This is a genomic window from Microbacterium sp. BH-3-3-3 (assembly GCF_001792815.1).
GTDB lineage: Bacteria > Actinomycetota > Actinomycetes > Actinomycetales > Microbacteriaceae > Microbacterium.
The window spans coordinates 3,018,311-3,074,088 of record NZ_CP017674.1 but is presented as its reverse complement, the minus strand read 5'-3'; the positions used below and the strand labels follow the sequence as shown (position 1 = coordinate 3,074,088).

Annotated in this window: 57 protein-coding genes and 1 tRNA gene (1 of these 58 cut by a window edge); 21 read left to right on the top strand and 37 right to left on the bottom strand. The window is 69.9% G+C overall.

Features of this window, described 5'->3' with window-relative positions:
* Positions 1 to 318: 318 nt before the first annotated feature.
* The 8 genes from BJP65_RS16900 to BJP65_RS14155 form a co-directional block, all read right to left on the bottom strand.
* Entirely contained in the window at positions 319 to 1,458 is a 1,140-nt protein-coding gene (locus BJP65_RS16900) for a DUF2510 domain-containing protein (protein WP_070409559.1), read from the bottom strand.
* Positions 1,459 to 1,524: 66 nt separating this feature from the next.
* Positions 1,525 to 4,938 carry an error-prone DNA polymerase gene (locus BJP65_RS14185; RefSeq protein WP_070409558.1) on the bottom strand — a complete coding sequence of 1,138 codons (3,414 nt, stop codon included), beginning with the start codon at positions 4,936 to 4,938 and terminating at the stop codon, positions 1,525 to 1,527.
* Positions 4,939 to 5,076: 138 nt separating this feature from the next.
* On the bottom strand, positions 5,077 to 6,621 hold the full coding sequence (locus BJP65_RS14180) for a DNA polymerase Y family protein (protein ID WP_070409557.1): 1,545 nt from the start codon (positions 6,619 to 6,621) through the stop codon (positions 5,077 to 5,079).
* Positions 6,621 to 7,337, bottom strand: coding sequence for a hypothetical protein (locus BJP65_RS14175; protein ID WP_055839451.1), 717 nt, complete (start codon positions 7,335 to 7,337; stop codon positions 6,621 to 6,623). Before BJP65_RS14175 ends, BJP65_RS14180 begins: the two co-directional genes overlap by 1 nt.
* 199 nt (positions 7,338 to 7,536) lie before the next feature.
* Positions 7,537 to 8,094, bottom strand: a complete 558-nt coding sequence (locus BJP65_RS14170; RefSeq protein ID WP_070409556.1) for a cysteine hydrolase family protein — start codon at positions 8,092 to 8,094, stop codon at positions 7,537 to 7,539.
* A 59-nt stretch (positions 8,095 to 8,153) separates the two neighbouring features.
* The gene (locus BJP65_RS14165; protein WP_055838194.1) at positions 8,154 to 8,651 is read right to left on the bottom strand and encodes an HNH endonuclease; all 498 of its coding nucleotides are present in this window, start codon (positions 8,649 to 8,651) and stop codon (positions 8,154 to 8,156) included.
* Between the two features lie 342 nt (positions 8,652 to 8,993).
* Positions 8,994 to 9,713, bottom strand: coding sequence for a M23 family metallopeptidase (locus tag BJP65_RS14160; RefSeq protein WP_235560563.1), 720 nt, complete (start codon positions 9,711 to 9,713; stop codon positions 8,994 to 8,996).
* A 426-nt stretch (positions 9,714 to 10,139) separates the two neighbouring features.
* Entirely contained in the window at positions 10,140 to 10,838 is a 699-nt protein-coding gene (locus BJP65_RS14155; RefSeq protein WP_055838197.1) for a metal-dependent transcriptional regulator, read from the bottom strand.
* A 98-nt stretch (positions 10,839 to 10,936) separates the two neighbouring features.
* Here BJP65_RS14155 and serC point away from each other — a divergent pair, with 98 nt between their 5' ends.
* Complete coding sequence (gene serC, locus BJP65_RS14150) at positions 10,937 to 12,058, top strand: phosphoserine transaminase (RefSeq protein WP_070409554.1); 1,122 nt, start codon at positions 10,937 to 10,939, stop codon at positions 12,056 to 12,058.
* Positions 12,059 to 12,135: 77 nt separating this feature from the next.
* On the opposite strand, the gene BJP65_RS14145 is transcribed toward serC, so the two are convergent.
* Entirely contained in the window at positions 12,136 to 12,807 is a 672-nt protein-coding gene (locus BJP65_RS14145; RefSeq protein WP_070409553.1) for a DUF3027 domain-containing protein, read from the bottom strand.
* Positions 12,791 to 13,174 carry a cold-shock protein gene (locus tag BJP65_RS14140; protein WP_055838206.1) on the bottom strand — a complete coding sequence of 128 codons (384 nt, stop codon included), beginning with the start codon at positions 13,172 to 13,174 and terminating at the stop codon, positions 12,791 to 12,793. The genes BJP65_RS14145 and BJP65_RS14140 overlap by 17 nt, the downstream gene beginning before the upstream one ends.
* Positions 13,175 to 13,281: 107 nt before the next feature.
* Between BJP65_RS14140 and BJP65_RS14135 the strand changes: the two genes are divergently transcribed.
* From BJP65_RS14135 to BJP65_RS14115, 5 genes are all read left to right on the top strand, one after another.
* On the top strand, positions 13,282 to 13,563 hold the full coding sequence (locus tag BJP65_RS14135) for a multidrug ABC transporter ATPase (protein WP_070409552.1): 282 nt from the start codon (positions 13,282 to 13,284) through the stop codon (positions 13,561 to 13,563).
* 1 nt (position 13,564) lies between these two features.
* Positions 13,565 to 15,295 carry a helicase-associated domain-containing protein gene (locus BJP65_RS14130; protein ID WP_070409551.1) on the top strand — a complete coding sequence of 577 codons (1,731 nt, stop codon included), beginning with the start codon at positions 13,565 to 13,567 and terminating at the stop codon, positions 15,293 to 15,295.
* Positions 15,296 to 15,370: 75 nt separating this feature from the next.
* A complete protein-coding gene (locus BJP65_RS14125) occupies positions 15,371 to 17,020 on the top strand; it encodes a DNA repair helicase XPB (RefSeq protein WP_055838215.1) in 1,650 nt (549 codons plus the stop codon).
* 69 nt (positions 17,021 to 17,089) lie between these two features.
* The gene (locus BJP65_RS14120) at positions 17,090 to 17,782 is read left to right on the top strand and encodes a response regulator transcription factor (protein ID WP_055838218.1); all 693 of its coding nucleotides are present in this window, start codon (positions 17,090 to 17,092) and stop codon (positions 17,780 to 17,782) included.
* 133 nt (positions 17,783 to 17,915) lie between these two features.
* Positions 17,916 to 19,583, top strand: coding sequence for a cell wall metabolism sensor histidine kinase WalK (locus BJP65_RS14115; RefSeq protein ID WP_070410033.1), 1,668 nt, complete (start codon positions 17,916 to 17,918; stop codon positions 19,581 to 19,583).
* 308 nt (positions 19,584 to 19,891) lie between these two features.
* Here the strand turns inward: BJP65_RS14115 and groL are convergent, their stop codons facing one another.
* The 5 genes from groL to BJP65_RS14090 form a co-directional block, all read right to left on the bottom strand.
* Positions 19,892 to 21,511: a chaperonin GroEL gene (gene groL / locus BJP65_RS14110; protein WP_055838221.1), complete on the bottom strand. Its 1,620-nt coding sequence runs from the start codon at positions 21,509 to 21,511 to the stop codon at positions 19,892 to 19,894.
* A 168-nt stretch (positions 21,512 to 21,679) separates the two neighbouring features.
* Complete coding sequence (locus BJP65_RS14105) at positions 21,680 to 21,880, bottom strand: cold-shock protein (protein ID WP_055838224.1); 201 nt, start codon at positions 21,878 to 21,880, stop codon at positions 21,680 to 21,682.
* Between the two features lie 131 nt (positions 21,881 to 22,011).
* A complete protein-coding gene (locus tag BJP65_RS14100; protein WP_070409550.1) occupies positions 22,012 to 22,614 on the bottom strand; it encodes a LytR C-terminal domain-containing protein in 603 nt (200 codons plus the stop codon).
* Between the two features lie 35 nt (positions 22,615 to 22,649).
* Positions 22,650 to 22,904, bottom strand: a complete 255-nt coding sequence (locus BJP65_RS14095; RefSeq protein ID WP_070409549.1) for a DUF3263 domain-containing protein — start codon at positions 22,902 to 22,904, stop codon at positions 22,650 to 22,652.
* A gap of 9 nt (positions 22,905 to 22,913) precedes the next feature.
* Positions 22,914 to 23,903: a DUF2332 domain-containing protein gene (locus BJP65_RS14090; RefSeq protein WP_070409548.1), complete on the bottom strand. Its 990-nt coding sequence runs from the start codon at positions 23,901 to 23,903 to the stop codon at positions 22,914 to 22,916.
* 73 nt (positions 23,904 to 23,976) lie between these two features.
* Between BJP65_RS14090 and msrB the strand changes: the two genes are divergently transcribed.
* Complete coding sequence (gene msrB, locus BJP65_RS14085; RefSeq protein WP_055838235.1) at positions 23,977 to 24,384, top strand: peptide-methionine (R)-S-oxide reductase MsrB; 408 nt, start codon at positions 23,977 to 23,979, stop codon at positions 24,382 to 24,384.
* A 14-nt stretch (positions 24,385 to 24,398) separates the two neighbouring features.
* The gene (locus tag BJP65_RS14080) at positions 24,399 to 24,950 is read left to right on the top strand and encodes a nitroreductase family protein (protein WP_070410032.1); all 552 of its coding nucleotides are present in this window, start codon (positions 24,399 to 24,401) and stop codon (positions 24,948 to 24,950) included.
* Positions 24,951 to 25,051: 101 nt separating this feature from the next.
* On the opposite strand, the gene BJP65_RS14075 is transcribed toward BJP65_RS14080, so the two are convergent.
* Positions 25,052 to 25,993, bottom strand: coding sequence for a DMT family transporter (locus BJP65_RS14075; protein WP_070409547.1), 942 nt, complete (start codon positions 25,991 to 25,993; stop codon positions 25,052 to 25,054).
* A 138-nt stretch (positions 25,994 to 26,131) separates the two neighbouring features.
* Between BJP65_RS14075 and BJP65_RS14070 the strand changes: the two genes are divergently transcribed.
* Both BJP65_RS14070 and BJP65_RS14065 read left to right on the top strand, forming a co-directional pair.
* Positions 26,132 to 28,039: an amylosucrase gene (locus BJP65_RS14070; RefSeq protein WP_070409546.1), complete on the top strand. Its 1,908-nt coding sequence runs from the start codon at positions 26,132 to 26,134 to the stop codon at positions 28,037 to 28,039.
* Between the two features lie 16 nt (positions 28,040 to 28,055).
* On the top strand, positions 28,056 to 28,328 hold the full coding sequence (locus BJP65_RS14065) for a hypothetical protein (RefSeq protein ID WP_070409545.1): 273 nt from the start codon (positions 28,056 to 28,058) through the stop codon (positions 28,326 to 28,328).
* A gap of 39 nt (positions 28,329 to 28,367) precedes the next feature.
* Here BJP65_RS14065 and BJP65_RS16355 read toward each other — a convergent pair whose 3' ends face one another.
* Positions 28,368 to 28,535 carry an alternative tryptophan synthase beta-subunit gene (locus BJP65_RS16355; protein WP_249405447.1) on the bottom strand — a complete coding sequence of 56 codons (168 nt, stop codon included), beginning with the start codon at positions 28,533 to 28,535 and terminating at the stop codon, positions 28,368 to 28,370.
* Between the two features lie 252 nt (positions 28,536 to 28,787).
* Between BJP65_RS16355 and BJP65_RS14060 the strand changes: the two genes are divergently transcribed.
* The gene (locus tag BJP65_RS14060) at positions 28,788 to 29,108 is read left to right on the top strand and encodes a hypothetical protein (protein ID WP_070409544.1); all 321 of its coding nucleotides are present in this window, start codon (positions 28,788 to 28,790) and stop codon (positions 29,106 to 29,108) included.
* Positions 29,109 to 29,871: 763 nt separating this feature from the next.
* Here the strand turns inward: BJP65_RS14060 and BJP65_RS14055 are convergent.
* The 5 genes from BJP65_RS14055 to BJP65_RS14035 all read right to left on the bottom strand — a co-directional run bounded on the left by BJP65_RS14055 (position 29,872) and on the right by BJP65_RS14035 (position 32,943).
* Positions 29,872 to 30,339: a Panacea domain-containing protein gene (locus BJP65_RS14055; protein ID WP_070409543.1), complete on the bottom strand. Its 468-nt coding sequence runs from the start codon at positions 30,337 to 30,339 to the stop codon at positions 29,872 to 29,874.
* Positions 30,340 to 30,341: 2 nt separating this feature from the next.
* Entirely contained in the window at positions 30,342 to 31,283 is a 942-nt protein-coding gene (locus BJP65_RS14050; RefSeq protein WP_156784907.1) for a GAF domain-containing protein, read from the bottom strand.
* A 156-nt stretch (positions 31,284 to 31,439) separates the two neighbouring features.
* A tRNA-Thr gene (locus BJP65_RS14045) sits at positions 31,440 to 31,512 on the bottom strand.
* A 60-nt stretch (positions 31,513 to 31,572) separates the two neighbouring features.
* A complete protein-coding gene (locus tag BJP65_RS14040) occupies positions 31,573 to 31,944 on the bottom strand; it encodes a hypothetical protein (RefSeq protein ID WP_070409541.1) in 372 nt (123 codons plus the stop codon).
* 45 nt (positions 31,945 to 31,989) lie between these two features.
* The gene (locus BJP65_RS14035) at positions 31,990 to 32,943 is read right to left on the bottom strand and encodes a thioredoxin domain-containing protein (RefSeq protein WP_070409540.1); all 954 of its coding nucleotides are present in this window, start codon (positions 32,941 to 32,943) and stop codon (positions 31,990 to 31,992) included.
* A gap of 210 nt (positions 32,944 to 33,153) precedes the next feature.
* On the opposite strand from BJP65_RS14035, the gene BJP65_RS14030 reads away from it, so the two are divergent.
* Entirely contained in the window at positions 33,154 to 34,257 is a 1,104-nt protein-coding gene (locus BJP65_RS14030) for an ABC transporter ATP-binding protein (protein ID WP_055838259.1), read from the top strand.
* 81 nt (positions 34,258 to 34,338) lie between these two features.
* The gene (locus tag BJP65_RS14025) at positions 34,339 to 35,661 is read left to right on the top strand and encodes a DUF4032 domain-containing protein (protein WP_055838263.1); all 1,323 of its coding nucleotides are present in this window, start codon (positions 34,339 to 34,341) and stop codon (positions 35,659 to 35,661) included.
* Positions 35,662 to 35,724: 63 nt separating this feature from the next.
* On the opposite strand, the gene BJP65_RS14020 is transcribed toward BJP65_RS14025, so the two are convergent.
* The 3 genes from BJP65_RS14020 to cysS are packed head-to-tail and all read right to left on the bottom strand — an operon-like array spanning position 35,725 to position 38,772.
* Complete coding sequence (locus BJP65_RS14020) at positions 35,725 to 36,366, bottom strand: NAD(P)-dependent oxidoreductase (protein ID WP_070409539.1); 642 nt, start codon at positions 36,364 to 36,366, stop codon at positions 35,725 to 35,727.
* A gap of 17 nt (positions 36,367 to 36,383) precedes the next feature.
* The gene (rlmB, locus tag BJP65_RS14015; protein WP_055838266.1) at positions 36,384 to 37,385 is read right to left on the bottom strand and encodes a 23S rRNA (guanosine(2251)-2'-O)-methyltransferase RlmB; all 1,002 of its coding nucleotides are present in this window, start codon (positions 37,383 to 37,385) and stop codon (positions 36,384 to 36,386) included.
* The gene (gene cysS / locus BJP65_RS14010) at positions 37,378 to 38,772 is read right to left on the bottom strand and encodes a cysteine--tRNA ligase (protein ID WP_070409538.1); all 1,395 of its coding nucleotides are present in this window, start codon (positions 38,770 to 38,772) and stop codon (positions 37,378 to 37,380) included. The genes rlmB and cysS overlap by 8 nt, the downstream gene beginning before the upstream one ends.
* 68 nt (positions 38,773 to 38,840) lie before the next feature.
* Here cysS and BJP65_RS14005 point away from each other — a divergent pair, with 68 nt between their 5' ends.
* Positions 38,841 to 39,302 (top strand): GNAT family N-acetyltransferase, encoded by a 462-nt coding sequence (locus BJP65_RS14005; RefSeq protein ID WP_055938212.1) that lies wholly within the window; start codon positions 38,841 to 38,843, stop codon positions 39,300 to 39,302.
* Here BJP65_RS14005 and ispD read toward each other — a convergent pair.
* Positions 39,299 to 40,486, bottom strand: coding sequence for a 2-C-methyl-D-erythritol 4-phosphate cytidylyltransferase (ispD, locus tag BJP65_RS14000; RefSeq protein WP_070409537.1), 1,188 nt, complete (start codon positions 40,484 to 40,486; stop codon positions 39,299 to 39,301). The genes BJP65_RS14005 and ispD overlap by 4 nt on opposite strands.
* A gap of 43 nt (positions 40,487 to 40,529) precedes the next feature.
* Positions 40,530 to 41,012, bottom strand: coding sequence for a CarD family transcriptional regulator (locus tag BJP65_RS13995; protein ID WP_055838280.1), 483 nt, complete (start codon positions 41,010 to 41,012; stop codon positions 40,530 to 40,532).
* Between the two features lie 161 nt (positions 41,013 to 41,173).
* On the opposite strand from BJP65_RS13995, the gene BJP65_RS13990 reads away from it, so the two are divergent.
* Entirely contained in the window at positions 41,174 to 41,737 is a 564-nt protein-coding gene (locus tag BJP65_RS13990; protein WP_055838283.1) for a hypothetical protein, read from the top strand.
* Between the two features lie 57 nt (positions 41,738 to 41,794).
* Here BJP65_RS13990 and BJP65_RS13985 read toward each other — a convergent pair whose 3' ends face one another.
* On the bottom strand, positions 41,795 to 42,478 hold the full coding sequence (locus BJP65_RS13985; protein WP_055838286.1) for a response regulator transcription factor: 684 nt from the start codon (positions 42,476 to 42,478) through the stop codon (positions 41,795 to 41,797).
* Positions 42,475 to 43,689, bottom strand: a complete 1,215-nt coding sequence (locus BJP65_RS13980; RefSeq protein WP_070409536.1) for a cell wall metabolism sensor histidine kinase WalK — start codon at positions 43,687 to 43,689, stop codon at positions 42,475 to 42,477. Before BJP65_RS13980 ends, BJP65_RS13985 begins: the two co-directional genes overlap by 4 nt.
* Before the next feature lie 169 nt (positions 43,690 to 43,858).
* On the opposite strand from BJP65_RS13980, the gene phoU reads away from it, so the two are divergent.
* Complete coding sequence (phoU, locus tag BJP65_RS13975; protein ID WP_055838293.1) at positions 43,859 to 44,536, top strand: phosphate signaling complex protein PhoU; 678 nt, start codon at positions 43,859 to 43,861, stop codon at positions 44,534 to 44,536.
* Positions 44,537 to 44,590: 54 nt separating this feature from the next.
* Here phoU and BJP65_RS13970 read toward each other — a convergent pair whose 3' ends face one another.
* A complete protein-coding gene (locus tag BJP65_RS13970) occupies positions 44,591 to 45,343 on the bottom strand; it encodes a phosphoglyceromutase (protein WP_070409535.1) in 753 nt (250 codons plus the stop codon).
* A gap of 41 nt (positions 45,344 to 45,384) precedes the next feature.
* On the opposite strand from BJP65_RS13970, the gene BJP65_RS13965 reads away from it, so the two are divergent.
* Positions 45,385 to 46,173, top strand: coding sequence for a class I SAM-dependent methyltransferase (locus BJP65_RS13965; RefSeq protein ID WP_070409534.1), 789 nt, complete (start codon positions 45,385 to 45,387; stop codon positions 46,171 to 46,173).
* Positions 46,174 to 46,193: 20 nt separating this feature from the next.
* On the opposite strand, the gene BJP65_RS13960 is transcribed toward BJP65_RS13965, so the two are convergent.
* The 5 genes from BJP65_RS13960 to BJP65_RS17045 form a co-directional block, all read right to left on the bottom strand.
* Positions 46,194 to 47,303, bottom strand: coding sequence for an aromatic acid exporter family protein (locus BJP65_RS13960; RefSeq protein WP_181015943.1), 1,110 nt, complete (start codon positions 47,301 to 47,303; stop codon positions 46,194 to 46,196).
* Positions 47,300 to 48,388 (bottom strand): folate-binding protein YgfZ, encoded by a 1,089-nt coding sequence (locus BJP65_RS13955; RefSeq protein WP_070409533.1) that lies wholly within the window; start codon positions 48,386 to 48,388, stop codon positions 47,300 to 47,302. The genes BJP65_RS13960 and BJP65_RS13955 overlap by 4 nt, the downstream gene beginning before the upstream one ends.
* Positions 48,389 to 48,390: 2 nt before the next feature.
* The gene (locus BJP65_RS13950) at positions 48,391 to 48,990 is read right to left on the bottom strand and encodes an FABP family protein (protein WP_070409532.1); all 600 of its coding nucleotides are present in this window, start codon (positions 48,988 to 48,990) and stop codon (positions 48,391 to 48,393) included.
* Positions 48,991 to 49,158: 168 nt separating this feature from the next.
* Complete coding sequence (locus tag BJP65_RS17050; RefSeq protein WP_258027483.1) at positions 49,159 to 49,326, bottom strand: hypothetical protein; 168 nt, start codon at positions 49,324 to 49,326, stop codon at positions 49,159 to 49,161.
* Complete coding sequence (locus BJP65_RS17045) at positions 49,323 to 49,448, bottom strand: hypothetical protein (protein WP_258027482.1); 126 nt, start codon at positions 49,446 to 49,448, stop codon at positions 49,323 to 49,325. Before BJP65_RS17045 ends, BJP65_RS17050 begins: the two co-directional genes overlap by 4 nt.
* Positions 49,449 to 49,562: 114 nt before the next feature.
* Here BJP65_RS17045 and BJP65_RS13940 point away from each other — a divergent pair, with 114 nt between their 5' ends.
* The 4 genes from BJP65_RS13940 to BJP65_RS13925 are packed head-to-tail and all read left to right on the top strand — an operon-like array spanning position 49,563 to position 53,921.
* Complete coding sequence (locus BJP65_RS13940; protein WP_055838310.1) at positions 49,563 to 50,255, top strand: winged helix-turn-helix domain-containing protein; 693 nt, start codon at positions 49,563 to 49,565, stop codon at positions 50,253 to 50,255.
* Positions 50,256 to 50,311: 56 nt separating this feature from the next.
* Entirely contained in the window at positions 50,312 to 52,477 is a 2,166-nt protein-coding gene (locus BJP65_RS13935) for an RNA degradosome polyphosphate kinase (protein WP_055838313.1), read from the top strand.
* Entirely contained in the window at positions 52,474 to 53,412 is a 939-nt protein-coding gene (locus BJP65_RS13930) for an NUDIX domain-containing protein (protein ID WP_055938227.1), read from the top strand. Before BJP65_RS13935 ends, BJP65_RS13930 begins: the two co-directional genes overlap by 4 nt.
* Positions 53,409 to 53,921 (top strand): hypothetical protein, encoded by a 513-nt coding sequence (locus tag BJP65_RS13925; RefSeq protein WP_070409531.1) that lies wholly within the window; start codon positions 53,409 to 53,411, stop codon positions 53,919 to 53,921. Before BJP65_RS13930 ends, BJP65_RS13925 begins: the two co-directional genes overlap by 4 nt.
* Before the next feature lie 165 nt (positions 53,922 to 54,086).
* Here BJP65_RS13925 and BJP65_RS13920 read toward each other — a convergent pair whose 3' ends face one another.
* Both BJP65_RS13920 and BJP65_RS13915 read right to left on the bottom strand, forming a co-directional pair.
* Positions 54,087 to 55,385, bottom strand: a complete 1,299-nt coding sequence (locus BJP65_RS13920; protein WP_070409530.1) for a M1 family metallopeptidase — start codon at positions 55,383 to 55,385, stop codon at positions 54,087 to 54,089.
* A protein-coding gene (locus BJP65_RS13915; protein ID WP_070409529.1) for a Pls/PosA family non-ribosomal peptide synthetase crosses the window boundary here: on the bottom strand, positions 55,382 to 55,778 show its 3' end. 3,548 nt of this gene lie beyond the right edge of the window; the window shows 397 of its 3,945 coding nt (coding positions 3,549-3,945); the start codon falls outside the window, past its right edge; its stop codon occupies positions 55,382 to 55,384. Before BJP65_RS13915 ends, BJP65_RS13920 begins: the two co-directional genes overlap by 4 nt.

Sequence of the window (55,778 nt, the reverse complement as noted above, 5' to 3'; positions counted from 1 at the left end):
GGCGTCACGCGCCGGCTCCAGAAACCTAGGTCCGCCCGCAGGGGTCGGGGCTGTTCCCGTCATCCACCGAGACGTGACGTCACGAGACGTCACGAAGGGTGCGCCTCATCCCCGCGGCCCCCTCTCAGGCACGGGACTTCTCGAACACGGGCCTTCTCCGACGGCCCCGCTCCGACGTGGCTTCCCAGACAGGGGCCTCTCAGACACGGGGCCTCCCAGACAGGGGGCCCTCCAGAAACGGAGCCTCCCAGACGAGGGCTCTCCAGGGCACGAGGCGGGTCTCAGGTGGGGGCCCGCTCGGGGCCCCCACCTCGTCACTCAATAACCGAGGTTGTATTGGGCCTCTTCGATGAGGGTGAAGACCTGCGTCAGGATGATCACGAACCAGATCGCGGCGATGACGATCGAGACGACCGTCACGACGATCGACGCCCAGACGGGGGCGAGCCCGCTGCCCGTGCGTCGCCGCAGCACCACGCCACGACCGATGACGTAGACCAAGCCGCTGCCGATGACGAGCACCAGGAAGCTCCACGCCCAGTGGAACGGCTTCTCGACGCCACGGGCTCGGAGTTGGCGCCAGTCGAGGAACGAGAACAAGACGACGAGGGCGCCCAGGACGACGCTCGCCAGAGTGGCAACCGTCGAGACGATGGCGTCGGTGCCCATCGCACCGGGTTCGCCGTACAGGCCGGCGTAGAAGGACTCCCGGATGTACGACGACCAGTCGAAGAGGAACAGCGACAGCACGCCCGCCAGCGGCAGGAAGACGACCAACCACACCCAGACGGTGTTCGTGGGGATGTCGCGACGCAGCACGGGCTGGGCGCCGACCGACGGCGCGGCGGGATAACCGCCGTACCCGGCGGGGGCGGGCGTTCCGGGGTACGCCGGCGCCGACGAGTACGCGGGAGCGGCCGAGGGCGGAGTGACGGGGTACGCGGCGGGCGGTGCGGACGCGAACGGCGCGCTGGGTGCCGGAGGCGCCGGGATCGCACTGGGTGCCGGAGGCGCGGGGCTCGCGCTGGGTGCCGGAGGCGCGGGGCTCGCGCTGGGTGCCGGAGGAGCGGGAACCTCGCTGTGCGCTGCCGGTGCGGAGGCTCCGGCCGGGGACGCCGACGGGGCGTCGGTCTGCGCGGCCGTGGTGGCATGGTCGCTCGTCGATGCAGGCGCGGCGGGGTCGTTCGACGCCTCACCGGAGAGGGCAGGCTCCTCCGCGGCTCCGGCGGACGTCGGGGTCGACTCGGGGGCGAACCCGTGGGCGGCGGTGTCGGCGTCGTCGGACACCGGAGCCGACTCGGACGCGGAACCCGAGTCCTGCGCGGCCACCTGCGGAACCCCGTCGCCGTGCACGGGGCGCACCTCATCGGTCCAGGCGGTGCCGTCCCACCGGCGCAGGCCGTCGCCGCCTGCGGGGTCGGGATACCAGCCTTCGGGCGGAGTGGGTGTGTCGGTCATGTCGTTTCCCCTGTCGTGGTGCGGAACCGGGCGAGATTGCCCCGAGTCTAGTGACGGCGCCCGACATCACCGGAAGTCCCGGGACGCGTGCGCGACGCCGACCTGCAGATCGGTGAAGCCGTCGGCGACCACATTGGTCACTCCCTCGACGGATCGTTCGAGCATGCCCCGCACGATGAGGGCGGGTGATTCCCGCGCGACCCGCCGGTATCTGTTCCACACCCCCACCGAGCAGATGATGTTCATCAGCCCGTGCTCGTCTTCGAGGTTGAGGAAGGTGATGCCGGATGCCGTGGCCGGGCGCTGCCGATGGGTGACGAGCCCCGCCACCTCGATGCGACGATCGGCCTCGAAGGTGCGGAGCTCCCGCGAGGTGAGCACCCCGCGCGCGTCGAGCGCCGAGCGGAAGTGGGTGAGCGGGTGGTCGTCGGCCGAGAGCCCGGTCGCCCAGAGATCGGCCGCGAGCACCTCGTAACTCGACGGGTCGGTGAACAGCGGCGGCTGCACGGCCACGAGCGAGTCGGGAAGGAACTCGGCGCGATCGAGCGCCGCCGACCCGGCCAGCCAGATCGCCTCGCGTCGGGTATGCCCCAGGCTCTCGAAGGCCCCCGCTGTGGCGAGCGCCTCGAGTTGCGCCGTGACAAGTCCCGTGCGCCGCACGAGGTCGCGTTGATCTCGATAGGGGCCGCCCCGCTCACGTTCGGCGACGATGCGCTCGGCGACCTTCTTGCCGATCCCGGTCACTCCGGCGAGCCCCAGGCGCACGACGAACCCGCCGTCTCGGCGATGGGCGAGGGTCTCGTCGGGCTCCGACGCATCGAAGTCCCCCGTCGGGGACTGCTCCGCGTGCGCGCAGGCGTCGAGACCCGTCGGGGCGCGGGCGCCCGTCTCGTCGACCGGCTCGAGACCCGCTTCGACGCTCGAGCGCAGCAGGTCGGGCCGCCGTACGGTCACCCCGTGCCGGCGGGCATCGGCGGTGAGGGTGGCGGGTGAGTAGAACCCCATGGGCTGGGCGCGCAGCAGGCCGGCGAGGAACGCCGCCGGGTAATGCAGCTTGATCCACGAGCTCGCGTACACCAGCAGCGCGAACGACAGCGAATGCGATTCGGCGAAACCGAAGTTCGCGAACGCCTGGATCTTCGCGTACAGATCGTCGGCGACCTGACCGACCAGACCGTTCTGCGCCATGCCCTCGTACAGCTTCTCGCGCAGGGAGTCGATACGCTCGAGCCCCCGCTTGGACCCCATGGCCCGGCGCAGCAGGTCGGCGTCTTCGGCAGAGCAGTTGCCGATGGCGACGGCCATCTGCATGAGCTGCTCCTGGAACACCGGCACTCCCATCGTCCGCTCCAGCACCGGCTCGAGCTTGGGATGCACGTAGGTGACGGGCTCCTGTCCGAGCTTGCGTCGAACGAACGGATGCACGGCACCGCCCTGGATGGGTCCCGGGCGGATGAGAGCGATCTGCACGACCAGGTCGTAGAACTTCCGCGGCTGCAGACGCGGCAGCAATCCCATCTGCGCGCGGGATTCCACCTGGAACACCCCGATCGAGTCGGCGCGGCACAGCATGTCGTAGACGGCCTTCTCTTCTTTCGGCAGCGTGGACAGCTCCCACGCCTCGCCCGTGGCATCGCGGATCAGGTCGAAGCAGTACTGCAGCGCCGCGAGCATGCCGAGCCCCAGCAGGTCGAACTTCACCAGCCCCATCCACGCGGCGTCGTCTTTGTCCCACTGGATGACCGTGCGGTTCTCCATGCGCGCATGCTCGATCGGCACGACCTCACCCACCGGGCGATCGGTGAGCACCATGCCTCCGGAGTGGATGCCGAGGTGGCGAGGCGCTTTCAGCAGCTCCGACGCGAACTCGATGACCTGATCGGGGATGTCGTGATCCGCACCGGTTTCGAGCGTCGCTCCCCACCGTTCGACCTGCTTCGACCAGGCGTCTTGCTGGCCCGGCGAGTGCCCGAGCGCCCGAGCCATGTCACGGACGGCGTTCTTGGGACGGTACTGGATGACATTCGCCACCTGCGCCGCACGCTCGCGCCCGTACTCCTTGTAGACCCACTGGATGATCTCTTCGCGGCGATCGGAGTCGAAGTCGACGTCGATGTCGGGCTCTTCGTCGCGCAGGCTCGACAGGAAACGCTCGAAGGGCAGCTTGTAGAAGATCGAGTCGACCGCGGTGATGTCGAGCAGGAAGCACACCGCGCTGTTCGCCGCCGACCCGCGCCCCTGGCACAGGATGCCGCGCCGCCGGGCCTCGGCGACGATGCCGTAGACGATGAGGAAGTACCCCGGGAAGTCCTTCATCTCGATCACACCGAGTTCGCGTTCGATGCGGTTGCGATCCTCGTCGGAGAGCCGGGGGTACTTGCGCGGTACGGCCTCCCACACCAGATGCCGCAGCCAGGACATGGGGGTATGCCCCTCGGGGACGTCTTGGCGCGGAAGCGCGGGCTTGGCGCGGCGCAACGGGAAGGCGACCTCGTCGGCGAGCGTCACGGTGCGCGCCACCGCTCCGGGATACCGGGCGAACCGCGCCGCCATCTCGACCCCCGAGCGCAGGTGCGCGCCGGCGTGCGCGGGAAGCCACCCGTCGAGTTCGTCGAGACCACGATTGGCGCGCACGGCGGCCACGGCGGCGGCGAGGAGCTCTTTCTGCGGAGCGGCGTAGTGCACGTTGTTCGTCGCGAGGATCGGCAGCCCCCGCTCGGCGGCGAGCGCCGCGAGCACGTCGTTGCGTCTGGAGTCGAGAGGACTGCCGTGATCCATCAGCTCGACGTACACGGCCTCGGGGCCGAACAGGTCGACGAGGGTGTCGAGTTCGCGCGCGGCCCCCGTGGGCCCTTCGAACGCCAGAGCTCGGCGCACCGTGCCCTTGCGGCATCCGGTGAGCACCGCCCAGTGCGGATCGCTGGCACCGCCCGCGCGTTCGGCCAGGTCGGCGAGGTCGTAGACGGGACGCCCCTTCTCGGCACCGCTGAGCTGCGCGTGGGTGATCGCGGCGGCGAGGCGGTGATAGCCCTCTTCGCGGCGTGCGAGCACGAGCAGATGCGATCCGCCCGGGTCGGCCTCGCCGTTCTGCGGCCCCGTGAGACCCAGCGACAGTTCTGCACCGAAGACGGTGTTCACCGTGCGCGCCTCGGCGGCCTCGGCGAAGCGCACGATGCCGTAGAACCCGTCGTGGTCGGTGAGGGCGAGGGCGTGCAGGCCCAGTCGTTCGGCTTCTTCGACGAGTTCTTCGGGCGACGAGGCTCCGTCGAGGAACGAGTACGACGAGTGCGCGTGCAACTCGGCGTACGGCACGGTGTCGGCCGGGCGCGCGATCGTCGGCGGCACGTAGGCGCCGCGCTTGTGCGACCAGGCGGGGCTGTCGCCCCCGTCACCGTTCGGCGGGGCACCGGTCGGGCGTCGGGCGTCGCTGAGCACGCGCTCGAGTTCCGACCATTTCACCGGCGGATTGTTCCAGCCCATCGGCGCACCTCCGCCCGGGTTCTGTTCATCGATGGGGAGCCGACGGCGGGCGCGAGGCCCGCACCGCCCGAGGGGGCATCGCCGGTGCTGCTGCCGCCGCGGCCCGATGTTCGTCGAGAGGAGTGGTGGAGCCGAACCTCAGTCATAGCGTCCCTCCGCCCGCCACTCCCCTTCTTCGACCACCAGCAACCAGGCGCCCCCCTCGGCGTCGATCACTTGGAACCGATGCGCCCTGCGCCGTCGCAGGGGATCCCATCCGCGTTCGCTGATCGGCCAGGGCCCCGCCCATTCGCTGATGCGTCGCCGCTGTCCCGCCGTCTCGAGCACCGCCGGTGGAGCGCTGAGCGCGTCGCGCTCCCCCACCGTCACCGGGGCTCCCGCGATGTCGGTGACCCCGACCGGTCGTGGTTCGGGGTAGACGGTGGCCGGCAGCGGATCGGGCAGACTGCCGGGCCAGGGGCGCGCGCGTTCCTTCGCCGTCACGGCTCGGTCTCCCCAGGGCACGAGCACCTGCCGTTCGGCCAGCCAGCGTCCCCCGCCGATCACGGGAGTGACTACTTCGCGGTGGCCGAGCATGGCCTGCACGCGCGAGAGGGCATGGTGGACGCGTTCGTCGGGCCCCGCCCCGAACAGCCCCTTGGCGTGGTGGGCGGCGGCGTCGACGGCCTCGGGCTCGATGTGCACGCCCGCCACGCCGCTGCCGAAGATGCCCTGGGCGTCTTCGGCGAGCTGCCAGCGCACCCGGTCGACCACCGCGGCGGCGTCGAACGATCCGGGATGCAGCCACACGCGTTCGCTGCGCTCGGCCCGCTCACCCGTCAGCACGACACGCAGCTCGGTGCACACCAGGTCGTGGGCCCCCAATCGGGCGATGAACTCCTCGGCCGCCACGCGCATGCCGAAGGCGATCTGGTCGGCGAGTTCGAGGGGAGGCTCGAAGGCGACGTCGCGGTGCAGCTCGGGTGGAGGGGTGCGCGGCTGCACGGGTTGCGAGTCGAGTCCTCCCGCCAGCGCATGCAGGCGCACTCCCCGCTCTCCGAAGCGTTCCCGCACCCGTTCGGCCGCGAGAGCGGCCAGATCGCCGAGGGTGTGCACGCCCAACCGAGAGAGCAGACTGCCGAACTCCTCGTCGTCGAGGGTGGCGATCGACAGCGGTGAGAGGAACGCCGCAGCGTCACCGGGCGCCACGATGCGCACGGGCTCTTCGACGGAGGCCGAGCGGGCGGCATGCTCGGCGGTGAAGACACCGTCGGCGACGCTCGCCCGCACCTCGCCGAAGCCGTCGTCGTGGAGGAGGCGGATCAGTAGGCGCGCCGCCTCGGCTTCGCCACCGTAGTAGCGCGCCGGACCCCGCGCCCGCAGTGCGCACAATCCCGGCCGCATGATCTGCACCCCGGGGGCGCGTTCCTCGATGCGGGCCACGACGGGCGCGAACACACGCGCATCGCGCACCGGGTCGGCGGGGACCACCTGGAGGGTCGAACACAGGGCCTGAGCGTCACGGCGTTTCTGACCTCGTCGCACCCCCTGCGCGCGGGCGGCCCACGAGCTGGCGACGACGAGGTTGTGGGAGAACACCGCCACCGGGGCCTCGGGGCGAGGAGGCGTGACGGCCTCGGCGACGAACGCCGTGATCGGCCAATCGGGAAACCAGAGCACGAGGCTGCGCGTGGGAGCCTGCATCAGCCGACCGCTCTCGGACGATACTCGTCGCGCTCGCGCGGCACGAGGCGTTCGGTGGGCGTACCCAGCAGCTCGACTGACCCGTCGGCCGCGGGCAGCAGCATGCGCGCCCGACGGGCGTGGGGCGAGCGTCGACTGCTCACCGAGACGGTGAGTTCACGCCCTGCCAGGTACCCGTGCCCCTGACCGAGGCCCGTCCATCGCGGGTCGGCGACGTCGATCACCGCTTCGGCCTGTGGCCAGGCGCCCTGCACCAGCAGTACGGCTCCGCGGTCGCGCAGCCGGGCGGCCAGGCGTGTGGTCTCGGCACCCCCACGGGCCGCCGTGGAACCCGACGGCGGGCGGACGGCCACGACCGGCAGCACCTCGGCGATCGTCGCCGTCACCGCCAGCCATCTCGGCCCCGGGTCGGGGATGAAGACCAGACGATCGAGGTCGAGGCCGTACTTCTCGGCGGCCTCGGCTCCCAGCTCGGGCATACCGATCACGCCGCACCACGAACCGTCTTGCGAGGGCCGGGCCAGCAGGGCGAGCAGCAGCGATGCGGATCGGGCGAGGGCATAGGCCGACCCCGCCCGCAGACCGCCCCCGGGAAGCAGGGACGAGAAAGCCGGATGCGTGGGCAGCACCGGGGCGTCCATGCGCCGGCCCTGCATGCGCTCCAAACGATCGCGCAGCGCGTGGATGTCGGGTACGGCCTGTACCTGGTCTCTCACGATCGCCCTCACTCCCACAGGCTAGAACATTTGTTCTAGTGCCTCAATCCCTGTGGGTCGAAGATACGATCGACCTCCGACATTGTCGTCGTCCCCTCGCGCGACGGCACGACGCCGCGGGCCCGACGCCGCGCGCACCGACCGGCAGCAGCCCCGACGCGAGGTGCCGACGCCCCCGCGACGCGAGGGGCGACGCGTCTCAGACCAGGTCGACGGTCGCCGCGATCCGCGCGAATCCGCCCTGCTGCAGCACGACGGCCGTGTTCGCCATCAGCTCGGCAGCCGTCCGGGTCACCGTTCCGAGCCCCGCGACCTCACCGCTCAGATCGAAGGTGCGCGTGGCATCCAGAACGACCGTCACCTCGTAACCGAGGTTGCCGGCCATGCGCGCCGTGGTCTCGACGCACATGTTGGTCTGGATGCCGCAGATCACCAGTTCGCGGATGCCGTTCTCGCCCAACCAGGCGTGCAGGTCGGGGTCGCCGTAGAAGGCCGAATTGACGTTCTTCGTCACCCGCAGGTCGGCTGAGACCTTCGCGACCGCATCGACCAGCGCGTTACCGCCTTCGTCCGGGTGCAGGGGCGATCCGGGCGACGCCGAATCGTGCCGCACGACGACGATCGGCTCGCCCTCACGCTGCCACGCCTCGATCAGGGCGGTGACGTTGCGCTCGCAATCGGGGTTGGCGGTCGGCCCCCAGAAGTCGAGGTCGTCGAATCCGCGCTGCATGTCGATGACGATCAGGGCACGAGGCATGCCCCCATCCCATCACCCGGATGCCGGGGACGCCAGCGCCGCAAAGACGGCGACGACGCTCACGCCGCCAGGGCCAGGTACGGCTCCCACCGCGGATCGCTCTTGTCGACGCCGCGCACGGTCCAGGACGATCCGCGCGGGGGCGCCGGCACCAGACGGAGATCCCAGTGCATCTCCTGGGGGGTGCGATCGCCCTTGACGTTGTTGCAGTGCAGGCAGCAGGCCACGAGGTTCTCCCAGGTGTCCTTGCCCCCGCGCGAACGCGGCAGCACGTGGTCGATCGTCGACGCCGCCTTGCCGCAGTACCCGCAGCGGTGCGCGTCGCGACGCAGCACCCCGCGCCGCGTGACCGGCACCTGCCGCGCCCCCGGCACCCGCACGTAGCGGGTCAGGATGATGACCGCCGGGCGATCGTAGGTCCCCGCCGCGGCCCAGACCGGATCCTCGTCGATGCGTTCCACGACCGTGGCCTTGTCGTTCATCACGAGCACGAGGGCCCGTTTGAACGACACGACCGCCAGGGGCTCGTATCCCGCGTTCAATACCAGTGTGCGCATTCACGTCTCCTCTCGAATGGCCGAGACGGCTTCTCGGATGTTCGACTTGCGACGACGGCCCGCGCGCAGGGCATGAAAAAAGGCGCTGTCTAGACAGACAGCGCCTCGGAAGTCGCGGCGACACCGCGGCATCCGAACACACGATGCCGAAGAACGAGCAGGCCGAGCGCATCCATGGTGCGGATGCGAGGCCTGATGCTCATCGGGCTTTCCCTTCGGTTGTTCCGACGTCGGAGACAGGCTAACCCACCCCGACACGCCCGGGGGCGGCGGGATCGGGAAACGAGAAACGGCGTGTCGGAGAACATCGTTCTCCGGCACGCCGTCTCTCGTTCGGTCTGATCAGCCGGCGTTCTGCTGCAGCCAGGCGTAGGGATCGACGACCGATCCGTTGATGTGCACCTCGAAGTGCAGGTGGTTCGCGGTCGAGCTTCCGGTCGAGCCGACGAGGCCGATGAGCTGGCCCGCGGCGACCGTCTGACCGGCCTGCACCTGGCGGCTGCCGTACGTCATGTGGCCGTAGGTGGTCGACACCTTCTGGCCGTTGATGACGTGCTCGATCACGATGCCCACGCCGTAGCCGCCGAAGCTCTCGGAGGAGGTGCTCACGACGCCGGCGGCGGCGGCGAAGATGGGCTGCCCACCCGGGGCGAGCAGGTCGACGCCCTGATGGTAGCCGGAGTCCCACAGGCCACGGCCGAGCACGTAGCTCGACAGGGGCCAGCGCACCTCGCCCGAGCCGGGGGCCGTCATGTTCAAGTCGATCGACGAGACCGAGGCGCCGGCATTGGATGCCAGCTGGCGGGCACGCTCCGCAGCTGCGGCGGCAGCGGCTTCGCGGTCCTTCTTCTGCTGGATCTCGTCGGCGGTGGTCGCCGAGTAGCTGCTGCGGTCGAGCGTCTCGGCGGCGGCGTCGGAGGCCACGACCAGCGACTGGTTGTCGGGGGCCGACACCTGCTGCAGGGTCATCGTCTCGGCCGCGGGCATGGTCGCCGCGTAGGCCGGGATGGCGACGGTGGCGACGAGACCGGCGACCATCGTCAGGATCACGGCACTGCGCACGGGCTTGCCGTGGCGACGCGGTCCCGAGGGACGTCGTGCGGGGGCGGTGCGAGAGGGCGGCGGAGTCGCCGACGTCGAGACCGCCACGGGTCGCTGCGGGGGTCGAGCGACGGCTGCGCGCGCGCTCTTACGGGTGAGACCCGTCGTCGGAACCTCGGGTAGGTCCCCGACGGGATCGGTGGTTTCAGCCAAAAGTCCTCCGGCGCCTCTGCGTCCAGGACGCTAGCTCGTCAGCACTCGATGGGGCACGATGTGCGGGCTTCACCCTCTGCAGACGACGAGCCGATGAGGCAAACCGCGAGGGGTCCGACGGCGGGCTTCTCGCCTGTGGACTCTCGAAGGCTACCCGAAGATAACGAACAAGTCACGCTCCGATCACCGTGTTCAGGCAATGCTCGGTCGCGGAACGCGGGGGTGTCGGCAGGCTCAGTCCTCGGCGACGAGGAAGATGTGCGACGCCACCTCGACCGGCAACTCGAGACCGTCCTCGATGCCCTCCATCTGCACCAGCACGTATCCCTCGTTGAAGCGATAGTCGCCGCGCGCCCCCGGGAGCACCCCGGCGGCCTTGAGCTGCTGGAGCAGCTCGGGGTCGACCTGCGCGGGTTCGGCCAGGCGGCGCACCGTGCCGGTGATCGGATGCCCGGCGTCGGTGAGCTTGCGGACGAGTCCGACGACACCGTCGTCGAACGTGGAGCTGGCCGCATCGCCCAGCTGGTCGAGTCCCGGAATCGGGTTGCCGTACGGCGACTCGGTGGGGTGGCCGAGCAGTTCGACGAGGCGGCGTTCCACCTGCTCGCTCATCACGTGCTCCCAGCGGCAGGCCTCGTCGTGCACGTAGGCCCAGTCGAGGCCGATGACGTCGCTGAGCAGGCGCTCGGCGAGACGGTGCTTGCGCATGACGTCGACGGCCTTCTGGCGGCCGGTGCCGGTCAGCTCGAGACGGCGGTCCTCCGAGACGACCACCAAGCCGTCGCGTTCCATGCGTCCGACCGTCTGCGAGACGGTCGGGCCCGAGTGGCCGAGGCGTTCCGAGATGCGGGCCCGCAGGGGCACGATCTTCTCTTCCTCGAGCTCGAGGATCGTGCGCAGGTACATCTCGGTGGTGTCGATGAGATCTGTCATTCGGGTGTCCTCGGCGTCGCGCGGCTGGAACCTCCAGCCTACCGACCCCCTCCGTCATGAGCGCGGGAAGCCCGCGGAGGGGACCATAGAATCGAGCCATGTCGCACGTGGAACTGCCCACAGGTCTCCTGCCCGCCGACGGTCGCTTCGGGTGCGGCCCCTCGAAAGTGCGCGGTGCGCAGCTCGAGTCGCTCGTCACCCGCGGAGCCTCGATCCTGGGTACCTCGCACCGCCAGGCGCCGGTGAAGAACCTCGTCGCGAGCACGCGCGAGCGTCTCGCCCAGCTCTTCCGCCTTCCCGACGGGTACGAGATCATCCTCGGCAACGGTGGATCGACCGCCTTCTGGGATGCCGCCTCCTTCGGCCTCATCGAGAACCGCAGCCAGAACCTGGTCTTCGGTGAGTTCGGCGGCAAGTTCGCCGCCGCTGCCGCCGCGCCCTGGCTGCAGGCGCCCGACGTCCGTCGCGCCGAGCCCGGCACCCGCACGGTCGCCGAGCCGGTCGAAGGCGTCGATGTGTACGCCTGGCCGCACAACGAGACCTCCACGGGCGTCGCCGCCCCGGTCGAGCGCGTACACGGCGATGCCGGCGCCCTCACCGTCGTCGACGCGACCAGCGCCGCCGGCGGCATCGACTTCGACGTCGCCCAGGCCGACGTGTACTACTTCGCCCCGCAGAAGAACCTCGGTTCCGACGGCGGCCTCTGGTACGCCGCGGTGTCGCCGGCCGCGATCGAGCGCATCGAGCGGATCGCCGCATCCGGTCGGTACATCCCCGAGTTCCTGAGCCTGAAGAACGCGGTCGACAACTCGCGCCTGCAGCAGACGCTCAACACCCCGGCGTTGGCCACCCTGCTGCTCCTCGACGACCAGCTCGGATGGATCCTCGACAACGGCGGACTGAGCTGGGCGGGCGCACGCACGGCTGAGTCCTCGGCCGCCCTGTACGAGTGGGCGTCCGCGAGCGCCGTCGCGACGCCGTTCGTCTCGTCTCCCGCCGACCGCTCCCCCGTCGTGGTCACGATCGACTTCGACGACTCCATCGATGCCGCGGCGATCGCGAAGAGCCTGCGCGCGAACGGGATCGTCGACACCGAGCCCTACCGCAAGCTGGGCCGCAACCAGCTGCGCGTCGCGACGTTCGTCTCGATCGAGCCCGACGACGTGCGCCGCCTGATCGGGGCCATCGACTACACGATCGAGCACCTGCCGACCGCCTGACATCGGGCGGGCCTGCGGGCCCGCACATGACGAAGGCCGTCCCGCTCGCGCGGGACGGCCTTCGTCATGTGCGCCCGTCAGTAACTGCGGTCGTCGCCGCCGTGCACATCGTCTTCGTCGTCGGAGTCGTCGCCCTCGACGCCGCCGTCCGAGTCTTCGTCTTCGTCCGAATCATCGTCGTCGTACGAGTCGTCCTGCGCGTCATCGTCACGCGTCGCGTCCGCGCGTTCGTCACCGTCCGCGTCGAGCTCGTCGATGTCGACACCGTCGAGGTCGCCCGCGTGGAAACGTGCTTTCGGCCCGTCGTCGTCGAGCTCGTCCTCGTCGTCTTCGAGGTCGTCTTCGTCGTCGAGGTCATCGTCTTCGGTGTCGTCGACGTCGGAGTCGTCGGCATCCGCGCCGATGCCCGCCGCGGCCGTTGCCGCCTGGGCGGCCTGGTACTCGGCGAGACGCGTCGCCCACGGCACCCAGTCCGGGGCCAGCAGAGCGCCGTCACCGGGCATGAGTTCGGCTTCGAGCACGGTGGGCTCCGCGTCGTCGACGACGGCCACGCTCACGGTCCAGAACCAGCCGGGGTAGCCGGCGAGACGCGTGTGGAACCGCAACGACACCACACCGTCGTCCTCGATCGCGTAGCCCGCGGCCGGACCGATACCGTCGGCCGGCGTGATCTCGCGCAGGGCGGCGAGAGCCAGGTCGTGAGCGCCGATCAGGCGCTCGTCGACGGGCTGCTCAGGCTTCGAAGTCATCGGCGACCTTGCGCAGCACCGCGGCGATCTTCTGCGCGTGCGGCCCGTTGGGGTAGCGGCCGCGACGCAGGTCGCCACCGATGCCGTCGAGCAGCTTCACGAGGTCTTCGACGATGATCGCCATGTCGTCGGCGGGCTTGCGCGAGCGCTTCGACAGACTCACCGGCGCATCGAGCACGCGCACCGAGAGCGCCTGCAGACCGCGCTTGCCGTCAGCGACACCGAACTCGAGACGGGTGCCGGCCTTGGGCCCGGGTGTCCCGGCGGGCAGGGCGGTGGCGTGCAGGAACACGTCCTGGCCGTCATCGGTGACGATGAAGCCGAAGCCCTTCTCGTCGTCGTAGAACCTGACCTTGCCGGTGGGCATGGACACCTCGCTGGATGAGTGCGCGGAGCGCACGGCGGAACACGGAACCCGATCGGATGCCGGCCTCTCAGCCTACGCCACCGCCGCCAGGCAGTAGGCTGAGCCCGATGAGCACCCGCACCTCCCGCGACAGCACGCCGGGCGACGACGTCCTGGTCCGCCGCATCGACCGCGTCCTGGCGTTCATGTCGCTGGGGCTGCTGGCCCTCGCGATCGTGTGCTTCTTCTCGGTCATCATCGGATCGAGCTCCGGTGCCGACATGCGCTCCGGCGTGTGGCCGACCGTGGGCCTGCTCACCTACTTCGCACCCCCTGTGGCCTTCGCCTGTCTGTTGGCCGTGCTCATCATGAGCTTCGTGCGAAGGGCCCGGGCGAACAAGGCCCGCTGACGTGCCCGAGACCTCCGCACAACGCGCACTGGCGGTCTCGTTGAGCGCGCGCCCCGACGCCGATCTGGCTCGGCTGTTCGCCGATCGCCAGGTCTCCCCCTCGAGCACCTGGCGCGACATGTTCGACGCCGCCGAGGCGCTGCTCGACCCCGCCTCCGTCACGCGCGGGCTCGTCGCACTCCCGCGCTCCGCAGCGCTCGCCCTCCTCGCCGCCGTCGCGGGCGAACCGGCCCCCGAACCGCAACGCTCCGAGCTGGCATCCCGAGCACTCGTCGACGACGACGGCCACCCGTTCCCCAGCGTGGTCGACGCGGTGCGACAGGTCGCGCCCGACGGCATCGCCGACATGAGTGATCCCCGATCCGGCCACGGGGCTGCGGCGGTCGACGCCGAAGCCGCCGCCGAAGCCGCCTTCACCAGCGCCGCCTCGGTGGCCGACATCCTGCTGCTCACCCTCGACGCTCCCCTCGGACGCATCGGGTCGGGCTCGCTCGGCGCGAGCGAGCGTCGACGCCTGGTCGACGCCGGCGCGGTGTCGACCCCGGCCGAAGCCGACCTCCTCGTCGGTCTCGCGTTCGCCGTCGGCCTGCTCGGCACGAACGAGCGCGCCTGGCTGGTGTCGCCGACCGGGCGCGAGTGGTTGCGTCTGCCGACGCTCGAACGCTGGGAACGCACCGCCGCGGCGCTCCGCGACGCCCTTCCCGCCGCCTTCCGCAGCGCGGCCGGCGGATGGATCCCGCGGGGGCAGTGGCCCGGCGCCACCCCCTTCGACCCCGACGGCCCCGAGCGCGCCGCGGTCTGGGCGCAGCGGCTCGAGCGCTGGGGACTCCTCGACGTGGCCGGCGGTGTCCCCGCGTGGGCCCGAGACCTCTCCGACGGCGGTTCCGTCGACGTCTCGGCGCTGCGCGACCTGCTTCCCCCCGAGGTCGACCGCGTCTATCTGCAGAACGATCTCACCGCCATCGCCCCGGGCCCCCTGGCGCCGCATCTCGATGTGCGTCTGCGCTCCATGGCCGCGCGCGAGTCGCGCGCACAGGCCTCCAGCTACCGCTTCAGCGCGGCCACGATCGGCGCCGCCATCACGGCCGGCGAGACCGCCGACTCCCTGCGCGAGTTCCTCTCGGGACTGTCGCTGACCGGACTGCCACAGCCGCTCGCCTACGTCATCGAACGCACGGCGGCCGAGCACGGACGCGTGCGCGTCGCCGCCGATCCGACGTCCCTTCTCACGCGCGTCACGACCGAAGACGAGACCCTGCGGCGCTCGATGGACGTCGACCAGTCGCTGCGGTCGGTCGCCCTGACGCGCACCGGCGACGAGCTCGTCTCGCATGTGTCGGCCGACGTCGTGTTCTGGGCGTTGACCGATGCGCACTACCCCGCCGTGGCCGTCGACGCCGAGGGGCGCCCGCGGGCGCTCGAGCGCGCGAAGCTCGCGGCCGAGACGGCGTCCGACCACGATCCCGTCGACACGTACACGCCGCTGCTCTCGCGCTTGCGCACCGGCGCAGACGATTCGGATGCCGCCTGGCTCGAGCGCGAGCTCGATCAAGCCGTGCGGGCCCGCGCCGTGGTCGACGTGACGGTGCGGCTTCCCGACGGCTCGGCCCGCGTGTTCCGCCTCGAAGCCACGGGCCTCGGTGGCGGACGCCTGCGCGGCCGCGATCGCGCCGCCGACGTCGAGCGCACTCTGCCGCTGTCGCATATCGACGCGGTCTCGCTCGTGGGGTGAGGACGGTCGAGCCTCACCCGGTCGAGCCCTGCCCGGTCGACCGACCGGTCCTGGACCCCGGTAGACTCGAACGCTATGGCTGACGGCCCCCTGATCGTGCAGAGCGACCGCACCGTCCTCCTCGAGGTCGCACACCCCGAGGCAGAGACGGCGCGGCATGAGCTCGCAGTTTTCGCCGAGCTCGAGCGCGCACCCGAGCACATCCACACCTACCGCATCACCCGTCTGGGCCTGTGGAACGCCCGCGCGGCCGGACACGACGCCGAGGCGATGCTGCAGACCCTCGACCGCTGGTCGCGCTTCCCGGTGCCCGCATCGGTGAGCACCGACATCCGCGAGACGGTCAACCGGTACGGTCGCCTGGTCATCGAGCGCAACGACGACAAAGAGCTCGTGCTGCGCTCGACCGACCCCGCGGTCCTCAGCGAGGTGTCGCGCAACAAGCGCATCGCTCCGCTCCTGATCGGTCACCCCACCCCCGACAGCTACCTCGTCGACGCGTGGGCGCGCGGACACATCAAGCAGGAGCTGCTGAAGATCGGGTGGCCGGCCGAAGACCTCGCCGGGTACACCCCCGGAACCCCGCACGCGATCGACCTCGCCGAAGACGGCTGGAGCCTGCGTCCCTACCAGCGCCAGGCCGTCGACTCCTTCTCCGAGGGAGGATCCGGCGTCGTCGTGCTCCCCTGCGGTGCCGGCAAGACGCTCGTGGGCGCCGCGGCCATGGCCGACACGCGCACGACCACCCTCATCCTCGTGACGAACACCGTGAGCGCCCGTCAGTGGCGCGACGAGTTGCTGCGGCGCACGAGCCTCACCGCCGAGGAGATCGGCGAGTACTCCGGTCAGGTGAAAGAGATCAAGCCCGTCACCATCGCGACTTACCAGATCCTGACCGCCAAGCGGAAGGGCGAGTACGCCCACCTCGCACTGCTCGATGCGCTCGACTGGGGTCTCGTGCTGTACGACGAGGTGCACCTGCTGCCCGCTCCGGTGTTCAAGCTCACGGCCGATCTGCAGGCCCGACGTCGACTCGGCCTCACCGCGACGCTCGTGCGCGAAGACGGTCGTGAGGGCGACGTGTTCAGCCTCATCGGCCCGAAGCGCTTCGACGCGCCGTGGAAAGAGATCGAGGCCCAGGGCTTCATCTCCCCCGCCGCCTGCTACGAGGTGCGCATCGACCTCCCCGCCGACGAACGTCTCGAGTACGCGGCCGCCGCCGACGAGGACCGTTACCGGCTGGCGGCGACCGCCCCCGCCAAGATCGACGTCGCGCGGCGCCTGGTCGAGCGGCATCCGGGCGAGCGGGTGCTCGTGATCGGGCAGTACCTCGATCAGATCGACGAGCTCGCGCAGGCTCTGGACGCCCCTCAGATCACCGGGGCGACCCCGATCCCGGAGCGTGAGGAGCTCTTCCAGGGCTTCCGCGACGGCAGCATCCCGCTGCTCGTGGTGTCGAAGGTGGCCAACTTCTCGGTCGATCTGCCCGAGGCCTCCGTCGCGATCCAGGTGTCGGGTTCGTTCGGGTCGCGTCAAGAAGAGGCCCAGCGCCTCGGACGACTGCTGCGACCCAAGCAGTCTCAGCACACGGCGAGCTTCTACACGCTCATCGCGCGCGACACCGTCGACCAGGATTTCGCGCAGAACCGGCAGCGTTTCCTCGCCGAACAGGGCTACGCCTACACGATTCTGGATGCCGACGGGATCGACGCCGCAGCCGCCTGACCCATATCAGCGTGCGGCTTTCCGTTCCATATCCAGCGCATTGCTGGGTGCAGTCACGATAATGAGGGAATGACAGCTCCTCGCATCCTCGTCGTGGACGACGAACCGAACATCCGCGACCTGCTCATCACGAGCCTGCGCTTCGCCGGTTTCCAGGTGCGAGCCGTGGCAAACGGCGCGCAGACCATCTCGGCCGTGCTCGAAGAGGAACCCGACCTCATCGTGCTCGATGTGATGCTGCCCGACATGAACGGGTTCAGCGTCACCAAGCGCCTGCGGGGCGCGGGGTACACGGCCCCCATCCTCTTCCTCACCGCCAAGGACGAGACCGAAGACAAGATCATGGGCTTGAACGCCGGCGGCGACGATTACGTCACCAAACCGTTCAGCCTCGACGAGATCGTCGCGCGCATCCAGGCGATCCTGCGCCGCACCATGCAGGCCGACGAAGAGTCGATCATCCGCACCGGTGAGCTGACGATGGATCAGGACACCCACGACGTCAGCGTCGGCGATGTCTCGATCGACCTGAGCCCCACCGAGTTCAAGCTGCTGCGCTATCTGATGCTCAACCCGAACCGTGTGCTGTCGAAGGCGCAGATCCTCGACCACGTGTGGGAGTACGACTTCAACGGCGACGCGGGCATCGTCGAGAGCTACATCTCGTACCTGCGCCGCAAGATCGATCCGCACTCGTCCGAGCCGCTCATCCAGACCAAGCGCGGCTTCGGCTACATGCTGAAGTCGGGTAAGACCGCCTGAGCGGAGGCTCCCCCTGTCGCACTCCGACGACACCCTAACCCGCTGGTGGCGCAGCCTGAGCCTTCGGGCAAAGGTCACCGGCGTCACGGTCGCGCTGCTCGCGATCGGGTTGTTCGCCGCCGGTATCGGCACGATGGTGTTCCTGCGCACGACGCTGGTCAACAACCTCGACGAGCAGCTCGCGCAGCAGGCAGCCGGGAGCATCGCGAACAGCATCTTCACCACAAGCGACACCGACGGCCGCATCACCTTCACCCAGGTCGACAACGCCCCGCAGATCGGGTCGATGGTGGTCGTGTACGGGCCCGACGGGCGGCGCGAGGCGTTCTACAACGGTACGTCGTCGCGCGCCCTGCCCGATCTGCCCGCGACCTTCACCGTCGAGCAGACCTACAGCCAGATCGACCGGCGGATCGAGTTGGAGAACCCCGAATCCGGTCAGCACTTCCTCGCTCGCGTGGGGGTGCTGCAGGCCCCCGGCAATCCCGGGGTCTACACCCAGATGGTGATCCAGCCCCTGGCCCCCACCGATCGCATCGTCGCGGCGTACGTGGGGATCTACGCGTTCGTCGCGTTGCTCATCCTCATCGCCAGCGCCCTGCTGACCCGCTGGCTCGTGACGCTCACGTTCCGCAACCTGCGGCAGGTCGAGACGACCGCGATGGACATCGCCGCCGGCGACTTCAGCCAGCGCCTGACCGACATCGTCCCCGACACCGAGGTGGGACGCCTCAAGACAGCGATCAACGCCATGCTCGCGCGGATCGACGGGGCGCTCGTGCAGCGTGACGCGACCGTGCGCCAGATGCGACGCTTCATCGGCGACGCCAGCCATGAGCTGCGCACCCCGCTCGTCACGATGCGCGGGTACGCCGAGCTCTATCGCATGGGCGCGATCCGTTCCGACGAAGACGTGGCGCAGTCGATGGAACGCATCGAGAAGGAAGCCATCCGCATGGGGGCCCTCGTCGAAGACCTGTTGGCCCTCGCGCGACTCGACGAGCGTCGCGACGTCACGATCACCTCGCTCGATCTGCGCCCGATCGCTCGGGATGCCGCGATGGATCTGCGCGTGACCTCCCCCCAGCGCGAGGTGACCGTCGACGACACCACCGCGCGCACCGAACGCGTCGTCCCGCTGATGACGCTCGACCCGCTCCTCGACGCCGCAGGAGAGCCCGCGTCGACGCCCGGGCGCCGCAGGGGTGCGCCGCCGACGTCGGCGATGGCGATCGCCGGGGCCACCCTGTCGCGTCTGCGTCGCCGCGCCCGAGAGGCGGGCGAGACGCACACCGCCGCGGGTGACGACGCCGCTCCTCCGACCGCGCCCCTGGGCGTGGTGCGCACGCCCCCGCGGCTCGCCCCCATCGTCCTCGGCGATGAGAACAAGGTGCGCCAGGTCGTCGCCAACCTGTTGGGCAATGCGCGACGGTTCACCGCCGACGGCTCCCCCATCGGCCTGCGTGTGGGGGTCGACGCCGACGCCGACATGGGGTGGATCGAGATCATCGATCACGGCGAGGGCGTTCCCGAGCAGATCCGCGACCAGATCTTCCAGCGCTTCTGGCGTGCTGACACCTCGCGCACGCGCGAGACCGGCGGTTCGGGCCTCGGACTGTCGATCGTGGCATCCATCGTCGATCTGCTGCACGGCACGGTCCAGGTCGTCGACACCCCCGGCGGCGGAGCGACGTTCCGCGTCTCGCTCCCCCTGGCCGACCGGCGCGATGCACAGGAGCACGCGCTCATCGAGACGCAACCGCTCGAGCGCCTGCCCGACGACTACCGTCCCGACGCGTAGACCCGACGCTTCCGCCCCCGGCAGCCGTCCCGGCCCCGGCTCCCACCCGCCCCGTCGCACCTCGGCGGAGTTCTCGAACCGTGGCCCAAGAGATGCAGGCCGCGTCCCACATCGGGTTGCCTGGCGCCGCGGCAGGCAACCAGAAGTGGGACATGTGCCCCAACCGGCCGGCCCGCAGTCACGCAAGCCAGCAGCCCGCCAACACACCAGCAGCCAACCGGCGCCGGATCAGCGCGCGGTCACCGCCCCGTCAACACAGAACGCCCCCTCCCGAAGGAGGGGGCGTTCTGTCACTGCCTAGGCGTGGATCAGAAGTCCATGCCACCGGTCGGGTCGCCCGCGGGAGCGGCCGACTTCTCGGGCTTGTCGGCGACGACGACCTCGGTCGTGAGGAACAGACCGGCGATGGATGCCGCGTTCTGCAGAGCCGAACGCGTCACCTTGGCGGGGTCGATGATGCCCTGTGCGAACAGGTCACCGTACTCGCCCGTCGCGGCGTTCAGGCCGTGGCCCACGGGGAGCTCCGCGACCTTGTTCGCCACGACACCGGGCTCGAGACCGGCGTTCAGCGCGATCTGCTTGAGCGGGGCCTCGATGGCGACGCGGACGATGTTCGCACCCGTGGCCTCGTCACCGACGAGGTCGAGGGTCGCGAGCGCGGTCTTGCCGGCCTGGATGAGCGCGACGCCACCACCGGCGACGACACCCTCTTCGACGGCGGCCTTGGCGTTGCGCACGGCGTCTTCGATGCGGTGCTTACGCTCCTTGAGCTCGACCTCGGTGGCCGCGCCCGCCTTGATGACGGCGACGCCGCCCGCGAGCTTGGCGAGGCGCTCCTGGAGCTTCTCGCGGTCGTAGTCGCTGTCGGTGTTCTCGATCTCGCGACGGATCTGGGTCACGCGACCCTCGATCAGCTCGGACTCGCCCGCACCCTCGACGATCGTGGTCTCATCCTTGGTGATGATGACCTTGCGCGCACGGCCGAGCAGGTCGACCGTGGCGTTCTCGAGCTTGAGGCCCACCTCTTCGGTGATGACCTGTCCGCCGGTGAGGATCGCGATGTCCTGCAGCTGAGCCTTGCGACGGTCGCCGAAACCGGGAGCCTTGACGGCCACCGACTTGAAGATGCCGCGGATCTTGTTGAGCACCAGCGTCGCGAGAGCTTCGCCCTCGACGTCTTCGGCGATGATGAGGAGCTCTTTGCCCTCCTGGATCACCTTGTCGACGATGGGCAGAAGGTCCTTGATGTTGGAGATCTTCTGGTTGGCGATCAGGATGTACGGGTCTTCGAAGACCGCTTCCTGACGCTCGGGGTCGGTGACGAAGTAGGGGTTGATGTACCCCTTGTCGAAGCGCATGCCCTCGGTGAGCTCGAGCTCGGTGCCGAAGGTGTTGCTCTCCTCGACGGTGACGACGCCTTCCTTGCCCACCTTGTCGATGGCTTCGGCGATGAGTGCGCCGATGGCCGGGTCGGCGGCGGAGATCGATGCGGTAGCCGCGATCTGCTCCTTCGACTCGACCTCTTTGGCCGAGGCCAGGAGCTCGTCGGTGACGGCCTTGACGGCCTTCTCGATGCCCTTCTTGAGCGAGATGGGGTCTGCGCCGGCCGCGACGTTGCGCAGGCCCTCGCGCACGAGCGCCTGGGCGAGAACGGTGGCGGTGGTGGTGCCGTCACCCGCGACGTCGTCGGTCTTCTTGGCGACCTCCTTGACCAGCTCGGCGCCGATCTTCTCGTACGGGTCGTCGAGCTCGATCTCCTTGGCGATCGAGACGCCGTCGTTCGTGATCGTGGGGGCGCCCCACTTCTTCTCGAGCACGACGTTGCGACCGCGGGGGCCCAGGGTCACCTTGACGGCGTCGGCCAGCGTGTTGAGGCCACGCTCGAGACCGCGTCGGGCCTCTTCGTCGAAAGCGATGATCTTTGCCATAAGTGTGTCGTCCCTCCCGGACGGGTGACTGCTGATTTTGGCACTCGACGAAAGCGAGTGCTAACTCATTCTGGCACTCGCCCCTGGGGAGTGCAAGCCGCCCACCCGCGCGGAAACGACGACGCCACGGCATCCGGGATCGGATGCCGTGGCGTCGGGAAACGGTGATCAGGCCAGTCGCACCGACTCCGCCTGGGGGCCCTTCTGCCCGGTGCCGACGGTGAACTCGACGGCCTGGCCCTCCTCGAGAACGCGGAAACCCGACATCTCGATGCTCGAGTAGTGGACGAAGACGTCCTGGCCGTCGGCGACGGTGATGAAGCCGAAGCCCTTCTCGGCGTTGAACCATTTGACAGTGCCCTGCGTCATGCGAATCTCCCGTTGCTGAATGACGAGGTCATCGTAAGCACGCGTGATCCCGCCGCACCGGCCGCTCGGCCCATTGTTGACGCGCAGGCCGCGAACTTGTTACGCCGCGGAAACACGCGGCCGTCGAGGGGTCAGGGAGCGGTCGACGGCGACGCCTGACCGGCGGCGCGATCGAGGCCGATGACGACGACGAGCCGCTTCACGGCGCTCTCGTCGTCGGGGGTGCTGGGGTCGTCGGTCGGCTGCAGGAAGTCGCTCTGCGCGATCTGCGCGCCCCCGATGGTCTGGGCCAGGCCCTGGGCTGCCGCCTCGTCGGTGTCGCGGAGGTAGTAGATCGTCGTCTCGGCGAAGTCGGTGCTGTCGGAGTCACCGGTCTCGACGCCCTCACCCGGCCATCCGGCCGCCACGATCTGGTCGCGCACGGCGGCGGCGAGTCCCTCGTCGGCCGTGCCGTTGAGAACGACCACCGAGTACGACGTGTCGACGACGGCGGGCGTCGTGGGTTCCGCCGAGACGGTGGGCACCGGCGCGGGCCCGGAGCCGAACGAGATGCGACCCGACACCACCAGCGAGCCGAAGATGCCGGCGATGATCAGGGCGAGGGTGGCGATGGCCGCCCACAGGAAGATGATCCACCCGCGCAGCCGGGGATTCTCGGCGCGGTGGGCGCCGACGCGACCCGCATCGGCCGGCAGGTCGTCGAAGCGATCCCGCGGGAAGGTCGATCTGGCCATTGGACGATGCTACCGGTCCGACCCGCGCGCACCCGTCACCGGGTGGCGGTGCGGCCGAGGCGTGCGCGCTGCTGCGCGGCCGCGTCATCGCGGCGTCGGCGCAGGCGACGCACCAGCATGGGGTCGGACGCGAGGGCTTCGGGGGTGTCGATGAGGCGACCGAGCAGCTGGTAGTACCGGGCCGGCGTCAGCGCGAATTCGGCGCGGATCGCCTCCTCTTTCGCACCCCCATGGCGTCGCCATTCACCCTCGAAGGTGAGGAAGGCGCGATCACGGTCCGACAGGGGCACGCTTCGACGCTACTGCGCACCGCCCGTCGATTCCGGATGCCACGCCACCCACGCCCCGAGCGGATCGACCTCGGCGCGCACGTCGCCGTCGAGCGCGAGCGCGAACCCGCCCCGTCGGATGCGAGGGGGGTGCGTCCAGCCGTCGTGCAGTGCCGCGGCGTCGAGCGTGATCCACCGCCCCGCGGCCCGCGCGGCCGCGATGACGGGGGCGCGCCCGGCGCGCGGGATGTGGGCGAGCACGCCGGGCGTCGTGACCACCAGCGTCGCTCCGCGGGGAGCCTGCGCCGCGAGGGCGGGAAGGGCCGCCGCCCCCTCGCCCGCGACGAGAAGGGGCGGATCGGCCGTCGCGATGTCGAGTGCACCGGCGATGCGCTCACGCCTCCCCTCTTCGCCCGGCCACACCAGGCCCGTGAGCCACGCACGATCGTCGGCGGCTCGGGCGTCGAGGGGGTTCAGATCGATGCCGGCCCGCCACACGACGTCCGGCATACGCAGGTCGGGGTGCCCCTCGAGCTCGCACTCCAGCACGACCGGGCTGCGGCCGTCGGCGGGGTCGAGCGCGATGACCTCCTCGCCGCGGCGGTAGCGATAGGAGTACCGGTCGGGGTACAGGCACAGGCCCGCGCTCGCCCCCACCTCGAGCAACGCGATCGGCCCCTCGATGAGCGAGAGCGCCGGCAGCAACGCGGCGCACCGGAGCGGCTCGTTGGTCTGCACGCTTCGACGCCCGCACTCGACGACCACCTGATCGGCGTGGGCGACGACCCACGCGGCCCACGCGTCGACATCGTCCTCTGGTGCGCCCAGCAGCCGCATCACCGCGAAGACGAGCGGGGGCTGACGCCGCGTCTCCGCGATCCGGGCGAGAGCCTCGGCCACCGCGGTGTCGTCGACGACGCGCCGCGCCCACCCCTCGTACACCGCCGAACGACCCGGCGCCTCGTCGCGGGCGAAGCGCCCATAGCGATCGACGACGGCTTCCACGGCATCCTGCTGCATTCCGCAGATTATGCCGCGCCGACCTGACCGGCCCCCGGCACGAGAGAATAGGGACCGGAGAGAGGAAGATCCCATGACTTACGCCGTCGACAAGACCGACGACCAGTGGCGCGAAGAGCTTTCGCCCGAGCAGTACGCGGTGCTGCGCCAGGCCGGAACCGAACGCGCGTGGACCGGTGAACTGCTCGATGAGAGCCGCTCCGGTTTCTACACCTGCGCCGCGTGCGGCTCCGAGCTGTTCCAGAGCGGAACGAAGTTCGACTCGCACTGCGGGTGGCCGAGCTTCTACGAGTCGGTGCGTCCCGAGGCCGTCGAGCTCATCGACGACAACAGCCACGGCATGCAGCGCACCGAGGTGCGCTGCGCCAACTGCGGTTCGCACCTCGGACACGTGTTCCCCGATGGTTTCGGCACGCCCACCGGCGACCGGTACTGCATGAACTCGCTGTCGTTGAACTTCACCCCGGAAGAGACGGCGTGAGCGCACTCGAGGCGATGCGCGACCGCCGGTCGTGGTCGAAGGTCACCGACCTCGCCCCCACCGGCCCCGAGCTCGAGGCGTTCGTCGCGGCCGCGGGTCGCGTCGCCGACCACAAGACGCTGCGTCCCTGGCGGATCATCGAGATCCGCGGGAGCGACCGCGACCTGCTGGCCCGCGCATTGAACAAGGCCGACGGTAAGAAGGGCTACTCCTCGAAGCCCCGCCGCGCTCCCCTGATCATCGCCGTGGTCGCGAACCTCGAGTCGAAGAAGATCCCCGCGTGGGAGCAGGAGGCCGTGGCCTCGGGCGTCGCCCACATGCTGAGCCTCGCGCTCGACGAAGCCGGCTTCGGCGTGTTCTGGCGCACCGACGACAACACACGCAGCAAGGCGCTCGCCAAGGCGCACGGCCTGTCGAAGGGCGAGGTGCTGCTCGGCTGGCTCTACGTCGGAGGCAAGCCGCCGCGCTCGCGCCCGGTGCGTCGCAAGACCGTGGACGCCGCGAAGCACATCTCGCGTCTGCCCGGGAGCAAGAAGCGTCGCGCCGCCGACGACGCGCACCTCTGATCGATCCGTCTTCGTCGTACGCCGCCGGTGGGGCTCGTCCCCCCGGCGGCGTCGTCGTTCACGGGCGGGCGGCGCGCGTCATCCGCTGACCGGGCTCCGGCTCACGGCCGGCGGCGGCGCCACGGGACCGCCGCGACGATGACACCGACGATCGCGACCGCGGACGCGAGCAGGGCGACGGGGGTCGATGGGGCGGCGGGGGCAGGCCAGAGGGCGTCGAGCAGCACCGACGTGCTCAGAAGCCCCACGACTGACCCGAGGCCGAGCAGCAGCACGCCCGTGCGGCGAACGACCACCGCCGACAGGAAGATGTAGACGACCCCGACGGCTCCACCCACGTACAGCCAGGGCTCGGTGGGGATGACGCGTGGGGCGCCCACCACCCCCACGTGCACCACCGCGGCCACGACGAGCACCGCCGTTCCGCCGACGAAGTTGACCAGCGTCGCGGTCAGCGGGCTCTCGACGCGCACCCGCAGACGCCCGTTCGTCCCCTGCTGCCAGGCCACGCCCGCACCGGCGATGGCGGGGACGACCAGCATCCACAGCGGCACTCCCCCCAGCGCATCGCCCGACAGGCACACGATCACACCGGCGATGGCGAGAACGGCGCCGACGAGACGGCGCACGGTGACGGGAACGACCCCCGCCGGGCCGTAGCCGACCCGGTCGAGAACGAGTCCGCCCGTGGTCTGCCCGGCGACGAAGCCGACGGTGAACAACGCCACGCCGATGGTGGCGACCGTCAGGCCCTGGCTGGCGACGGTGAACGCCCCGGCCAGACCCCCCAGCAGCATCCAGGGCGGGATCGAGCGGGATCGGATGCCGGAGACCAAACGCCCGAACCCGCGTCGCCCCTCGGGCACCAGCGCCGACAGCGCGACGAGGATGAGCAGTCCCGAGCTGAACGAGATCGCGGCGGCGACGATGCCGTCACCGATCTCGGCGCCGAGGGTGCCGTTGATTCTCGCCTGCAGGGCCGTGAGGGCGCCGATGAGCACCGCTCCCGCCACGGCGACACCGACCGAACCGCGCTCCGACACCGCACTCCCCTCGCGCCCGAGGGTCGGGCCATCGTCGATCGTATGACGGCGGCGGCGTTGCGGACGGCGGCACCGCCCGGCGCAGAACTCACGCCACGGCCAGCGCCGGGCACGTCGCTGTCGACCGGAGGGGCACCGATGCACCAGGCTTTCCCCGTGACCCAGTTGCGCACCGACCACGACGACGTCTCCGAGATCATCGCCGATCTCCTCGCCGACGGCGTCGACCGCGAATTCCTCCCCCACGTGGAGGCCCACCTGCCGCGCCTGCACGATCTCTTCGTGCAGTTGTACGGCGAGCGTCCCGACGGCCGCGAGCGATTGGCATCCGTCGTCGATCTCGCCCGACGTTCGTGGGCGTTGCGTCCGACCGAGCTGAAGGCCATCGACCGCGAGCGCGAGAGCGAGCCCGGATGGTTCGAGAGCGAGCGCATGCTCGGTGGCGTCTGCTACGTCGATCGCTACGCGGGAGGACTCGGCGGCATCCGGGAGGCCATCCCCTACTTCCAGGAACTGGGCCTGACCTATCTGCACCTCATGCCGCTGTTCGAGAGCCCGGAGGGGAACAGCGACGGCGGGTACGCGGTGTCGAGCTACCGCCGCGTGAACCCGAAGCTCGGCACGATGCAGGAACTCTCCGAGCTCGCCGCCGACCTCCGCCGCGCCGGAATCTCGCTGGTGGTCGACTTCATCTTCAACCACACCAGCAACGAGCACCGGTGGGCGCGGAAGGCCATCGCCGGTGACCCGGCGTACGAGGATTTCTACCTGATCTTCCCCGACCGCGAGATGCCCGACGCGTACGAGCGGACCACGCGCGAGATCTTCCCCGACGACCACCCGGGGTCCTTCGTGCAGCTCGACGACGGGCGCTGGATCTGGTCGACGTTCTACCACTTCCAGTGGGACCTCAACTACGCCAACCCCGCCGTCTTCGAGGCGATGGCCGGCGAGATGCTGTTCCTCGCGAACCAGGGCGTCGAGATCCTGCGGATGGATGCCGTGGCCTTCATCTGGAAGCGGCTCGGCACGACTTGCGAGTCGCTGCCCGAGGCGCATCTGCTGCTCCAGGCCTTCAATGCGGTGCTGCGCATGGCCGCGCCCGGCCTGCTGTTCAAGTCGGAGGCGATCGTGCACCCCGACGAGGTGATCTCGTACATCTCGCCCGACGAGTGCCAGATCTCGTACAACCCGCTGCAGATGGCCCTCACGTGGGAGGCGCTCGCCACCCGCGACGGACGCCTGCTGCAGCAGGCGCTCGAGCGTCGCCACGCCCTGCCCGACGGCACCGCGTGGGTCAACTACGTGCGCAGCCACGACGACATCGGGTGGACCTTCGCCGACGAGGATGCCGCCGAGCTCGGCATCGACGGCTACCCGCACCGCCGCTTCCTCAATGATTTCTACGTCGGGCGCGCCGAGGGAACGTTCGCCCGCGGCGTGCCGTTCCAGGAGAACCCGCGCACGGGCGACGCGCGCGTGACCGGGACCACCGCCTCGCTCGCCGGTATCGAGGCGGGCGACTCCGCGGGTGAGGACCGCGTCGTCCTCGCGCACGCGCTCGCTCTGTCGACCGGCGGCATCCCGCTGCTGTACCTCGGCGACGAGGTCGCGCAGCTCAACGACTACGGCTTCGCCGACCGCCCCGAAGAGTCGGGCGACAGCCGCTGGGTGCACCGCCCGTTCCGCCCCGCACAGAACTACGCGGATCGCGCGGATGCCGGGACCCCGGCCGGACGCGTCTTCGCACGACTGGCGCGCCTGCTCGCCGTTCGTCGGTCGACCCCCGAGCTCGCCGGCAACGAGCTCATCGCCTTCGACGCGCACGTGGCGTCGATCGTGGCCTTCGTCCGCCCCGGCGACGCGGGCTTCGACGTTGTCGTCATGGCGAACGTCGCCGACAGCCCGGTGACCGTCGACGCGCTCACCCTCTCGGGCCTTCGACCCGAGGCCCTGGACCTCGTCTCGGGCGCTCCGACCTGGTTGGGCGCGGGCCTTCCGCTCGCCGCGCACGAGGTGCGCTGGTTGCGCGTGCGCTCGCGCTGACGGAGGACAGCGGGCGATGAGCGAGGCACCGGCGCACCAGACGCGTCACCTGGCCGCGCTGGCGGCGGGGGTGATCGCGCTCGCGACCGCGGTCTGGGCCCCGGCGGGCATGGTGGGCGACCTGCTCATGGTCGCCGTGGCCCTGTGCGCCCTGCTGTTCGCGCTGGAGGCGGGCAGGCGGCCCGGGCCCCTGCGCTGGGGCGCGATCGTAGGCGCGCTGCTCGCGGGCCTGTCGGCGATCGTGGCAGCAGCGATCCTCGTCGTCGATCTCGCACGACTGTTCTCGTGATCGCTCGGCGACGGGCGAGAACCGCAACGCGGCGGGATGTCAGGTGGCGGGCACCTCGTGCCGCTGCAGGTAAGTGGCGATCGAGCGTTCGCGGCTGCTCCCCCATCCGCTGCGTATCCGCATGAGGGTGAAGCCGGCGGTGCGCAGCTCGCGCGCGTAGTCGATGGTGAGTCGATGTCGGGCGAGCTTCTCCCACCCGCCGGGCATTCGGTAGGCATGTGTGACGGTTCGCGGTAGAGCCATTGTTCCCACTCCCTTGGGCGAGCGGACCGTCGCGTGGCTACGCCATCGGAGCGGTGCGCGTAGGGTACGCGGGTAGGTAATGGCGAGGATACCCATTCGACTACTGGTTTGTCTGTCCTCTTTTCGGGCGACGCCCCGGCAGGACTCGGTTCGCGCCGGCGGGCGTGCGGCATGCACCCCTATCCGCCACTGCGGCCGCGGCGTACAGTCCGAACCATGGGCGACAAGGAGCACGACGACGAGATCGCCGCAGAGAACTGGGATGACGAGGGCGGCCACCTGGCGACGCTGCGACGCAATGGCGAGTGGGACAGCTGGGATCAGACCGCGGGCGACCATTGGCACGGCTACTCCCCACCCACGACGACGCAATCGAAACGCGACAAGGACAGCCCACGAGAAGCACAGCCCGGCTCCGACGCCACTGCTCTGGAGCACTGGGATGACGACGGCGGAACGGAGCCGATCGCACGCCCGGCGACGACCGGGTCTCGGTCGCGTTCACCTCACCGGATCGCGCACTTCCCGCCCCTGTGAGAGGCGGGCGCTTTTCGCGTGAGCGGGGTGCTCGATCGAACGCCGTCGCGCTCGTCCGCAATACGCGCTGACCCCATGACGGACGTCCCCGCACCCGAGCCCAAGCACTGCGCCCGTGCGGCCGCCCCGGATCTCGCCGCGGTGCGCGGCATACTCGACCGCTTCGAGCTGTGGGACGCCGGGACCGAGTCGCGTGATGCAGGAGATCATCTCCCACGTCGCGCCCGAGCGGCCTCGTCGACTCGACGAGCATGATCATCGGCACCGGCACGCGCACGGGCGAGCTGCTCGCCCTGCAGCGGGACGTGCTCGATCTCGCCGCTCGCTGGGTAGCCGTCCGGCGCACGATCGCCCAGGACCGGGACGGCAAGTTCTTCGTGCAAGACTTCACGAAGAGCGACGCCGGCTATCGCGAGCTCGAGCTGCCGGCCAAGACGTCTTCCCGTCCAGCGTCGGCACGTTCCGGCATCCGAACAACTACCGCACGACCTGGCGGGCCGTGCTGCGAAGTACGACGTGGGAGGGCACGACCCAAAAGAGCTTTCGCGAGACGGGGGCGACGGTCGTGCGCGACGCGCTCGGCATCGAAGCCACGCGAGAACAGCTCGGCACCGAAGAGACATAGACGACTTAGCGCAGCTACGCCGATGAGGTACATCGCGGACCTGCGGTAGCTCAAGTTCCGTCTCGACTGCTATCTCGCTCGTTATGAGAACCGCCCCAGCTGCTGAGCGGTGGCGTGGCGATGCTTGACTGCGCGTTACTAACGGTCGCGGGGCGTCGCCTCGAGAGCGTTCGAGTAGTGCTCGGCGATGAGACTTTCGGATATCTCAACCTGGCAAGCCTCCCCGTCAAGCACTCCAGCCTCGGCCCTAGTCAAGCTCCACGGTGTGCCTGGCTTGTGTGTCAACGCGCTCAGTTGGGGGCCTGTCAGCGCCTCGTAATTCGCCAAGACAGCATCGAGCACGATGCGCTCGTCGAGCTCGATCGCCTTGTGATCCCCCCACGGCCAGGACGAGACGCTGTACTTGCCGCGGTGGTTGGCGTACAGACCGGGCGCGACAGGCCCGTTTCGCCATGCTTCAAAGTGCGCGTCGAAGAGTCGACGACGCCGAAGGGCCAACGACCAACCTTGCGCGATGTAGCAGAGCTTCTGCAGCTTCATCGTCGAGATGCTCTGGTTGCGAAAGTGCTGGAGTACGTACGCGGCAACATCGTTGAGGTTCGCCATCGTCAATCACCTGCCTTCTTGCTCGGAGTATACGACGCCCTTCCGACAGTGGCGGGAGCGACGCCGTCGAGCTGCTTTCTGGCTTCGTCGAACTCGGGCTGGACATCTGCAGCAGCCGAAGCGAGAAGCTCGATGCCGATCTCTACAAAACGAGCGATGGACATCGCGACGGCCTTTTTATCGCTCGTGAACTCAGTCTTCTTGTCGGCATCAAGGAACAAGGCTCCCCAAACGCGTCCCGGCGTGCCCACCGGAACGACGCAGAACGACCTCCACATAGCCTCCTTGTCACGCTCTACCGGGAAGTCACAATTACGGTGATCGGAGACAAAACGCGACTGACCGTTTCGGACGATTGAGATGATAGCGGCGCCGTGCTCCGTGTCAGGTTGGAACTGCGCGCGGGCCTTGTCTGGCCGGCCCTTAGATCGGCCCACGATCTTGAGATAGAAGTCGTCGACCGAACCGTCGTTCTCCGCTTCCTCGAGGCTGTACAAAGTTGCACGGCATTGCGAGATGGGCATGAGGGAGGTGGCCTGTAGCAGCATTGCGTCGATGAAGCGGTCTCGGTCAGCGAGAGTCCGCTCCGATTTCATCAATCCGTCGACAGCATCGGCTGCGCCGGTGAGCGAGTTACTGAAGCTACTGATCGCTCCGCGAGCATCTTTGCGGGTCGAGAGTGATCGCTTGGCCGCAACGCCCGTGACTACTGCTGTTGCGACGCTACTCACCAGCGCGACAATAGTCTCGACCCTCTTGAGAGAATCCCAGCCCTCGTCGAGTGGTGAGATTTCAATCAGGACGCCGCTCACCAGCGCCATAGCCGCGGCAACGACGGGAACGACGACGTCAGCTATGTCGGCCTTGTTAGTGCCAGTGTCGTCCATCCAGTTACCGAGCAATCGCTTGACCGGCGCGACTGCCGCCGCCCACTTTTCCCCCACTCGGCGAGCATAAGCCGAAATGTCACACACGCGTGCCAACGACCGCAGGCAGGCTTCGTAAGCCAAAAGAAGTTGGAAACGCCGATCAAACCGTGAGCTCGCCACGCTTGCCGTGGTCCTGGCTCTTGGCGACACGCACCTTATCGGGATTTTACGTGCCGGCTACAGGACTTGAACCTGCAACCCCCGTATTACAAGTACGGTGCGCTACCAATTGCGCCAAGCCGGCGTGAGGCGACGAGGAGCCTCGGGCCACGAGTCTAGGGCGTCCCTCAGGACACACCCGACCTCAGGTGTGTGTTCCGCTCTCTCGATCCCATTCGAGCGACTTCCACTGCAGGAACGAGCAGAGGTTGCCCGCCACGACGAGCTCTGCCGCGAGGCTCGCCATGTCGTGCGGCGAGAGCGTCAGGTCTTCGGGACGTCCCGTCAGGGTCGCCTCCCACAGGGGCTGGTCGTAGCCCTTCGGCTGCATGTAGATCGACGCCTTGGCGTTCATGAGGCTCATGACCACGAGACCGGTGTCCTGGCTGTCGGCGTCTTCTTGTTCGACGACCTTCAACCGGCCGGCGAACAAGTGTCCCTGCTCGCGGAACTCCTGCACCCACTCCTCCAGCTGCGCGCCGGAACGGCGCGGCGGGGAATCCTCGATCTGGTCCATGTCACCTGAATCGTACAGCGATGCGTTCACCGGCGGGATAGCGATTCAGCCTACGGGCGTCGCCGTCACCGACGGGGTCGGCGTAGCGGTCGAGTAGTAGGCGTTGCTGTCGACCGTGAGCACGAACTGCGCGAATTCCTTCGCGTCATCCATGCGTCCCACGTACGGCGTTCCGTTGACCAGCACCGTCGGGGTGGCCGTCAGTGCCTGACCGTTGGTGTTGGGGAGTCCCTTGATGGCGCGATCTGTCGCGGCCTTCGCCCACCCGGTGTACGTCTCGTCTTCGATGCAGGTGCGCACGGCGGCGATGTCGCCCACTCCCGCGCCCTGCGCCATGTCGGCGAGCTGCTGATCGCTGTAGCCGTCGGAGTCGACCGCGGGCTGATTCGTGAGCAGCTCGTGGTTGTACGCGAAGAAGCGATCCGACGCATGGGTGGCCACGCACGCGGCCGCGCCGGCGGCGCGCAGGCTGTACTTGGTGCCGTTCGACTTCGAGGTGAGCATCGCGACGGGGTAGTACGTCAGCGAGGCAGCGTCGTCACCTACCCACTTCGACAGCTGGTCGGCGTTGGCCGTCTCGAACTCGCGGGCCTCGGTCGACATGTAGTCGACGTACACGCGGATGTCGACGGGGGACGCCGTCCCCGTGGGGGTCGGCGTGGGTTCCGCCGTCGGCTCCGCACCCGCGGCCATCGTGGCCGCATTGCCGTCGATCGTCTGCTGCGCGCCCGGGTCGGCGACGCCCGAGGCGCTCGACACCATGAAGCCGTCGTCGGCCGCAGCTCCCGGCAGCGCCTGGGAACGCGGGTCGTGCGAGCTGAGGGCCGAGGTCACCGCGACGGCACCCACGGCAACGACGGCCACCGCACCGACGCCGATCAAGGAGCGACGCGCGATTCGCCAGCGCGTCTGCTTCGCCTTGACCTGCTGCGCCTTCTCGCGGACCGCCCCGCGGCGGTCGCGCTCGGCGGGCGAATTCGGTGACTGGTCGTTGGACATGGAACCTCTCGGGCACGGACTTCTGCCGCAGGAAATTGGGGGGACGCACGGGTGAGCGAACGAGCACCGATGCTAGCTAGGCAGTCTGGGAAATGACCAGACACGTGGCATACTGACCCTTGCGTCCACTGTCGGGCGCACGGGGTCGCCCCCGTTTTCCATTCACTACGGATCGTCCGGCACGTACCTGCCGGTGAAGGAGAAGAAAAAATGGCGTCCGTCACGTTCGACAACGCAACCCGTCTGTACCCCGGCGGAACCCGCGCCGCCGTCGACAAGCTCAGCCTCGACGTCGCCGATGGCGAGTTCCTGGTTCTCGTCGGCCCCTCCGGCTGCGGAAAGTCCACCTCGCTGCGCATGCTCGCGGGCCTCGAAGAGGTCAACTCGGGCCGCATCATGATCGGTGACCGCGACGTCACCGACGTGCCCCCGAAGGACCGCGACATCGCGATGGTCTTCCAGAACTACGCGCTGTACCCCCACATGACCGTCGCCGAGAACATGGGCTTCGCGCTCAAGATCGCCGGCATCGGCAAGGAAGAGCGTGCCGCTCGCGTGCTCGAAGCCGCCAAGCTCCTCGACCTCGAGCAGTACCTCACGCGCAAGCCGAAGGCCCTCTCGGGTGGCCAGCGTCAGCGCGTCGCCATGGGTCGCGCCATCGTGCGTCAGCCCCAGGTGTTCCTCATGGACGAGCCGCTGTCGAACCTCGACGCCAAGCTCCGCGTGCAGACGCGTACGCAGATCGCGTCGCTGCAGCGCCGCCTCGGCGTCACCACGGTCTACGTCACGCACGACCAGACCGAGGCGCTCACCATGGGCGACCGCATCGCCGTGCTCAAGGACGGCCTGCTCCAGCAGGTCGGTACCCCGCGCGACCTGTACGAGACGCCCAAGAACGTCTTCGTGGCCGGCTTCATCGGCTCGCCCGCGATGAACCTCTTCACCGTCGACCTCGCCGAAGGCGGCGTGCAGTTCGGTGACATGGTCGTTCCCGTCGAGGCCGACACCATCGGCAAGGCGCACGGCTCCGAGGTCACCATCGGTGTGCGTCCCGAAGACATCCAGGTCGCCCCGGCCGACGGCCGCGGCCTCAAGGTCGTCGTGGACCTCGTCGAGGAGCTCGGCGCCGACGGCTACCTGTACGGCCACACCGACATCAACGGCAAGCGCACCGACCTCGTCGCGCGCGTCGACGGCCGCCGTCACCCCAACGCGGGCGAGACGGTCGTGCTGGCGCCGGTCCCCGGCCACATCCACGTGTTCGACCTCGAGTCGGGCGACCGCCTGACCGACCGGGCCATCGCTTCGGCCTGACCTGACGCACCGTCGCGGCGCGTCCCGGTTCCCGATTCATCGGGGGCAGGGGCGCGCCGCACCGCTTTTTCCGGAGGTACCGTGAGCGACTCGCTCAGCATCACCGCCAGCACCGTCGACCCGGGCCTGCTGCAACTGCCGTGGTCGACGGGGCTCGCCGACTGGTCCAGCAACCACATCGTCGCCCTGCCCAAGGGCATCTCCCGCCACCTGGTGCGCTTCGCCAACCTGTCGGGCCGGGTCGTGGCGATCAAAGAGACCACCGAAGAGATGGCGCGTCGCGAGTACGACATGCTGGGCAACCTCGACCGTCTCGCGTCGCCGTGCGTCGAGCGGGTGGCCGTCATCGCCGGGCGCACCGACGCCTCGGGCCGCCCGTTGCCGGCGGCGCTGGTCACCTCGCACCTGCGCTTCTCACTCCCCTACCGCGCCCTCTTCACGCAGGTGCTGCGCCCGCACACCGCCACGCGTCTCGTCGACGCCCTCGCGGTACTGCTCGTGCGGCTGCACAACGTGGGCTTCTACTGGGGTGACGTGTCGCTGTCGAACACCCTCTTCCGCCGCGACGCCGGCGAGTTCGCGGCATACCTCGTCGACGCCGAGACGGGCGAGCTGCACGGCAACCGCCTGAGTCCCGGCCAGCGCGCCCACGATCTCGACATCGCGCGCACCAACATCGCCGGCGAGATCATGGACCTCGAGGCCGGCGGGCGACTCGAGGGCGGTGTGGATGCCGTGGCGATCGCCGACGGACTGGTGGCGTCGTACCACTCGCTGTGGGCGGCCCTCACCGACAAAGAGACCTTCGCCGTCGACGAGTCCTGGCGTATCACCGAGCGCGTGCACAGCCTGAACGCGCTCGGATTCGACATCGGCGAGATGTCGATCCGCACCGCGAGCGACGGCACGCAGGTGTCCATCCAGCCCAAGGTCGTCGATGCGGGCCACCACCAGCGGCGGCTCCTGCGCCTCACCGGTCTCGATGTCGAAGAGAACCAGGCGCGACGCCTGCTGAACGACCTCGACGAGTTCCGCGCCCGGGTGTCGCGTCTCGGCGCCGACGAAGAGATGGTCGCGCACGAGTGGCTCACGCGCGTGTTCGAGCCGATCGTGATGGCGATCCCGTGGGACCTGCGCGCCAAGCTCGAACCGGCCGAGGTCTTCCACCAGGTGCTCGAGCACCGCTGGTACATGTCACAGGCGCGGGGGCGCTCCGTGCCCCTGGCCGAGGTGGTCGCCTCCTACATCGACGACGTGCTGCGCCACCGGCGCGACGAGGCCACGGTCATGGGGCCGCCGACCGACACGATGTCGCTCGCTACGGTGTCCGACGTCGACGCGCCCGAGACCGGCGCGGTGCCCACGACCGACACGGACGCCGTCGACTGGCGCGATCTCGTCTGAAACGGCGAGGCCGTGGCATCCGGGACGAATCCGGGATGCCACGGCCTCGAACCGTGGAGGGCCTCAGTAACCGACGGTGAAGCGTCCCCGGGAGTGGCGCGGGTTCTCGATCTCGTCGAGGACGGCGACCGCGAAATCGGCACCACCGATGAACGAGTCGCCGTTGTCGTCGACGACGAGCACGTCGCCGCCGTCGCGATAGGTTCCCGTGCGCTCCCCCGGTGCCCACGAGCCGAAGCCCCCGGCCGGGTGCACGTAGAACCAGTCGCGGCCGGTGTCGTCGGCCTGCAGGTCTTCGAGCATGCCGATGGCCTCGCGGGCTTCGGGCTTGTACTCCTCGGCGAAGCCGTCGGTGTCGATGAGGCGAGGACCACCGTCGGCGACGAGCGAGCCGCCGGCGCCGCCGATGACTCCCAGACGCACCCCGTCGGGCAGCGCGGTGGCCAGCTGGGCGATGGCGGGGCGGAGCTTGCCCTCCATGTCGCCGCGCGGGGCGGCCGCCGACACGACGACCTCGACGCCTTCGAGTTCGGCGACGAGACCGGGCACGTCGAGGACGGTGCCCTCGATGTACGTCGCACCCTCGACGCGCTCGGCCGGGACCGAACGGGCGACGGAGACGACGGTGTGGCCGCGGCGGACGGCCTCGGTGACGATGTGGCTCCCGGCGTAGCCGGTGCCTCCGATGACAGCGATGCGGGGCATGGTGTTCCTCTCGACGGTCAGTGGGCGGCGCGCAGCGACGACACCTGGTACAGCGCGACGGATGCCGCGATGCCGGCGTTGAGCGACTCGGTGGCGGTCGAGATCGGGATCGACACGACCTGGTCGCAGGTCTCGGTGACGAGGCGCGACAGCCCCTTGCCCTCGGAACCCACGACGATCACGACGGGACGGTCGGCGAGGGCGAGGGCGGGCAGCGACACGTCGCCGTCACCGTCGAGCCCGAGCACGAACACGCCCTGCTTCTTGAACTCCTTGAGCGTCGCGGTGAGGTTCGCCGCGAGCGCCACGGGGATGCGCGCGGCAGCTCCCGCACTCGTCTTCCACGCCGCGGAGTTGACGCTCGCCGACCGGCGCTGCGGAATGATCAGACCCTGTCCGCCGAAGGCACCGGTGGAGCGGATGATCGCGCCGAGGTTGCGAGGATCGGTGATGCCGTCGAGGGCGACGAGAAGCGGCAGCTCGCCGCGGTCGACGATCTGCTCGAGCAGGTCCTGCGGGTGCGCGTAGGCGTACGGGGGGACCTTGAGGGCCACTCCCTGGTGCACGCCGTCGAAGCCGGCCATACGGTCGAGCTCGGGGCGCGTGACCTCGAGCACCGGGATGCCGCGGTTGGTCGCGATCGACAGCATCTCTTTGACGCGGTCGTCCATCTCGACGCGCTGCGCGATGTACATCGCGGTCGCGGGGATCTTCGCGCGCAGGGCTTCGAGCACCGAGTTGCGGCCGGTGACCGTCTCGGTGTCGTCGTTCGCCTTGGCGCGGCCACCGCGATTCTGGTTCCCCCCGACCGCGCGCACGCCGGGCTTGGACGTGCCCCCGGCGGCGGCGTAGCGCTCTTGGGCGGCCTTGCGCTTGCCGGCGGGGTGCCAGGCGCGGTCCTCGGCCTTGGGGGTCGGTCCCCGACCCTCGAGCGCCTTGCGGGAGTGCCCGCCGGTGCCCTTCAGGGGACCCTTCTTCTTGCCCGTGTTGCGCGCGCCCGGGCGTCCTGGCTTAGGCATTGATACTCCAATGTGTTCCGGCCGGAGTGTCCTCCAGCGTGATTCCTGCGGCAGCGATGGCGTCGCGGATGCGATCGGCCCCTGCCCAGTCCTTGTCGGCTCGCGCCTGCGATCGCTGGGCGATCATCGTCTGCACGAGGGCATCGAGAGCCATGTCCGTCGACCCGGTCGCGACCGCGGGCTCCGAGGCATCCAGACCCAGGATGCCGAGCATCGCGACGACGGAGCGGTGAGCCGTGATCGCGGCGTCGAGGTCGTGCCCGTCGATCGCCGCGTTGCCCGCACGCACGGTCTCGTGCAGCACGGCGAGAGCCTGGGGCACTCCGAGGTCGTCGTCCATCGCCGAAGCGAAATCTGCGGGGATCTCGCCCGGCACGGTTGCGAGCGGGTCGGCGCCGGCGGCTCGGAGCGCGCGCTGCCCGAAGGTCGAGATGCGCTCGAGCGCCGCGGCGGCCTCGTCGAAGGCCCGGTCGGAGATGTCGAGGTTCGAGCGGTAATGCGCGGCAGCGAGCGCGTAGCGCACCACCATCGGGTCGCGCGCATCGAGGACATCGCTCGCGAGGGTGAAGTTGCCGAGCGACTTCGACATCTTCTGTCCGTCGACGGTCACGAGTCCGTTGTGCACCCAGTAACGCGCGAAGGCGTCACCCGCGGCGGTCGACTGGGCGATCTCGTTCTCGTGGTGCGGGAAGCGCAGGTCGAGTCCACCGCCGTGGATGTCGAACTCGGGCCCGAGGTAGCGCCGCGACATGGCCGAGCACTCGATGTGCCACCCCGGGCGTCCCGCGCCCCAGGGCGACGCCCAGATCGCCGACTCGGGCTCCCCGTCTTTCGCGCCCTTCCACAGAGCGAAATCGCGCGTGTCGCGCTTGCCGCGGGGGTCGGCGTCGGCCGCCGATTCCATGGCATCCGGGCTCTGACGGGTGAGCTCGCCGTAGGCGGCCCAGGAGTGCACGTCGAAGTACACGTCGCCGTCGGCGGCGTAAGCGTGCCCCCGCTCGAGGAGCTCGGCGATGAGCTCCTGCATCTGGGTGATCGATGCGGTCGCCCGCGGCTCGTACGTGGGGGCGAGGATGCCGATGGCGGCGTAGGCCCGAGAGAACTCGAGCTCCATGCGATACGCCAGGGCCCACCACGGCTCGGCGTCGGTGGCGTTCGCGAGCACCTTGTCGTCGATGTCGGTGACGTTGCGCACGAACGTCACGCGCCCGAACCGGTGGGCGAGCCAGCGGCGCAGGAGGTCGAAGGCGAGCGCCGCGCGCACGTGCCCGATGTGCGGCCCGGACTGCACCGTCGGTCCGCAGACGTAGACCGTGACGTTCGAGGGGTCGAGAGGGACGAAGTCGCGCAGGACCTGCGCCTTCGTGTCGTACAGCCGAACAGTCACCGCCCTAGCCTACCGGCCGCCCCTCACGACGACATGTGAGGGAAACATGCGCTCGGTACGGTGCCGACATGCCCCTCATCATCCGTCCCGACGACCTCTCCGGAGACGAGACCCGCGACCTGGTCGCCGCGCACCTGGCCGGCATGCTCGAGAACACCCCGATCGAGAGCGTGCACGCGCTCGACATCGACCTGCTCACCGCCGAGGGGGTGACCGTCTGGTCCGCCTGGGTCGACGACGAACTCGCCGGTATCGGCGCGTGCAAAGACCTCACCGCCGACCGCGCAGAGGTGAAGTCGATGCGCGTGGTGGACCGCTTCCTCGGTCAGGGCATCGGCCGCGCGCTGCTGCGCCACATCGTCGACGACGCCCGGGAACGCGGCATCCGGAGCCTGTGGCTCGAGACCGGGAGCACCGATGACTTTCTTGCGGCGCGACGCCTGTACGCAAGCGAGGGATTCGTCGAATGCCCGCCCTTCCCGCCCTACGCGGCCGACCCCCTGTCGACCTTCATGACGAGGCAGCTCTAGATCGGAACGACCAGGGCGGTGGCGAAGGCCGCGACGCCCTCGGTGCGGCCGGTGAAGCCGAGACCGTCGGTCGTCGTCGCACTCACCGCGACGGGTGCGCCGCCGAGCGCGGCCGACAGCACCCGCTCCGCCTCTTCGCGTCGTCCGGCGAAGCGCGGACGATTGGCCTGCACCTGCACGGCGACGTTGCCGACCCGCCACCCCGCCGTGTGCAGCAGCCCGAGGGTGTGGGCCAGGAACGCCTCGGCGTGCGCCCCGGCGAACTCCGGACGATCGGTGCCGAAGTGGGTTCCGATGTCGCCGAGGCCGGAGGCGGCGAGCAGCGCATCGACGATCGCGTGTGCGACGGCGTCACCGTCGGAGTGCCCCGACAGCGCCGGCTCCCCGGGCCATTCGAGGCCGGCGAGCCAGAGCGTGCCGTCTCCACCGAATCCATGCACATCGGTGCCGAGTCCGACGCGGGGCACGTCCTTCGCGGCCTCGGCGGATGCCGACGATGAAACGAGCGCGCGGGCGCGCTGCAGATCGGGGGCGGTGGTGATCTTGAACGACGACGCGTCTCCCGCGACCGTGACCACCGCATGGCCGGCCGCCGCGACCAGTGCGGCGTCGTCGGTGTGATCCGCGTCGGCCACGGCCACGGCCGCCTCGAGCTCGGCCCGGCGGAAGCCCTGCGGCGTCTGTGCGGCCGCGAGCTCGGAACGGTCGACGCCCTCGACGACGCGGCCGTCGGTGTCGACGCGCTTGATGGTGTCGACGACCGGGACGGTGGGGATGACAGCGGCCGCCCCCGCGGCGACGGCGGCGACCACACGGTCGAAGACGGCGGGCGGGGTGAGCGCACGGGCGGCGTCGTGCACGAGGACGATGTCGACCTCAGCGCCGAGCGCCGCGAGGCCGGCGGCGACCGACTGCTGACGCGTCTGCGCCCCCGTGACCACCGTCACGCGGTCGTCGCGCCCGCCCGCGGCGCGCGCCGAGGCGAGGGCCTCGGTCTCGTAGCCGACGGGCACGACGACGATGGTCTGCGCGTCGGGCCCCGAGAACACGCCCCGCAACGCGTGGTGCAGGATCGTGTGCTCGTCGAGCGCGACGAACGCCTTCGGGCCGCCGCCGTTCAGGCGCGTACCGGAACCGGCGGCGACGACGATGATCGCGAGACGAGGAGCGGGTGCAGAAGTCACCCGCCCACGCTAGCGCGCGCCCCGTCGACCGGAGCGGAGGGCGTCAGGACGCGAGGACCTCGTCGAGCACGAGGCCCGCACGGTCTTCGTCGGTCTTCTCGGCCAGAGCGAGCTCGGAGACGAGAATCTGCCGCGCCTTGGCGAGCATGCGCTTCTCGCCGGCCGACAGTCCGCGATCCTGGTCGCGGCGCCACAGGTCGCGGACGACCTCGCTGACCTTGATGACATCGCCGGAGGCGAGCTTCTCGAGGTTCGCCTTGTAGCGACGCGACCAGTTGGTCGGCTCCTCGGTGAAGGGTGCACGCAGCACCTCGAAGACGCGGTCGAGACCCTCTTTGCCGATCACGTCGCGAACGCCGACGAGGTCGACGTTGTCGGCCGGGACCTCGATGACGAGGTCTCCCTGCGTGACGTTGAGCTTCAGGTATTTCTTCGTCTCGCCCTTGATGACGCGTTCCTTGACCTCGATGATCGTGGCCGCGCCATGGTGCGGGTAAACGACGGTCTCGCCAACCTCAAAAAGCATGGAGTTATGTCCTTTCGGCAACACCCAGGATACCACAGGCTCAGATGCGCTATTGTTCCGCCCACCTTTGCCGACCTCCCCTTCCCGTGCGTGCGAGGGCGGGCGGACACCGCGAACCCCGTAGGATGATGACGATGTCGTCTGTCGATCTTGGAGGATCCGTGAAAACGCGCCTGATCGCGTCCATCGCCGTGGGTGCCGCCGTCGTGCTGGGCACGACTGGATGCAACATCCTCGCCCCGCAGGCGACCACCATCGACTACTCCGCCTCTGACGGGATCAACGTCCCCGCGGAGTCCGGCCCACTGTCGGTACGCAACGTCCTGATCGTCGCGAACGGCGACGGAACGGTGGGCAATTTCGTCGCCGCCGTCGTCAACGACACCACCGACCCGCAGACCCTGCGCATCGAGGTCGGCGAGGGCTCGTCGGCCGTGCGTTCCTCGGTGAACGTCCCGGCCCAGCGCACGCTGAGCCTGGGCGACCTCGCGAACGACGTCGAGCCCCTGCGCCTCGACGGCATCGACGCCCAGCCCGGATCCACGGTGTCGGTCTACTTCCAGTCCGGTGACGGCGAAGGGGCGCTCATGCAGGTCCCCGTCCTCGACGGCGCCCTGGAGTACCTCGCGCCGCTGGCGCCGACCGCGACCCCGTCGCCCTCGCTGACGCCGATCCCCGTGCTGCCCACGGTGACCCCGACGCCGAGCCCGACCCCCTCGTCCTGAAACACGACGAAGGCGCCGACGATCCGATCGTCGGCGCCTTCGTCGTTCGTGGGAGGGTCAGCCCTCGAAGCGGTAGCCGAGTCCACGCACGGTGACGAGCATGCTGGGGTCGCTGGGGTTCTCTTCGATGCGCGAGCGGATGCGCTTGATGTGCACGTCGAGCGTCTTCGTGTCGCCGAAGTAGTCGGTGCCCCATACCCGGTCGATGAGCTGGCCGCGGGTCAGCACGCGCCCGGCGTTGCGCATGAGCACCTCGAGGAGCTCGAACTCCTTGAGCGGGATGCTGATCTCCGCACCGTTGACGGCGACCGTGTGCCGGTCGATGTCGAGCACGACCCGTCCGCCGGTGAGGATGCGGTCGTCGAGATCGGCCTCCTCCGGAGCGCGTCGGCGCAGGACCGCCCGCATGCGGGCCAGCAGCTCGCGGGTGGAGTAGGGCTTCGTCACGTAGTCGTCGGCGCCGAGTTCGAGACCCACGACGATGTCGACCTCGGAGTCCTTCGCCGTGAGCATGATGATGGGCACCTGCGTCGTCAGCCGGAGCTGGCGGCACACCTCGGTTCCGGGCATGCCCGGGAGCATGAGGTCGAGCAGCAGGATGTCGGCTCCTCGCTCGCGGAAGGCGGCGAGCGCGAGCGTGCCGTCTTCGGCGATCTCGACCTCGTATCCCTCTCGACGAAGCAGATAGGCCAGGGGGTCGGCCAGGTCGGGTTCGTCCTCGACGATCAGAACACGAGTCATGCGGTGTCTCCCTTCGCGGGGACGGTCGGCGCGCCGCCGGCCTTGCGGCCCTTGCGACGCGGTTTGGAACGGGCGGGGTCGATGTCGGGCGCCTCCGACAGGGGGAGGCGGATGGTGAAGGTCGATCCTCGGTCGGGCCGCGACCAGAGTCGCACCTCACCGCCGTGGCGCTGCACCGCGTGCTTGACGATCGAGAGGCCGAGCCCGGTTCCGCCGGTGCGGCGAGAGCGTGCCTGATCGGCACGGTAGAAGCGCTCGAAGACGCGGGCCTGATCGGCCTCGGGGATGCCGATGCCGCGGTCGGTCACGGCGATCTCGACGACGCCGTCGTCGAGTTTGACGCCGAGCCCGACCTTGGACCCCTGCGGCGAGTAGGCGATCGCGTTCGCGACGAGGTTTCCGACCGCCTCGGTCAGGATCTGCGGTTCTCCCCGTACCCACAGCCCCTTCGTGCCGCCGCGCACCACGGTCACCTGCGCCTGATCGGCCTGCACGGTGTGGGCTTCGACGGCCGAGGTGACGACCTCGTCGATCGAGACCGCGCGGACGTCGCGCAGCTCATCGGAGGCCTGCAGCCGCGACAGGCTCAGGATGCGGTTGACCAGCGCCCCCAGACGCGTCGCCTCGGCCTGCAGCCGCGACGAGAAGTGACGGACCTGATCGGGGTCGTCGGCGGCTGATTCGATGGCCTCGGCGAGCAGACTGACAGCCCCCACGGGGGTCTTCAGCTCGTGGCTGGTGTTGGCCACGAAGTCACGGCGCATCTCTTCGACGCGCTCGCGCTCGGTGATGTCGCGCAGCACCAGCAGGGTGAGGCGCCCCGAGATGGGCGTGGCGCGGACCGCGACCAGCCGGGGCTCGGCCGGGGCCGCACCGCGACGGAGCCGGAGGTTCTCACCGATGCCCGCGCCCGTGTCGCGTGCCACACGAGCCACGCGGCGCAGGTCGTCGCTCGCGATGACCTCGCCGGATCGCAGCCCGAAGACTTCGGCGGCGGGCGAGAGCGCCAGCACGGTCGACGACATGTCGCACACGATCGCGGGGTCGTCCATCGCCCCCAGCATCGCCTCCACGCCCTCGGGCACTTCGACGGAGGTCTGCGCCATGGAGCGGTCACGGGCCCGCAGCGCGACGACCAGCAGGCCGACCACCGAGCCGCCGACGAGGAGTCCGACGAGGAGCGCGAGCAGCGGGAGCTGCGTGTGTTCCATGGCACCAGCGTAGAGCCGCCGATCGAACGTCACCCGCCGTTCACCCCCGCCGGGCAGTCGGGAGAGGCTACTATTCACTGTCACTGCACCGCTCGTTAACCTTCGCTGGGAAGAATCCCCGAAGGTAGCGGGACGTATGTGTGCCGTGCCGCCGACGGAAGGTACCGCGATGCGCGAAGTATTCCACCAGTCCCTCGAGGACGTCCAGAGCCGCTTGGTCGAGATCGCCGAACTCGTCACGGTCGCCATCGACCGCGCCACCCGTGCTTTCGGATCGAGCGACGTCGCCATGGCCGAAGAGGTCATCGAGGCCGACGCCATCATCGACGAGAAGGCCTTCGAGCTCGACGAGCTCGCCATCGAGATCCTCGCCCGCCAGCAGCCGGTCGCGCGCGACCTGCGCATCGTCGTGACGGCGCTGCGGGTCAGCGCGTCGCTCGAGCGCATGGGCGACATGGCCGAGCACATCGCGCAGCTCGCGCGCTCGCGCTTCCCCGAGCGCGCCATCCCGCGCGGCCTCAAGACGACCTTCACCCGCATGGGTGAGTTCGACGTCGAGGTCGCCCGCAAGCTCACCGAGCTGCTGCGGACGCAGGACCTGCGTATCGCCGACGAGATCCGCAACGCCGACGACGCCATCGACGAGCTGCACATCAGCGTCTTCGAGAAGGTGCTCGGCGACACCTGGAAGGGCGAGGCGACGGCCACGGTCGACGCGACACTCGCGAGCCGCTATCACGAGCGGTTCGCCGACCACGCCGTCTCGGTGGCCAAGAAGGTCGTGTACCTCGCGACCGGCGATTGGGCCGGCGCCGACGACGAGGTCGAGACCAGCCCGGTCATCTGAGCACCGACGACGAAGGGGTGGATGCCGATCGGCATCCACCCCTTCGTCGTTGCGTCAGTGCTTGTTGCCCTGCGCGGCGACCGCTGCGGCGCCCGCAGCGGCGGCCTCGGGGTCGAGGTACTCCCCCGGTCCGAGGGGCTTCAGGTCGGCGTCGAGGCGGTAGACGAGCGGAATACCCGTCGGGATGTTCAGCTCGGCGATGTCGGCGTCGCTGATGCCCTCGAGGTGCTTCACGAGACCGCGCAGCGAGTTGCCGTGCGCCGTGACCAGGACGGTCTTGCCGGCCTGGAGGTCGGGGACGATGTCGCTGTGCCAGTAGGGCAGCATGCGGTCGATGACGATCGCCAGCGACTCGGTCGCGGGGACCTCACCGTCGATGCCGACGTAGCGCGGGTCGCCGACCTGGCTGTACTGGTCGTCGGCGGGCAGGGCCGGCGGCGGAACGTCGAACGAACGACGCCAGAGCATGAACTGCTCGTTGCCGAACTCCTCGAGGGTCTGGGCCTTGTCCTTACCCTGAAGGGCGCCGTAGTGACGCTCGTTGAGGCGCCACGAGCGCTTCACCGGGATCCACAGGCGGTCGGCGGCGTCGAGCGCGATGTTGGCGGTCTGGATGGCGCGGCTGAGGACGGAGGTGTGCAGCACGTCGGGCAGCACGCCCGACTCGGCGAGCATCTCGCCGCCGCGCTGCGCCTCGGCCTTGCCCTGGTCGGTGAGTCGCACGTCGACCCAGCCGGTGAACTGGTTGGTCTTGTTCCACTCGCTCTGCCCGTGGCGGAGGAGGATCAGCGTGTGAGGCGCGGTCATGCCTCCATGTTATCGACGCGCGCGGCTGGCATCATGTTCCGGTGACTCCCTCCCCCGTCGGCCGCCCGACCCGCGGGACGACCGGGGTCAATCGGCTTCGCCGGGTGGACCGGTGGATCGCCCGGCATCCGGTGCTGCGCCGCACCGACGACCCCCTCGTGGTCGACCTCGGCTTCGGCGCGAGCGCGGTGACGCCCCTGGAACTCCTCGCCCGTCTGACGAAGCAGAGAGCGGATGCCACGGTCGTCGGGCTCGAGATCGACGCCGAGCGCGTCGCCCGCGCCCGCGCGCAGGCGGAGGGCGTCGCGGGCGTCACCTTCGCTCGCGGGGGGTTCGAGGTGCCGCTGCCGGGCCGGCGACGCCCCGCCGTCATCCGCGCGATGAACGTGCTGCGTCAATACGACGAAGACGACGTCGCCGACGCCTGGGGCCGCATGTGCGCGCGGCTTCAACCCGACGGCATCCTGGTCGAGGGCACCTGCGACGAGATCGGGCGCATCGCCACCTGGGCCGAGATCGGGGCGGATGCCATTCCCCGCAGCCTCACCATCTCGCTGCGCCTGGCAGAGCTCGAGTCCCCCGCGATCGCGGCCGAGCGTCTACCCAAGGCCTTGATCCACCGCAACGTGGACGGCGAGCGGGTGCACGCCTTCGTGGCCTCCCTCGAGCGGGAGTGGACGCGGGCGGCCGTGGTCGCGCCCTTCGGCTCCGTCCACCGGTGGCGCATCGCCATGATCGCCCTCGCCGACGCCGGCTGGCCGCTGGTGCGGCGCGAACGCTGGCGGTTGGGCGAGGTCGGCGTCGCGTGGGAGGCCGTCGCGCCGCTCTGAGCACGACTCGGCGTGGTCGCTCAGATGCGCGGCAGAAGCGCCCGCGCTTCGGCCGACGGCATCCCCGCGGCCACGAGCAGGTCGACGGCCAGCGGACGCAGGGCCGCGACGAGGTTGAGTTCTCCGACACCCCCGCCCGGCAGGAGCGCGGCGGGGTCGAGGCGTCGGATCACCGCGACCACCGCCGCGCGGGCGACGGGCTCGAGCGAGATGTCATCGAGGCTGTCGCGCACCAGCCCCGCCCCGCGGGCGAGCTCGGCGAGCAGATCGGCCGGGACCGGACGCGCCTCACCGTCGACGCAGAGGTACGCCGCGCGGCGGGCGACGACGCGCAGGTTGCGCGTGGCCAGATCGAGCGCCTCGCGCACGCGGGCATGCCGCTGCAACTCGGTGCGCTGGCGGCGCAGGAACGGCGAGATGCGCGCCACCTCGCGGCCCGACTCCAGCGAGCCGCTCCACGCGTCGACGTAGGTCTGCAGGGACCGCGCGCGTTCCAGGCCCCGCTCGGCCCGCGCGCGGTCCCCTCGGCGGAGCGCCCGCACGATCGTCGCCATGGCCACATCGAGCGCGTCGAACAGCTCGTCGGCGTCGCGAAGCTCGGTGCGGCGCAGCGTGCGCGGGATGAGCGCCGTCACGATCAGAGCGGCGACACCGCCGATGGCCCCGTCGACGAGGCGGAGGAAGGGCGCCCCGGTCACCACCACCAGGGCGATGAGCGACTGCACCACCGCCGCGAGCGCGAACCCCGGCTGCGGCGAGAGGAAGCGCGCGACCACCAGGGTGACCGACATGGCCACGGCGATCTGCCACCAGCCGCTTCCGGCGGTCACGAGCACGATCTCGGCGATCAGGATGCCGACGAGCATGCCGACGACGGTCTCACCGACACGCCAGGGTCGCGCGTCACGCACCAGTCCGAGGCTCGACACCGTGACCGTCGCCGCCAGCAGCGGGACCGGGTGGCCCAGGACGAAGTGCGCGAAGGCGTACGCCGAGGTGGCCGCGACCACGATCTGGACGATCGCGGGCAGCGACTCGCGCACCCGCGCGACACGTCGCCCCAGGGTGGAACGCAGACGGGAGGGAGGAACGACGACGCCGACCGTCGTCGACGAGTCGTCGGCGCTCATTCCGCGGCGCGGCGGCGACCCAGGCGCGGCAGACGCGGTACAGACGCGGTGGCGCCCGCGTCGGCGGGCACGACGGTCTCGGCGGCCGCGGCGATCGGGCCGTCGGCCGTGTCCACCACGAGCGGCACGCCCTCGGGGGCCGTGCGCTTGACGAGGGCCAACGCGATAGGCCCGTCTTCGTGGTGGATCGCGACCGAGGTGATCGTGCCGATCACGCTGTCACCCGCGCGCACGGCATCACCGCGCGCGGGAAGCACACTGTCGCTCCCGTCGAGCTGCAGCGCGACGACACGACGCGGCGGGTGGCCCAGGTTGTGCACCTTCGCCACCGTCTCCTGACCGCGATAGCAGCCCTTTGACAGGTGCACGGCGGTGCGCAGCCAGTCCATCTCGTGCGGAAGCAACCGCTCGTCGGCGTCGAGGCTCACGCGCGGGCGCCACGCGGCCACGCGCAGCGCTTCGACCGCGTCACGACCCGCGAACGCCATCTCTCCCGCGACAGCGGCATCGATCAGGCGGTCGAGCTCTTCGGCATCCACGATGGCCTCTGCCCAGTCACGGTCGGCTCCCGGATGCGGATCGACACGGGCGTACGCCCATCCGCCGGGGGTGACGTCGGGCCACGGGTCGACCCAGACCGGAGCCGCCGCGGTGAGGGCCTCGACGGCGGCACGCGTGCCCCCGATCACCGACAACTCGTCGGAACGATCGCGCACGTCCACCCGCAGGCGGAAGCGCATGCGGGTGAGCCAGGTCAGGAGCGCCGCGGCGTCGGACGCGTCCACGATGAGCCAGGTCGTCTCACCGTCGTCGACGACCGACGCCGCGTGCTCGACGCGTCCCTGCGGGTCGAGGATCAGGAGTTCCGTCGACACTCCCGGGGCCAAGTGCGTCAGCGCCTGCGACGACAGGGAGTCGAGCCAGCTGCGCCGGTCTTCGCCGCCCACCGAGATGACGCGGCGGTCGCCCAGAGGAGCAAGCGCGGTTCCGGATGCCAGACGGCGCTGTTCCGCGACGGGAGAACCGACATGGCGCAGCCCCGCGTCGTCGACGACCGCGCCGGGAACCTGCGACAGGGAAGCCATGGTCACTCCGCCCGGGCCAGGCGCGCAGACGCGTGCGAGCCCAGTTCGCGGCCGAGGGCGGCGATGTCCCAGGCCCACAGCAGATGATTGTCGACGAGACCGTAGAGGCGCGTGGCCGCAGCGTACGGCTTCGCGCCGGCGGCGCGCACCACGGCGTCGGTCGCCAAATCGATGCGCGGACCCTTGACCTGACCGACGTACAGCTCGAGCACGCCGTCGGCGTGGGCGAGGCTGACCTCGAGGTCGAAGCCGCCGTCGGCGTTGCGCAGAGCCTCGACGTCGTCGGCGGTGCGGACCGCCGCGGGGGCGGACGGCGGGAGCAACGCGGGACCCGCGTCGGCGTCGGTCGCCGGTCGCGCAAGGCGCCAGTACCCGGTCTCCGCGACCAGGGGACGACGCGCGTCGCCATCGAGCAGCCAGGCGTCGGCGGAATAGTTGAGGTACCCGCCACCGTCGTGGCTGAAGCTCACGCGATGCGCGAACTCACCCGAGAACGCATGCCCGTCGAACTCGTAGTCGATGACGCCGGTGCCTTCCCAGACGCCGACCAGCCACGACAGAGGGACGAGGTCGGCCGGAAGATCGGTCGGGATCTCGATCACGGTGCGCTCAGCGCTGGCCGCGATAGAGGTTCCAGACGACCGTGCCGGAGACGAAAGCGATCGCCAGCGATGCGAGGCCGAGAAGTCCCACGAAGAAGAGTTCGAGCGCGAGGAGGTCCATGAGGCGAGTCTATCCGGGAACCGCGCGCGACGGATCGTCGCGACCCGTCATCCGTTGACGATGGATGCCAGACCGAAACCCGCCGTGACGATGCCGAGCACGAGCAGCGCACCGAGGGCGCTCAGCGCCATGCGCTGGATGAACGCCTGCGACCGCCCGTACCAGAGCTGGATGGCGAAGGCGACGATCAGGCAGCCACCGAGCGCGACGGTCACCCACTGCGCACGCCAGCCCTCGGGGCGAACACCCCGATGGCCACTCCGGCGATCAGCGCGAGTACCCACACGGCGACGATGCCGCCGAAAGTCCGGCGCGGCGCGAGGTCGGGAGTCGACATGGATCCATCATCACCCAGGACGGGCCGAGAGCGCGAGCGCGGGCCGATGACGGCGCGCGGCGGCGCGTCACCCTAAGATGGGCGGGTGCGCGGCAGGTCGCGCGGGAGGTCCCTTTGGCACAGCTTCTGGTTCTGAGCTCCGCACCCGGCGGCGGAGCGGCCTTGCCTGCGCTCGAACTGCTGAGCCACCGCGTGCGCCAGATCCCCGCCGAGCCCGCTCAGTTGGTGAACGCGCCCAGCGCAGACGTCGTCTTCATCGACGCGCGCTTCGACCTCGTCGGCGCCAAGTCTCTGTGCAAGATCATCTCGACCACCGGCATGGAAGCACCGCTCGTGCTGATCGTCACCGAGGGCGGTCTCACCGCCGTCTCGACCGACTGGGGCATCGACGACGTGGTGCTCGTCGGCGCCGGCCCCGCCGAGATCGACGCGCGCATCCGCCTGGCCATGGGGCGCCGTGCCGCCGACCAGGTGTCCACGCGCATCCAGACCTCGGGCATCTCGATCGACGAGTCCTCCTACTCGGCCAAGGTGCACGGCAAACCCCTCGATCTGACCTACAAGGAGTTCCAGCTCCTGCACTTCTTCGCCACGCACCCCTCGCGGGTGTTCACGCGCGAGCAGCTGCTCAGCGAGGTCTGGGGCTACGACTACTTCGGCGGCACCCGCACGGTCGACGTGCACGTGCGACGACTGCGCGCGAAACTCGGCGATCTCGAACAGCTGATCGGCACCGTCCGCAACGTCGGGTACCGCTTCAACGTGTACGAAGACGACCCCGCGCCCGCGGCATCCTCCCCCTCCTGACGACGCACGCACCTCGTGTTCACTCGCGTGTCACCGACCCCTGACATGATGTGGGAATGATGGAACACGACGCGCTGGATGCCGGGCTCGGCGACGCCGACGACGACGACTTCGACGAGGCCGTCGAGGCCGCCGACGACCAGCTCCCCGATCACCGTTACCTCGATCGCGAGATCAGCTGGTTGTCGTTCAACCAGCGCGTCCTCGAACTGGCCGAAGACCCGATGGTCCCGGTGCTCGAACGGGCCAACTTCCTCGCCATCTTCGCCAGCAACCTCGACGAGTTCTTCATGGTGCGTGTCGCCGGCCTGAAGCGCCGCATCGTCACCGGCCTCGCCGTACCCACCAACGTGGGCCGCGCACCGCTCGACGTGCTCGCCGACATCTCGGCCGAAGCGCACCGCCTGCAGGAGCGCCACGCCGCCGCCTGGACCGAGAAGGTGCGCCCCGCGCTGGCCGAGGCCGGCATCGAGGTCGTGTCGTGGGACTCGCTCGACGAAGACACCGCCGCTCGCCTGACCGAGTACTTCCAGCGCAACGTCTTCCCGGTGCTCATGCCGCTCGCCGTCGACCCGGCGCACCCGTTCCCCTACATCTCGGGCCTCTCGCTCAACCTCGCGATCCGCATCCGCAACGCGCGCACCGGCCGACAGGAGTTCGCGCGCCTGAAGGTGCCCCCGATGCTCCCCCGTTTCGTCGAGATCAGCGGTGGCCCCGGCGTGCGCTACCTGCCGCTCGAGGAGCTCATCTCGAACCACCTCGGCGATCTGTTCCCCGGGATGGAGGTGCTCGACCACCACGCGTTCCGTCTGACCCGCAACGAAGACATGACGATCGAAGAGGACGAGACCGAGAACCTCATCCAGGCACTCGAGGCCGAGCTGCTGCGCCGGCGGTTCGGGCCGCCCATCCGCCTCGAGATCACCGAGGACATGGATGACGTGACCCGCTCGCTGCTGCTGAGCGAGCTCGACATCACCGAGCAGGAGGTCTACCGCCTGCCCGGCGCCCTCGACCTGCGCGGCCTGTTCGACCTGTCGCGCATCGATCGCCCCGACCTGCGCTACCCGCCCCACGTGCCCAAGACCGCCCTGGCCTTCCAGCCGGCGGAGCAGAACGGCCGCGCCGACCTGTTCGGCGCGATCCGCAAGGCCGACGTGCTCGTGCACCACCCCTACGAGTCGTTCGCCACGAGTGTGCAGGCCTTCCTCGAGCAGGCCGCCCGTGACCCGCACGTGCTCGCCATCAAGCAGACGCTGTACCGCACCTCGGGCGACAGCCCCATCGTGCAGGCGCTCATCGACGCCGCCGAAGCTGGCAAGCAGGTGCTCGCCCTCGTCGAGGTCAAGGCGCGCTTCGACGAGGCGAACAACATCGTCTGGGCGCGCAAGCTCGAGAAGGCCGGCGTGCACGTCGTCTACGGCCTCGTGGGGCTGAAGACCCACTGCAAGCTCGCCCTCGTCATCCGAGAAGAAGAGGGACGCCTGCGCCACTACAGCCACGTGGGCACGGGCAACTACAACCCGAAGACGAGCCGTATCTACGAAGACTTCGGCCTGTTCACCGTCGACGATCAGGTGGGTCGCGACCTCACCCGTCTGTTCAACGAACTCAGCGGGTACGCGATCGAGAAGAAGTTCAAGCGCCTGCTCGTCGCCCCCCTGCACCTGCGCAAGGGTCTGCTGCGCCACATCGACAAAGAGCGTCGCAACGCCCTCGAGGGCAAGACCTCGGGCGTGCGGATCAAGGTCAACTCGATGGTCGACGAAGAGATCATCGACGCCCTGTACCGCGCCAGCCAGGCCGGGGTACCCGTGGATGTCTGGGTGCGCGGCATCTGCTCGATCAAGCCCGGGGTCGAGGGGATGAGCGAGAACATCACCGTGCGCTCCATCCTCGGTCGCTACCTGGAGCACTCGCGCATCTTCACGTTCGACAACGACGGCGATCCGCAGGTGTTCATCGGCAGCGCCGACATGATGCACCGCAACCTCGACCGCCGCGTCGAGGCCCTGGTGCGCGTGGTCGATCCCGCGCAGGTCCAGGAGCTGATGACGCTGTTCAGCCTCGCGATGGACGACGGCACGAGCTCGTGGCACCTCGGTGCCGAGGGCGAGTGGGTGCGTCACAGTGTCGACGCCGACGGCGCACCGCTGGTCGACCTGCAGGAGCACACGATGGCGCTCGTCCAGCGCAAGCGCCGCGCACGGTCGGCGCGGTGACCGAGACCGCGATCTATGCGGCCGGCGGCGTGGTGTGGCGCGTCGTCGACGGAAAGCTGCGCGTCCTGCTCATCCACCGCACCAAGTACCGCGACCTGACGCTGCCCAAGGGCAAGGTCGATCCCGGCGAAACCCTCGCCGAGACGGCCGTGCGCGAGATCCGGGAAGAGACGGGCATCCGCGTGGCGCTCGGCGTGCCGGTCGGAGTGTCCCGGTACCGGATGCCGAGCTCGCGCACCAAGATCGTGCACTACTGGGCCGCCGAGGCCACCGATGCCGCCGTCCGCACCTCGTCGTTCGTGCCGAACAAAGAGGTGGCGGCCGTCGAGTGGGTGAGCCTGAAGAAGGCGCGGAAGAACCTCAGCTACCCCGTCGACATCGAGATCCTCGACGAGTTCACGCGGTTGGTCGACGAGCAGGCGCTTCCCACGTTCCCCGTGATCGCCCTGCGCCACGCCAAGGCCCGCTCGCGCGAGGAATGGGAGGGCGAAGACAACGATCGCCCCCTCACCACGCGGGGACGCCGACAGGCCGAGGCCATCGTCGGGCCGCTGCTCGCCTTCGGCGTGCGCCGGATCGTCTCGAGCCCCGCCGAGCGCTGCGTCCGCACGGTCACTCCCCTGTCGCACGCGCTCGGACAACGCATCCAGGTCAGCGGCGAGATCAGCCAGGACGCCTGGGAAGAGGGCCGTTCCGACGCGCGGACCGTCATCGGCGAGCGCGTGCGGGCGCGCAAGCCCGTCGTCCTCGCCAGCCACGGTCCCGTGCTGCCCGACATCCTGAACGAGATGGCACTGGCCACCGGCACCATGCGCGGGTCGTACCTGGGCAGTTCCTCGGCGCTCGAACCCGGCGGGTTCTCGGTCGTGCACATTCCGGTGGCGCACCCCGGTGCGGGCATCGTCGCCATCGAGACGCACGAGCCGCCGGTGTGACCCTTCCCCCCGACGTCCGCGTCGCGTGGCGCGAGGTCCCGCCGGGCTTGGTGCGCCGCGAGGTGTCGCGGTCGTTGCTCGCCGAGCTGCTCCCGGGGGCGGACGTCGTGTCACGGTGCTCCGCGTGCGGCGGTGAACACGGGCGCGTGCGGGTCACGGGGGTCGAGGCCACGGCATCCGTCTCGTACGCGGAGGGGTGGGCGGTGGTGGCGACCTCACGTTCAGCGGGGTCGGTGGGAGTCGACGCGGTCCCCGCCGAGGCGACCGGCCTCGACAACGTCCTGCCGGGAGCGGATGCCCGCACCTGGGCGCGGGTGGAGGCGGTGCTCAAGGCCGACGGTCGCGGGCTCAGCGTCGACCCGGCGCGCGTGCGGATCGAGCGCCGGGCGGACGACACCTGGGTCGGTCGGGTCGACGACGGCGCTCCGTACGACGGGTACGACGTGGTGGGCCCGCCGGACGTCGTGGTCGCCGTCGCGGTGTCACCCGGGGCGTGTGCCGCTCGATAGCGGTGGCCGGGGGCGAGGCGGGCGCGACGCGGATGAGCGGCGGGTACGGGGCGCGACGGCGGGCGTGGGGCTCCTCGGCGCGTGACGAGCGGAGGACGCGGAGCGCTCAGGCCCCCTCCCCCCGCCCCTCGCCCTCCGCTCGCCCCGGCGACCGGGGCAGGAATGTCAGACCCGAGCCGGCAGAGCGGTGCGGTCGACCCACGCCGACAGCACCAGCGCGGCATCCGCTCCCCCGGCCCGAGCCACCGCGGCGCGGAAGTCGTCGGTCGTGACGAGTGCGTGGCGGTGGTCGGCGGTCCAGGCGCGCAGCAGATCGAAGAACGCGACATCGCCCAGGGTCCGCCGCAGCGCGTGCAGCGTCAGCGCGCCGCGTTTGTACACGCGGTCGTCGAACATGTCGTCGGGTCCGGGGTCGATCAGCAGCAGATCGCGCGGCTTGGCGGCCAGTCGGGCGTAGTGGTCGTCGACGCAGGTCTGCACCGAAGGACCGCCCGAGGCCTCGGACCACAGCCACTCGGCGTAGCAGGCGAAGCCCTCGTTCAGCCAGATGTCGCTCCACCGCGCGAGACCGACGCTGTTGCCGAACCATTGGTGCGCCAGCTCGTGCGCGATGAGGCGCTGCGCCGCGGGCACGAGGTGGTTCATGCCGAAGACGGCGAGGCCCTGCGCCTCGAGCGGGATCTCGAGCTCGTCGGCGGTGACGACGAGCGTGCACGCCTGCTGCGGGTACGGCCCGAACAGGCGGTCGAAGAGCCGCAGCATCTCGGGCACGGGGGCGAAGGCGCGGTCGACCGCGGCCGTCAGCGCCGGCGGGGCGCTGACGGTCACCGGCGGCACGACATCGACGCCACTGCCCGCCAGGGGACGCGTGCGATACCGGCCCACGTGCACCGCCGCCAGGTACGTGGCGGTGGGCACATCGGAGGTGAACACCCGGGTGGTGCGACCGCCCCGGCGCATACTCGCTCCCGCGACGCCGGTCGCGGCGACCTCGTAGCCGTCGTCGACCGTGATCTGCATGCGCATCGAGGCGCGGTTGTCGGGCCGGTCGTTGCACGGGAACCACGTCGGAGCCCCCGTGGGCTGGCCGGCGACCAGCGCGCCGTCGGTGAGTTCCTCCCACCCGACGGTCCCCCAGCGCGAGCGACGGGGCGCCGGCGTGCCGGCGTACGCGACCTCGACCTCGAACCGATCCCCCGCGGCGAGAGCGCGCGCGGGCGTCACGCGGATCGCGTGCGGACCGGCCGTCACTCGGGCGGCGGCTCCGTCGACGCGCACGCGCGAGGTGCGGAGCCCGACGAGGTCGAGGGCGAACGAGGTCAGCGCAGTGCGGGCCACGGCGACGATGGTCGCGGTCCCCTCGAGCCGATTGGTGCGTACGCGATAGCCGAGGACGAGGTCGTACGACTGCACGTCGTACGAGGCGTCACCGCTCTGCGGGGCGTAGGAATCGGTGGCGCTCACGTGGTCGACTGGTAGGCGCGGACCTTCACGGCACGCCACGGACCGATGGGGTTGCCGCTCCAGCGCGAGCCGACCGGAACGGTCTCCCCGCGCATGACCAGCGAAGCCGGCCCCACGGTCGCGTGCGCACCGAGGGTGGAGGCGGGAAGGACCACGCTGTGCGGACCGAGGGTCGCCCCCGCTTCCAGCTCGACGGTATCCATACTCATGATTCGATCATGGAACAGATGCGTCTGCACCACGCATCCGCGGTTGACGGTTGACGCGGCCCCCAAAGTGACCAGGTCGGGTTCGGGCAGCCAGTAGCTCTCGCACCAGACGCCGGCACCGATCGTGGCGCCGAGGCTCCGCAGCCACACGGCGAGCGCGGGGGTTCCCGTCGCCGCGCGCGCG

Excerpts from the sequence above, each read along its gene's own strand:
- BJP65_RS16900 (WP_070409559.1), bottom strand. The coding sequence starts at position 1,458 with ATGACCGACACACCCACTCCGCCCGAAGGCTGGTATCCCGACCCCGCA.
- BJP65_RS14185 (WP_070409558.1), bottom strand. The coding sequence starts at position 4,938 with ATGGGCTGGAACAATCCGCCGGTGAAATGGTCGGAACTCGAGCGCGTG.
- BJP65_RS14180 (WP_070409557.1), bottom strand. The coding sequence starts at position 6,621 with ATGCAGGCTCCCACGCGCAGCCTCGTGCTCTGGTTTCCCGATTGGCCG.
- BJP65_RS14170 (WP_070409556.1), bottom strand. The coding sequence starts at position 8,094 with ATGCCTCGTGCCCTGATCGTCATCGACATGCAGCGCGGATTCGACGAC.
- BJP65_RS14165 (WP_055838194.1), bottom strand. The coding sequence starts at position 8,651 with ATGCGCACACTGGTATTGAACGCGGGATACGAGCCCCTGGCGGTCGTG.
- BJP65_RS14155 (WP_055838197.1), bottom strand. The coding sequence starts at position 10,838 with ATGACAGATCTCATCGACACCACCGAGATGTACCTGCGCACGATCCTC.
- serC (WP_070409554.1), top strand. The coding sequence starts at position 10,937 with ATGTCGCACGTGGAACTGCCCACAGGTCTCCTGCCCGCCGACGGTCGC.
- BJP65_RS14145 (WP_070409553.1), bottom strand. The coding sequence starts at position 12,807 with ATGACTTCGAAGCCTGAGCAGCCCGTCGACGAGCGCCTGATCGGCGCT.
- BJP65_RS14140 (WP_055838206.1), bottom strand. The coding sequence starts at position 13,174 with ATGCCCACCGGCAAGGTCAGGTTCTACGACGACGAGAAGGGCTTCGGC.
- BJP65_RS14135 (WP_070409552.1), top strand. The coding sequence starts at position 13,282 with ATGAGCACCCGCACCTCCCGCGACAGCACGCCGGGCGACGACGTCCTG.
- BJP65_RS14125 (WP_055838215.1), top strand. The coding sequence starts at position 15,371 with ATGGCTGACGGCCCCCTGATCGTGCAGAGCGACCGCACCGTCCTCCTC.
- BJP65_RS14120 (WP_055838218.1), top strand. The coding sequence starts at position 17,090 with ATGACAGCTCCTCGCATCCTCGTCGTGGACGACGAACCGAACATCCGC.
- BJP65_RS14115 (WP_070410033.1), top strand. The coding sequence starts at position 17,916 with ATGGTGTTCCTGCGCACGACGCTGGTCAACAACCTCGACGAGCAGCTC.
- groL (WP_055838221.1), bottom strand. The coding sequence starts at position 21,511 with ATGGCAAAGATCATCGCTTTCGACGAAGAGGCCCGACGCGGTCTCGAG.
- BJP65_RS14105 (WP_055838224.1), bottom strand. The coding sequence starts at position 21,880 with ATGACGCAGGGCACTGTCAAATGGTTCAACGCCGAGAAGGGCTTCGGC.
- BJP65_RS14100 (WP_070409550.1), bottom strand. The coding sequence starts at position 22,614 with ATGGCCAGATCGACCTTCCCGCGGGATCGCTTCGACGACCTGCCGGCC.
- BJP65_RS14090 (WP_070409548.1), bottom strand. The coding sequence starts at position 23,903 with ATGCAGCAGGATGCCGTGGAAGCCGTCGTCGATCGCTATGGGCGCTTC.
- msrB (WP_055838235.1), top strand. The coding sequence starts at position 23,977 with ATGACTTACGCCGTCGACAAGACCGACGACCAGTGGCGCGAAGAGCTT.
- BJP65_RS14080 (WP_070410032.1), top strand. The coding sequence starts at position 24,399 with ATGCGCGACCGCCGGTCGTGGTCGAAGGTCACCGACCTCGCCCCCACC.
- BJP65_RS14070 (WP_070409546.1), top strand. The coding sequence starts at position 26,132 with ATGCACCAGGCTTTCCCCGTGACCCAGTTGCGCACCGACCACGACGAC.
- BJP65_RS14065 (WP_070409545.1), top strand. The coding sequence starts at position 28,056 with ATGAGCGAGGCACCGGCGCACCAGACGCGTCACCTGGCCGCGCTGGCG.
- BJP65_RS16355 (WP_249405447.1), bottom strand. The coding sequence starts at position 28,535 with ATGCCCGGCGGGTGGGAGAAGCTCGCCCGACATCGACTCACCATCGAC.
- BJP65_RS14060 (WP_070409544.1), top strand. The coding sequence starts at position 28,788 with ATGGGCGACAAGGAGCACGACGACGAGATCGCCGCAGAGAACTGGGAT.
- BJP65_RS14055 (WP_070409543.1), bottom strand. The coding sequence starts at position 30,339 with ATGGCGAACCTCAACGATGTTGCCGCGTACGTACTCCAGCACTTTCGC.
- BJP65_RS14040 (WP_070409541.1), bottom strand. The coding sequence starts at position 31,944 with ATGGACCAGATCGAGGATTCCCCGCCGCGCCGTTCCGGCGCGCAGCTG.
- BJP65_RS14035 (WP_070409540.1), bottom strand. The coding sequence starts at position 32,943 with ATGTCCAACGACCAGTCACCGAATTCGCCCGCCGAGCGCGACCGCCGC.
- BJP65_RS14030 (WP_055838259.1), top strand. The coding sequence starts at position 33,154 with ATGGCGTCCGTCACGTTCGACAACGCAACCCGTCTGTACCCCGGCGGA.
- BJP65_RS14020 (WP_070409539.1), bottom strand. The coding sequence starts at position 36,366 with ATGCCCCGCATCGCTGTCATCGGAGGCACCGGCTACGCCGGGAGCCAC.
- rlmB (WP_055838266.1), bottom strand. The coding sequence starts at position 37,385 with ATGCCTAAGCCAGGACGCCCGGGCGCGCGCAACACGGGCAAGAAGAAG.
- BJP65_RS14005 (WP_055938212.1), top strand. The coding sequence starts at position 38,841 with ATGCCCCTCATCATCCGTCCCGACGACCTCTCCGGAGACGAGACCCGC.
- BJP65_RS13995 (WP_055838280.1), bottom strand. The coding sequence starts at position 41,012 with ATGCTTTTTGAGGTTGGCGAGACCGTCGTTTACCCGCACCATGGCGCG.
- BJP65_RS13985 (WP_055838286.1), bottom strand. The coding sequence starts at position 42,478 with ATGACTCGTGTTCTGATCGTCGAGGACGAACCCGACCTGGCCGACCCC.
- BJP65_RS13980 (WP_070409536.1), bottom strand. The coding sequence starts at position 43,689 with ATGGAACACACGCAGCTCCCGCTGCTCGCGCTCCTCGTCGGACTCCTC.
- phoU (WP_055838293.1), top strand. The coding sequence starts at position 43,859 with ATGCGCGAAGTATTCCACCAGTCCCTCGAGGACGTCCAGAGCCGCTTG.
- BJP65_RS13970 (WP_070409535.1), bottom strand. The coding sequence starts at position 45,343 with ATGACCGCGCCTCACACGCTGATCCTCCTCCGCCACGGGCAGAGCGAG.
- BJP65_RS13960 (WP_181015943.1), bottom strand. The coding sequence starts at position 47,303 with ATGAGCGCCGACGACTCGTCGACGACGGTCGGCGTCGTCGTTCCTCCC.
- BJP65_RS13955 (WP_070409533.1), bottom strand. The coding sequence starts at position 48,388 with ATGGCTTCCCTGTCGCAGGTTCCCGGCGCGGTCGTCGACGACGCGGGG.
- BJP65_RS17045 (WP_258027482.1), bottom strand. The coding sequence starts at position 49,448 with ATGTCGACTCCCGACCTCGCGCCGCGCCGGACTTTCGGCGGCATCGTC.
- BJP65_RS13935 (WP_055838313.1), top strand. The coding sequence starts at position 50,312 with ATGATGGAACACGACGCGCTGGATGCCGGGCTCGGCGACGCCGACGAC.